This window comes from uncultured Propionibacterium sp. (assembly GCF_963539965.1).
Taxonomy (GTDB): domain Bacteria; phylum Actinomycetota; class Actinomycetes; order Propionibacteriales; family Propionibacteriaceae; genus Propionibacterium.
Genome location: NZ_CAUTOU010000005.1, coordinates 1 through 55,345, shown reverse-complemented (window position 1 = coordinate 55,345; position 55,345 = coordinate 1). Strand labels below are relative to the sequence as shown.

The window sequence follows — 55,345 nt, the reverse complement described above, 5'->3', positions numbered from 1 at the left end:
ACTTCCTGCCGAACTACAACGCCTCGCCGGTGCTCACCCGTGACGTCTACGACCAGAACGCCGCGGCCTACGACGAGCTGTTCGGCGCCGTCGCGCCCCTGCTCACCGACCAGGAGCTCATCGCCATGAACGCCCAGGTGGACGTCGAGGGCCGCGAGCCGGCCGACGTGGCCTACGAGTGGCTCGTGGGCAAGGGCCTCATCGTCGAGGAATGAGGCCGTGCGGCCCCTGGCACTCGGCTTGATCGAGTGCTAAAGCGGGTATAGCTTTGGTTCTGGCGCTCCCACCACGGGAGTGCCAGCCCAGGGGATGGCACCGCGACGACGTCCTACTGGTCAACAATGACAAGAACCCGCGCCGCATGGCGCTGACTAGTGAGAAAGGGGTTTGACGTGGCCACCACGATCAAGCCGCTCGAGGACCGCGTCCTCGTTCTGCCTCTGGAAGCCGAGACCACCACCGCCTCCGGCCTGGTGATCCCCGACACCGCCAAGGAGAAGCCGCAGGAGGGCCGGGTCATTGCGGCCGGCCCCGGTCGCGTCGACGACAAGGGCGCCCGCGTCCCCATGGACGTCTCCGAGGGCGACGTCGTCATCTTCAGCAAGTACGGCGGCACCGAGGTCAAGTACGACGGTGAGGACTACCTCCTGCTCAATGCCCGCGACATCCTCGCGGTCGTCGAGAAGTAAGGCGGCCGGCACTCATGGCTAAGCAGCTTCAGTTCGACGAGGAGGCCCGTCGCTCCCTCGAGCATGGCGTCGACGTCCTCGCCAACACCGTCAAGGTGACGCTCGGCCCCAAGGGCCGCTACGTCGTCCTCGACAAGTCGTGGGGCGTCCCGACGATCACCAACGACGGCGTGACCGTCGCGAAGGAGGTCGAGCTCGACGACCCGTACGAGAACCTCGGCGCCCAGCTCGCCAAGGAGGTCGCCACCAAGACCAACGACATCGCGGGCGACGGCACCACCACCGCCACCGTGCTGGCTCAGGCCCTGGTCCACGAGGGCCTGCGCGCAGTGGCCGCCGGTACGAACCCGGTCGGCCTCAAGCGCGGCATCGAGAAGGCCGTCGCGGCCGTCTCCGAGTCGTTGCACGGCGCCGCCCGCGAGGTCCAGACCACCGACGACATGGCCAATGTCGCCACCATCAGCTCCCGCGAGGAGGAGATCGGCAGGATCATCGCCGACGCCTTCGACAAGGTGGGCAAGGATGGGGTCATCACCGTCGAGGAGTCCCAGACCCTCGGCACCGAGCTCGAGTTCACCGAGGGCATGCAGTTCGACAAGGGCTACATCTCCCCGTACTTCGTCACCGACCAGGATCGTATGGAGGCCGTCCTCGACAATCCCTACATCCTCATCCACGACGGCAAGATCTCGTCGATGAACGATCTCCTGCCGCTGCTCGAGAAGGTCATCGCGGCCAAGGGCCAGCTGGTCATCATCGCCGAGGACGTCGACGGCGAGGCGCTGTCGACCCTCGTGGTGAACAAGATCCGCGGCACCTTCACCTCCGTGGCCGTCAAGGCCCCCGCCTTCGGCGACCGCCGCAAGGCGATCCTGGAGGACATCGCCATCCTCACCGGCGGTCAGGTCGTGTCCGAGACCGTCGGCCTCAAGCTGTCCGAGGTCGGCCTCGAGGTGCTCGGCCGCGCCCGCCGCGTGGTCGTCACCAAGGACAACACCACCGTCGTCGAGGGCGGCGGCGAGACCTCCGCCGTCGAGGGCCGCGTCAAGCAGTTGCACGCCGAGATCGAGCGCACCGACTCCGACTGGGACCGCGAGAAGCTCAATGAGCGGGTCGCGAAGCTGGCCGGCGGCGTCTGCGTCATCCAGGTCGGCGCCGCCACCGAGGTGGAGCTCAACGAGAAGAAGCACCGCATCGAGGATGCCGTGTCCGCCACGCGCGCCGCGATCGAGGAGGGCATCGTCGCCGGCGGCGGCGCCGCCCTCGTGCACGCCGCCTCGGCCATCGCCCAGCTGGACCTGACCGGCGACGAGAGGGTCGGCGCCCAGATCGTGCAGAAGGCCGCCGTCGAGCCGACTCGCTGGATCGCCGAGAACGGCGGCGAGCAGGGCTACGTCATCGTCTCGAAGGTGGCCGGCATGTCCACCAACGAGGGCTACAACGCCAAGACCGGCGAGTACGGCAACCTCATCGACCAGGGCGTCATCGACCCCGTCAAGGTCACCCGCTCGGCTCTGGCCAACGCCGCCTCCATCGCGGGTCTGCTGCTCACCACCGAGACCCTCGTGGTGAACAAGCCCGACGACGAGGACGACGACCAGTAAGTCGCACTCGGCAACGCTCCCGGCAGGGGCGGCCGGGCCCCGGGCCCGGCCGCCCCTGCCGGGCGTTCGGGAGCCATCGGCCGGCTGGCGGAGTGCCGGTGGGCCCCGGGCCCGGCCGGGGAAGTCCTGCAGGGGCCACTACACTGGTCCCACTGTCGAGAGAGGGCGTCATATGGCACTGGACCGGGGGAGCAGACTCGAGGCGGAGCGCGAGGCGGGTGAGATCGCGCCCATGGCGCTGACCTTCGACGACGTTCTCCTGATCCCGCGCGAGACCGATGTGATCCCCTCCGAGGTCGACACCAGTTCACGCGTCACCAAGCGCATCACCCTGAGGGTGCCGCTCATCTCCGCGGCCATGGACACCGTCACCGAGGCGGGCATGGCCATCGCGATGGCCCGCGAGGGCGGGCTTGGCATCATCCACCGCAATCTGTCCCTCGAGGACCAGGCCTCCATGGTCGACCGTGTGAAGCGCTCCGAGGCCGGCATGGTCATCGAGCCCATCACCATCGGCCCCGATGCGGCCCTCGCCGATGTCGACGGGCTGTGCGGCCAGTTCCACATCAGCGGCGTTCCGGTCGTCGACGACGACATGCTGCTGCTGGGCATCATCACCAACCGCGACATGCGCTTCGAGTCCGACTCCTCGCGTCCGGTGCGCGAGGTCATGACCCCGATGCCGCTCGTCACCGCCCCCGAGGGCATCGCCTCCGACGACGCCCTGGCCCTGCTGGCCAGGAACAAGATCGAGAAGCTGCCGCTCATCGACGATGCAGGCCGCCTCAAAGGCCTCATCACGCTCAAGGACTTCGTGAAGTCCGACCGCTTCCCGCTGGCCAGCAAGGACTCCCGGGGGCGCCTGCGCGTCGGCGCCTCGATCGGTTTCTTCGGCGACGCCTTCGAGCGCGCCATGGCCCTCATCGAGGAGGGGGTCGACGCCCTCGTCGTCGACACCGCCCACGGCCACTCCAGGGCCGAGATGGACATGATCGCCCGTCTCAAGTCGGACCCGGCTGCCCAGGACGTCGACGTCATCGGCGGCAATGTCGCCACCCACGAGGCCGCCAGGGCCCTGTGCGAGGCCGGTGCCGACGCCGTCAAGGTCGGTGTCGGCCCGGGCTCGATCTGCACCACCCGGGTGGTCGCGGGCGTCGGCGTCCCGCAGGTCACGGCGATCGCCGAGGCCGCCCGCGCCTGCCGCCCCTTCGGCGTCCCGGTCATCGGCGACGGCGGCCTGCAGTACTCCGGCGACGTCGCCAAGGCCCTCGTGGCCGGCGCCGACACGGTCATGCTCGGATCCCTGCTCGCCGGCTGCGACGAGAGCCCGGGGGAGCTCGTCTTCATCAACGGCAAGCAGTTCAAGGAGTACCGCGGCATGGGCTCCCTGGGCGCCATGGCCACTCGCGGCCGCAGGACGAGCCACTCCAGGGACCGCTACTTCCAGGCCGACGTCACGAGCAACGACAAGATCGTCCCCGAGGGCATCGAGGGCCAGGTGCCCTACCGCGGCCCCCTGGGGGCGGTCGTCTATCAGCTCGTCGGCGGTGTGCACCAGGCCATGTTCTACTCGGGCGCCCGCACGATCCGGCAGCTGCAGGAGCGGGGGCGCTTCGTGCGCATCACCTCGGCCGGCCTGCGCGAGAGCCATCCGCACGACATCCAGATGACCGTCGAGGCCCCGAACTACTCCTCGCACGAGTAGCGGATCCGGTACGGGCCCCACGGGAGGTCTCCCGTGGGGCCCGTGTCCGGGCTGGCCGCCCGGGGTCAGGTGGTGACGGTCTTCTTCTTGGCCGACTTGTTCCAGATGACCGCCAGGATGAGGAACCACACCGGTGTCAGGACCAGGGCGATGCGCGTCTGGCTGTCCATTCCCAGCACCGCGAGCATGGCGGCGAAGAACGCCAGCACGACCCACGGCATGTAGGGGGCCCCCGGCACCCTGAAGGGGGATTCCCTGTGGGGCTGCGGGAACTTCCTGCGGTACATGATGTAGGCCACCATGATGAGCGACCAGACGAACAGGACCAGGATCGACGACACCGACGAGATCAGCTGGAAGGCTCTCATCACCGTGCCGCCGAGCTTCAGCACCGGGAAGGCGATGAACACCAGCGCGCCGGACAGGATCAGCGCATTGGCCGGCACGTGCCGGCTCGACAGCTTCGCGAACCGCTGCGAGGCGTAGCCCGAGCCGGCCAGGCCGTACAGCATCCGGGAGGTCGAGAAGATCCCCGAGTTGGAACTCGACGAGGCCGAGGTCAGCACGACGAAGTTCATGACGCTGGCAGCGGCCACGAGCCCGGCGAGGTTGAACACGTTCACGAAGGGGCTCATCTCGGGGTTCACCCTGTCCCAGGGCGTCACCGACATGATGACCGTGAGCGCCAGGACGTAGAAGACGACGATCCGTACCGGGATGGCGTTGATCGCCTTGGGCAGGGTCGTGTGCGGATCGGCCGTCTCGGCGGCGGCCGTCCCGATCAGCTCGGTACCGATGAACGAGAAGATCGCGAGCTGGAAGGCCGCCAGGAAGCCCGTGATGCCGGTGGGGAAGACGCCCCCGTGGCTCCACAGGTAGGTGACCGAGGCGACCGTGCCGTCGGGCGAGGTGAACCTCGTCGCCACCATGTATGTCCCGACCAGGATCAGCGCGATGATCGCGATGATCTTGATGAGGGCGAACCAGAACTCGAGCTCGCCGAACAGCCTCACCGTCAGCAGGTTCGAGCCCAGCAGGGACACCAGCAGCACGGCTGTGCAGATCATCGAGACGTTCAGGTTCTGGATCCAGAAGTCGAAGTAGCCGACGATGGCGATCATCTCAGCCGCCGCGGTGACCACCCACAGGATCCAGTACGTCCAGCCCGCGAAGAAACCCGCCCAGGGCCCTATCATCTCCCGGGAGAAGTCCTGGAACGACTTGTACCGCAGGTCGTGCAGGAGCATTTCCCCCATGGCGCGCATCACGAAGAACAGCATCAGGCCGATGACGAGGTAGGCCAGCAGGAGAGCCGGTCCGGCGAGGCTGATGGCCTTGCCCGAGCCCATGAACAGACCAGTGCCGATGGCTCCGCCGATGGCGATGAGCTGGATGTGCCGATTGGACAGCTCCCGGTTCAGAGACTCGTCGCCCGATGCCGGGTCCGCGGGTGTTCTCGGGGGGTTGTCCTCTGACATGAGATCCTCCTGAAGCTCAGACCAGCACGGATTCCAGAGGCGTGGTCTCCATGCCGAGCGCCTCGCCAACGCCGGTGAAGACTAGCTTGCCGGCATGGGTGTTCAGCCCCAGGGCCAAGGCGTGATCATCCTTGACGGCCTGCTTCCAGCCCTTGTCGGCGAGCTGGATCGCGTACGGCAGAGTGGCATTGGCGAGCGCCCAGGTGGAGGTGTTGGGCACGGCGCCGGGCATGTTGGCGACGCAGTAGAACACCGAGTCGTGCACCTTGAAGGTGGGATCGGCGTGCGTGGTGGGATGGCTGTCCTCGAAGCAGCCGCCCTGGTCGATCGCGACGTCCACGAGCACCGAGCCGGGCTTCATCTCGGCGACCATCTCGTTGGTGACGAGCTTGGGGGTCTTCGCGCCGGGGATGAGAACCGTGCCGATGACCAGATCGGCGGCGAGCACCTGCTCGCGCACGGTCAGGGCGGTGCTGGCCAGCCCCTGGATGCGGTTGTCGAAGTCCCAGATGATCCTGTGCAGCTTGCGCAGGTCGACGTCCAGGATCGTCACGTCGGCGCCCATGCCGAGCGCGATCCGGGCCGCGTTCTGGCCGGCCGTGCCGGCGCCCAGGACGACGACCTTGGCCTTCTGCACGCCTCCGACGCAGCCGAACAGGACGCCCCGCCCGCCCGCGGCCTTCATCAGATGGGCCGCACCGACCTGCGGGGCCAGGCAACCCGCCACCTCGGACATCGGCGACAGCAGCGGCAGCGAGCGGTCCTCGCGCTGGACGGTCTCGTAGGCGATGGCGGTGGTGCCCGCGTTCAGCAGGGCCTCGGTCTGCGGGCGGTCGGCCGCCAGGTGCAGATAGGTGAACAGGAGCTGGTCCGATGTCAGGTACTGGTACTCGCGCTCGATCGGCTCCTTGACCTTGAGCACCATCTCGCCGGAGGACCAAGTGGCCTCGGCGCCATCGACGATCCTCGCGCCCTGGGCCGCGAACTCGTCATCCGTGAAGGACGATCCCAGTCCCGCGCCGGACTGGACGAACACCTCGTGGCCGCGGCGGGTCAGCTCGTGGACCCCGACGGGTGTGATGGCCACGCGGAACTCGTTGTTCTTCACCTCGGTGGGTACAGCAATGCGCATGGTTACTCCTCGTTGAGTGAGCGGAAACTTACTGTGTTCTCACAGTAGGACCACAACTGTTGCGTAGGAAGGTTCCTCAAAGCAAAAATTGTTGAGACATGTATCCACTGTGTGGACTCCCCAGGAGCCCGGGGGACGGCGGACCCGGGGCGCCGGAGGGCGGGTCGTCACCGTCCGATGGCCCGGTTCCTCCCGGTGCGTGCGAACCGGCTAGATTTGAACGGCGGACCACGATCGGAGGACCATGTACGACATCGGACGCAGCAAGCGCGCGCCGAAGGCTTTCTCGCTGGATGACGTGGCGATCGTGCCCTCCAGGCGCACGAGGGACCCCGAGCTGGTGGACCTGTCGTGGAAGATCGACGCCGTCGGGTTCGGCTTCCCACTCGTGGCCGGTCCCATGGACTCGGTGATGAGCCCCGCCACCGCCATCGCGTTCGGCAGGCTGGGCGGCCTCGGCGCGCTCAACCTCGAGGGCCTGTGGACCCGCTACGAGGATCCCGAGCCGCTCTTCGCCGAGCTGGCCGCCATGGACGACGACGTCGAGGCGACGCGTCGCATGCAGCAGATCTACTCCGAGCCGATCAAGACCGAGCTCATCGCGGCCCGTCTCGACGAGATCCGCGCAGCCGGTGTGCCGGTCGCCGGCTCCCTGTCGCCCCAGCGCGCCGCCGAGTTCTCCTCGGTCGTCGAGAGCGCCGGCGTTGACTTCTTCATCATCCGGGGCACGGCCGTCTCGGCCGAGCACGTCGGCGAGCGGGGCGAGCCCCTGAACCTCAAGAAGTTCATCTACAATCTCGACGTGCCCGTCATCGTCGGCGGCTGCGCCAGCTATCAGACGGCCCTGCACCTCATGCGCACCGGCGCTGCGGGCGTCCTCGTCGGTCTCGGCGGCGCCGCCACCAGCACGACGCGCCAGGTGCTCGGCATCGAGGTGCCGATGGCCTCGGCCATCGCCGACGTGGCCGAGGCCCGCCGCGACTACCTTGACGAGTCCGGCGGCCGCTATGTCCACATCATCGCCGACGGCGCCATGGGCACCTCCGGTCACATCGTCAAGGCCATCGCCTCCGGTGCCGACGCCGCCATGATCGGTGGTCCGCTGGCCCGCGCCGTCGAGGCCCCGGGCAGGGGCTGGCACTGGGGGGCCGAGGCCTGGCACGCCACACTGCCCCGCGGCAGGCGGGTCCGCTACGACTCGGTCGGCTCTCTGCAGGAGGTGCTCGTCGGTCCGAGCACCGTCACCGACGGCACGATGAACCTCGTCGGCGCCCTGCGGCGGGCCCTGGCCACCACCGGCTACCAGGACCTCAAGGAATTCCAGCGCGTCGACTTGGTGATCCGCTGAACCGCCGCGTGCGGGCGGGAAGGGCGTTCCGCCCACCGCTGCCCATCCCATGGGGACACTGCGGGCCGTCCTGGCCGCGCCGTTAGGCTCGTGCCATGAGCGATGAACGCGATCAGGCCCGGCTCGTCCCGCCCGAGCTCGCGCACCTGCGGGACTCAATCGACAACATCGATGCTGCCGTGATCCACATCATGGCCGAACGCTTCAAGATCACCCGGCGCGTCGGCGAGCTCAAGGCCGAGCTCGGGCTGCCCGCCTCCGACCCGGGGCGCGAACAGGTCCAGATCCTGCGCCTGCGCCGACTGGCCGCCGAATCGCACCTCGACCCGGAGTTCGCCGAGAAACTGCTGAACTTCATCGTCTCGGAGGTCGTACGGCACCACATCGAAATCGCCGACCGGGGCCGATGACACGGGGCCTCGGGGCGGGGAGCCGGCCCATCCGGGCGTCGGCCGTCGGCGGCCCGGGGCGGCTCCTGCCGCCGGCGGCTCACTCGTCCATGACGTCGGCGAACAGGGGCGTGGACAGATAGCGTTCGCCGAGGTCGCAGATGATCGCGACGATCGTGCGGCTCGTGAACTTCGGGCGCGCACCCACTCGGAGGGCGGCGGCGACCGAGGCGCCCGAGGACATGCCGCAGACGATGCCCTCCTCGGCGCCCAGGCGGCGCGCCATGTCGATGGCGCGCGGGGTGCTCACCGTCAGGACCTCGTCGACGACGCCGGGATCGTAGGTCGCCGGGATGAAGTTGGCGCCCAGCCCCTGGATGCCGTGGCCGCCGGCCTGGCCCTTGCTGAGCAGCGGCGACTCGTCGGGTTCGACCGCGAACACCTTGATGCCGGGATTCTGCTCCTTGAGGTATCTGCCGATGCCGCTGATCGTTCCGCCGGTGCCGACGCCGTCGACCACCGCATCGACCCCGCCCTCGGTGTCGGCCCAGATCTCGGGGCCGGTCGTGGCGTAGTGCCTGGCCGGGTTGGCCGGGTTCTCGAACTGGCGGGCCAGGACGCCGCCGCGCTCGGTGGCGATGCGCTCGGCCGCCGCGACGGCGCCCTTCATGCCCTCGGAAGCCGGTGTGAGGACGAGCTCGGCGCCGAAGGCGCGTAGCATGGCGCGGCGCTCGCGGCTCATCGATTCGGGCATCGCCAGGACGACGTGATAGCCGCGGGCCGCGCCGACCATGGCTAGGGCGATGCCGGTGTTGCCGCTGGTGCCCTCGACGATCGTGCCGCCGGGCCCCAGCTCGCCGCTGGCCTCGGCGGCCTCGACGATGGCCACGCCGATGCGGTCCTTCACCGAGCCGGCCGGGTTGTGGCACTCGAGTTTCGCCAGGACGGTCGCGCCGGTGTCATTGACCCGGCCCAGGCGCACGAGGGGCGTGCGGCCGACGAGCTGTGTCACGTCGTTGTAGATCATGGCCACACCCTAGTGCTGCTGCGCCTGCAGTGCCGACTGCCCGGGAGCCGCGTGCCACCGCCCGCCGGGCGTGTGCGTCTGCGGCGGGGCACTAGACTCCAGCCATGCCCACGAGCCATGACCTCGTGCTGGTCGTCGATTACGGTGCGCAGTACGCGCAGCTGATCGCCCGGCGCGTCCGCGAAGCACACGTCTACTCCGAGATCGTCCCGCACGCCACGCCGGTGGGCGAGATCCTCGCGAGGAGGCCCGCGGCCGTCATCCTGTCCGGCGGGCCTGCCTCGGTGCACGCCGCCGGCGCCCCAGCGGTGGATCCGGCGCTGTTCGGGGCGGGCGTCCCGGTTCTCGGCATCTGCTACGGCTTCCAGGCCATGGCCGACGCCATGGGCGGGCGGGTCGAGCGCACCGGCGAGGCCGAGTACGGCCGAACCGCCGTGAGCATCGAGCGACCCGGTTGTCTTCTGGAGGGCATGGCCCCGGACTCCTCGGTGTGGATGAGCCACGGCGACTCCGTGACCCGGGCCCCCGCCGGTTTCACCGAGCTGGCCCGCACCGGCGGTGCCCCTGTCGCGGCCATCGAGGATCTCAGCAGGAAGCTGGCCGGTGTGCAGTGGCACCCGGAGGTGCTGCACTCCCAGTTCGGCCAGCAGGTGCTCGAGCACTTCCTGTACGACATCGCCGGCTGCCGCCGCACCTGGGACAGCTCCTCGATCGTCGACGGCCAGGTCAGGGCGATCCGCGAGCAGGTCGGTGGCCGGCGTGTCCTGTGCGGCCTGTCCGGCGGCGTCGACTCGGCCGTCGCCGCGGCGCTCGTCCAGAGGGCCATCGGCGACCGGCTCACCTGCGTCTTCGTGGATCACGGCCTGCTGCGCAGGGGCGAGGCCGAACAGGTGCGCCAGGATTTCGTCGATGCCACCGGCGTCGACCTGGTCGTCATGGACGAGTCGCAGCGCTTCCTGACCGCCCTGGCCGGCATCACCGAGCCCGAGACCAAGCGCAAGATCATCGGTCGCGAGTTCATCCGCTCCTTCGAGACGGCGGCCCGCCGGATCGCCGGCGACAAGGGCGTCGATTTCCTGTGCCAGGGCACGCTGTACCCCGATGTCGTCGAGTCCGGCGGCGGCGACGGCGCCTCCAGCATCAAGAGCCACCACAATGTCGGCGGTCTGCCCGATGACCTGCAGTTCGAGCTCATCGAGCCGCTGCGCGCCTTGTTCAAGGACGAGGTGCGCGCCGTCGGCACCGAGCTGGGCCTGCCCGAGGCCATGGTCTGGCGCCAGCCCTTTCCCGGCCCCGGCCTGGGCATCCGCATCATCGGCGAGGTCACGCGCGAGCGCCTCGACCTGCTGCGCGAGGCCGATGCCATCGCCCGCGCCGAGTTGACCGCGGCCGGGCTGGACCGCGAGGTCTGGCAGATGCCGGTCGTACTGCTGGCCGATGTGCGCTCGGTGGGCGTGCAGGGCGACGGGCGCACCTACGGGCACCCGATCGTGCTGCGCCCGGTGAGCAGCGAGGACGCCATGACGGCCGACTGGTCGCGGCTGCCCTACGAGGTGATCGAGCGCATCAGCACCCGCATCACCAACGAGTGCCCGCAGGTCAACCGGATCGTGCTGGACTGCACCTCCAAGCCGCCGGGCACCATCGAGTGGGAATGACCGAAGGGCGATGATCCTGAACCGCCCGCAACCATTCACCGTGTCGCAGGACGACGCGCAAGGCGCGCAGCGTGCCGGGCCACTCGCAACTTTCGGGAATGGCGAACTGACGGAAATCCCGGAATCGACCCGGCTTCTGGGCCTTGTCCTGCCCTCCTGCCTGCGATTTTGATTCGGATCCATGCCGCTGCGACGGGTCGCAGGACACTTCCGCCCCGCCTGGGGACCGGACGCCGGACACAGCCGATGCGGCCATTCCCTGCTCCCCGTTCGCTTCGCCGGCCGCGACTGTCAGAAGAATGACGCCGGCGGCCCTCGATGTCCTGCCCGTGGCGCCGGCCCCCTCACCTGCCGCAACGCTTCGGAGAACGCGTCCTCATCGGGGGACACGCCACGAACTCGCCGGCGATGAGCCCCGGAGGACGGTCCCGCGAGCTCCGGCACCATGCACAGCCCGACGGCGAGCGGCACCGCGCCCCCGCCCGTCTGCAGCACCCGCTTCGCCTTCTCCTCGGTGAAGCCCGCCTCGGCCATCCTGCGTGCGAACGTCTCCACGAGGAACCGGTGGAGGGGGTGGTCCCCCTCTCGTCCGACAGGCAGTGCGCGCGAAGCTTGCCAGAGATGGCGGGGTTCTCCCACTCCGACAGGATCTTGTTGCTCGAGACGTGCCGGAAGGAGCGATCGAACAGCTGCTCGATCAGCTGCACCGGCTCGGCCGCCCAGCCCACCTCGTCAACCACCTGCTGGCGCACGCGGTCGTTCTCCTCGATGCAGACCTCTGGGAATACCTCGTCCTTGGAGGGGTAGTGGTTGTAGAAGCTGCCCGCGCCATGTGCGCCTCCCCGGCCATCTCGGCGACGCTCGCAGCCTTGTAGCCCCTCTCGGAGAACACGCGACGGGCAGCCTCCTTCGGGGTGCACTTCTTGTCCTGCATGCTTCCCCCGATCTGGAATGAATGAATTATATAATACATTCATTCACATGATAGTCGCAATGCCGTGCGGTGTCAGGCAAACGATTTGTACCGGGTCGCAAGTCGAATGCGTTGCCGCTCCTGGCCCCCTCCGGCGGAAGCCGGACGGTGCCATCATGAGCAGCTGAAGTCTCGTCATCGCGCGGGTCCGTCATGAGACACCGCAGGAAGCGCCCGAAGCGTGAGGGTGCGCGGTTCATGAGGGCAGGGGGACGCTTTCAGAACGCTGCTTCTTCGCACTGAAAGCTTTTCCGCCCCTCGCCATGTCCTGTGGTGCCCTTGCCGGCACCCCTGAAGACGGTGAGGACGGTGTTCCCCGGCACCCGTTCGGCGAGCGACGGTCCATGAACATGCCGAGGAGCCTGCCCTCGAGGCATCGGAGGGGAAGCGTTTCATCCTCCTTACCGGAGGGCCTGCGCACCGTGCCCTTCGCCCTCCCCGGCATCGGGGAGGGCGAAGACCTCGTGCGGGGCCGCCACTGCGGCCGGCCGGGAACCCATGCTTCACGGATGCTTCATGGATGCATGGGACCTGCCCCGGGATCGTCGTGCACGGTGCCCGATCATCCCGGCGGCAGGCCCTCCCCGTACTCCGGCACCCCGGCAGAGAGCGGTCACCGGCTCAATCCGAACCAGGGATCATGGACGACCCCGGCCCCAGCAGTCGAAAGGACTCTCGGGATTCCGAGGTTCGCTGAAATCATGTCCATGATTCCAGGAATTGGGATTCGGTGATTCAGTACTGTTCGCCCTGCCTTCCGAGAATCAATGACCTGTAATATCTCCGAAAATCCTCATCTCCCATGGTCTGACGTTTCGCATAAATTTCCTTAGCCCTTTTGCCCGTCACATAGCACATGCGGTCGTCGTCCGGGTCGTTGACGGCATCCCAAATGTCCTGTGCCGCCTCCTGTGCGGTTTCCATCTGCGTATGATCGCCGCCGGGCATCAGGAATTCAACCTGCCTGCCAATGATTTCCTCGTATTCTTCCGGCGTAGCTCCGCCGCCATCCATTTTGAAGCCTGTCTGCACTACGCCGGGGACTATCGTCTTTACCCGGATATGATATGGCGCGAGCTCGAAATACAACATCTCGCACATGCCTGTCACGGCCCATTTATCCGCCGCGTACACTCCATCCATGACGAGTCCCATCTCACCTGCAAGAGATGTTGTGGTCAGAATGAGTCCGCCTTTCTTTCTCTTGAAGAAGGGGATGAACTGTTGCGTCACGCGGATCATGCCGAGGACGTTCGTATCGATGGAGCGCTTCATGGCGTTCTCCGTCATGTCCTCGAATTTCGCCTTCATTCCATATCCAGCATTATTGAAAAGGACGTCCACGTCATATTTGCCCAGTATGCTCTGTGATGCCGATTTCACCTGCTCGACATTTGTAATGTCCAGAGGATAGAGATGGACGTTGTCGTAGGCGAGCAGTTCCGTCTCCTTTTCCGGCGACCGCATCGTGGCAACAACGGTCCAACCCTTTTTCGCGAAGAACTTCGCCGTTGCCTTCCCCATTCCTGATGACGATCCTGTTATGACGATCGTGCTCATTGGTGCACCTCCGAGAATTTCCGTCTGCATCCTGGGTTCAGTGTATCAGGAGAAGTGAAAATTTCTTGAACTGACGATAGCTTTCAGAGCACAACACCATCCTGTATTCATTGAAATTCTACGTGGACTTGTGCCGACTTCTTGCTCTCGGCCGTGACGGGTGTTCGCCGTCCCCGAGGGTTGCTCGGGACGACCTGCCCCATGTTGCTCTGGTCAGGTGCTCCTCTTGGTGTCGTCATGGTTTTGAACAGGCCTCCTGCTCTCCGACGAATACGCGCAGGCCGGGCGGGTTCCACGGCCGGCTACTGATCGATTCGGAGATCCCGCGGGAGAAGACGGAACGGATGGAGTGCGTGATCCTTGCCGCCCTGGAGATGTCCGTCAAGGTCTTCTCGCCACCGGCCGCGCCGTCTCCGGGTTCTGCTTTCGCTTCGCAGGCCTCTGCCGGGTCTTCTCCAGCGGAGAGACGGCTCACTCGTATCCACCGGCGAGGGAGCACCGCATGGAGATGATTGCGGCGGCGGACCGGGTCATGCGGATGGAACCCCGGGCGGCAGCGCCGGCGGACGCGCACTTCACGAAAGTGTGCGTCCGCCGGCACGTTGAAACCACACGGGGTCCGTAACCGCGCTATTCCCCGGGGCGTGCGAGGCACAGGACGACGGCTCCTTGCGACGGAACCGGGCGTGCGAACACGTCGGCCTCTCAGCACGGCGAACGGGTCCTGGCCGTCGGCGACATCATCCTCTCAGCACGGCGGACGGGGGCTGCCCCTTTCCGGGGCGGGCCTCTTCCTCGACCTGGACCTGCCGACCGCTGTGTTACTTCGAGCGCATGCCCGAGTGCTGCTCGACGGTGGCTCCGGCCAGCGGCTTTTCGCCGGGCCGGGCGAGCGGCCCTACGAGCTCGTGCGGCTGGTAGGGCTCCTCCAGGAGGGCCACCTCATCGGCGGTGAGTTCCACGGCGAGGGCGCGCACCGCGTCATCGACGCGGCCCGGTCCGGAGCAGCCGACGATGGGGGCGGCGACGCCGCTGGCCCAGTGCCAGGCCAGCGCAACATCGGCCATCGGCACCCCGCGCCGCCCGGCGAGTTCGGCGACCCGCTCAACGATGGGCATGTCGGTCTCGCGAGCGCGGTCATACTTGCTCCGCATCGTGGCGTCGGTGGTGGCCCGGACGCTGGCCGAGTCCCAGGTGGGGCGCGTGAGATGGCCCGACGCGAGCGGGCTGTAGGGCGTGAGCGACATGCCGTACCGGCGGCACACCGGGATCATCTCCCGCTCGTCCTCGCGGTAGAGCAGGTTGTAGTGGTTCTGCATGCTCGCGAACCTGGTCCAGCCGTTCTCGTCGGCGACCACCTGCATGTCGTGCAGCTGGTAGGCGTACATGGCGCTCGCCCCCAGCGCCCGGACCCGCCCAGAGCGCACCAGGGCGTCGAGGGCCTCCATGGTCTCCTCGACCGGCGTGTCGTAGTCGAAGCGGTGGATGATGTACAGGTCCAGGTAATCGGTGCCCAGGCGTTCGAGCGTCCCGGTGATTTCGCGTTCGATGGCCGCCCGCGACAGATGCCCCTCGTTGAAGTAGACCTTGCTGGCCAGCACGACGTCCTCGCGCCGCACGCCCAGGTTCTTGAGGGAGGCGCCGATGAACTCCTCGCTCGTGCCATGGGCGTAGACGTTCGCGGTGTCGAAGAAGTTCACCCCCAGCTCGAGCGCCCGGGCGATCACCGCCTGGGTCGCGGGCTGGTCGATGACCCACTGGTGGAGGTCCGGGAAGACCCTTCCGAAGCTCATGCCCCCGATGCACAGCCTGGGGATCGTGATATCTGTGGGGCCGAGTTGCGTGTACTCCATTTCTCCTCCTCGAGTCGCTGTCTCCATTGTCCCACTGCTGTGGCCGGTCGGGCCCGGGTTCCATGCTCTCTGCGATGGCGGGGCGCCCATGAACGGACGCTCATGAACGCAGGAGAATTCGCCTCGGGCCTGGCCCGAGGCGACGCCTCGATGCCGCTGCTCTGCTGAATGGGCCCGCGCCGCGGCCCGCTCAGGACGCGTCGGCCTCGCGGAGAACGGTCCCGCAGCAGTCGTAGAGAACAGGGGAGCCGGAACGCCGTTCGCCTTTCCCGTGGTCGTGCAGGGTCCTGCAGACGAACAGCAGATCATCCGTGTTGCTGTGCATGGTCATGGTCCTCCTCGTCAGCGCATTCCCCGCGAACATCCTTCTCATGAGCGGGGCGGACACCGCGGTCGGCAGTTCGTACGGCAGGGGCGCCGTCCCTGTAGTTCTTCGGGACGGCGCCCCTGATCGGCGCGCGTCCGCCTTCTCCGACGACGAGTACAACCGCGGGCGCTGCGGATGAGCGCCCGCGGTCGTCTGATCAAGCAGAACGGCGCGTGGGTCGCACCGGTTGCGCGGTGGCGATGGGCGGCCTCGAGGGCTAGCTGCTGGGACGCGCACCGCGGTCATGGGCGCGGGTCCGGCTCAGACCTGCTGGGAGTAGTCGTTGACCGCGGTCGCGAAGGCCGGCGGCTCGTCGGGGACCGAGTAGTAGGCGTGCTGAGGGAGCGCGTTGATGCGGGCCATCTCGTCGTCGGTGAGCTCGAAGTCGAAGATGTCGATGTTGTCGGCCATGTGCTGGGGGTCCAGCGTCTTCGGGAAGGTGACGTTGCCCTCCTGCAGGTGCCAGCGCAGGATCACCTGGGCGTTCGTCTTGCCGTACCTGGCGGCGAGCTCGTCGAAGACGGGCTCGGCCAGAAGCGCCTTGTCGCCGTGGCCCAAGGGGAACCAGGCCTCGAAGACGATGCCGTGCCCGGCCAGCCGGGACTTCAGCTCGTGCTGGTTCCAGTACGGGTGGGCCTCGACCTGCAGCACCGCCGGGACGATCTCGGCGACATCGAGTATCTGCTGCACCTTGGCCGCGGAGAAGTTCGACAGGCCGATCGAGCGGACCTTGCCGGCTCGGACGGCCTCCTCCATGGCCCTCCAACCGGCCACGTACTCGCCGTAGGGCTGGTGGAAGAGCAGCAGGTCGAGGTAGTCCATGCCGAGGCGTTCGAGCGTGGCGTCGATGTCCCTGCCGCACTGCTCGTAGGGATAGCTCTGCGGGAAGAGCTTGGAGGTGACGAACAGGCCCTCGCGCCCGGTCCCGGACGCCCTCACGGCCTGGCCGACGGCGACCTCATTGAAATAGGCATTGGCGGTGTCGATGTGGGTGTACCCGGCGGCGAGAGCCTGCGGCAGGTGCTCGATGACCTCGGCGGAGGTCATCTGGAAGACGCCGTAGCCGAGCGCCGGGATCTCGAGGCCGTTGTTCATCGCGAAGTTCTGCATCAGCTTCTCCTGTCTGGCCGTTCCTTCTCAATCGTCAGTCTTCACCGTGTTCCCGGTCTTGTGAAATGCTTTCCGCGTGTCTCTTCATGCACTGAGCGCATAAGGAACGGGGGCGGACCGTGGAGCTTGAGCAATTGCGGCAGCTCGAGGCGATCGCCCGCGAGGGCACCGTGAGCGCGGCGGCCGGGGCCGTCCACATCTCGCAGCCCGCGCTGAGCAGATCGATCGCCCGCCTCGAATCCGAACTCGGCCAGTCGCTGTTCGACAGGATCGGACGTCGTCTCGAGCTGAACGAGGCGGGCAGGGTGGCCCTCGAGTACGCCCGGCAGATCCTGCGGGACGAGCGCCTCATGCGCGACGCCCTCGACGACGTGGCCCGCCGCACCAAGGCGCTGCGCGTCGGCACCGTCGCCCCGGCGCCGCTGTGGCGTCTGACCGCCCTCATGGTCGAGCGCTTCCCGCAGATGGTGCTCACCTCCAGGTTGATCGCCGAGGACGAGGTCGAGTCTGGCATCCTCGACGGCGCGCTCGACCTGGGCATCGCGCTGCGCCCGCATGCGCCGCCCGGGGTGCGCTCGTGCCGGCTCATGACCGAGAACCTGTCGGTCTCCCTGCCCGCCGGGCACAGGCTCGCCGGTCGCGAGAGCGTCGGTGCCGCCGACCTGAACGGCGAGAGCTTTCTGCTGCTCGGCGCCATCGGCTTCTGGCGCGAGGCCTGCGACCGCGCGTTCCCGCGCTCGGAGTTCATCGTCCAGGAGGACCGGGGCGTCTTCGAGCAGCTGGCACGAACCACGGCCATGGCCTATTTCGTCACCGACGCCCCGTCGCTGTCGGTGTCGCGGCCGGGGCGTGTCGTGGTGCCGATCCGCGACGCGATGGCGCATGCCACGTACTACCTGCTCGATCGTCTCGGGAGCCGCCAGGAGGCGGCCGACGTGTTCGACTGGGTCCGCCGCCGATAAGGCGCCGAGACGACCACCCGGGCACGTTCCGCGGACACGACGGCCCCCAGGGCGGCCGGGTGCGGTCGTCGCGGCTCATCCGCAGGAATTCGCCGGCTGGGATCCCGCCGGTTCCGAGCCGAATCCTTCCGCGCGCCCGCTCCGGTGGGGATACTGGATCCGGTCGCGGAATCGCCCGGGGCGCAGGCGGCGAGGAGGATACAGCGATGCGATGTCTCATGGCTTACGAGTCGCCGCTCGGGGCGATGACGCTCGCGGCGCAGACCGGCCCCGGTCTGCCCGAGGGCGGAGCGCTCATCGGCGCATGGTTCGACGGGCAGAAGCACGACCGCGCGGGGCTGGAGCCGGGCGGCGCCGACATCTCCGTCGCCGAACCGGGCGGCGGGCAGGGGCCCGCCGTCCTCGTCGACACCCGCACCTGGCTGGACCGGTACTTCGCCGGCGGGGATCCGGGATCCCCGCCGGCGCTCGCCCCTCGGGGCACGGGCTTCCAGCAGCTGGTGTGGGCGCAGCTGCGCGCCATTCCGCGCGGGAGCACCCGCACCTACGGGCAGATCGCCGACGCCGTGGCCGCGCGGGCCGGCCACCGGTGCTCGGCCCGCGCCGTCGGAGGGGCCGTCGGGCGCAACCCGGTCAGCGTCGTCGTTCCCTGCCACCGCGTCATCGGGGCGGACGGCAGCCTCACGGGCTACGCGGGCGGGACCGGCCGCAAGACGTGGCTCCTGGGCATCGAAGGCGTCCGTCTGGCCGGTCCCGGTGTCCGGCAGGAGGGCATCCCTGGGTTGTGAGACTCGGAGCGGCGATGGCCGCCCGGGGCGAGCGGGGCTGCCTCAGCGAAGGGCCACCCCCGCCTCCGGGTGCCCTCGGCGGTACCGAGTCCGGGGCCCGTCCTGCCCCGGCGGGCGGCAGAGCCCGTACCTGGGACCGAGCCGGGCGATGAGCACGGCCACGAGCCCGGCGGAGACGGTCTCGGCGACGATGATCGCGAACCAGATGCCGGTCGGTCCCATCAGGACCGGCAGCAGGAGGACCGCGCCGACCTCCAGGCCGAGCGTGCGCACCGCCGCCAGGGCGGCCGAGACGAGGCCGTTGCCGAGGGCGGTGAACAGCGATGAGCCGTACATGCCCACGCCCATCGCCAGGAACGAGACCGAGAAGATGCGGAACGCCGACTCGGTCAGCGTCATGAGGTCAGGATCATAGCTCGCGAAGACCCACGCCAGCGGGTAGGCCAGCGCCTGCGAGGCGAGGAGCATCATCGCCCCGCCGGCGCCCATGACGGCCAGTCCCCGGTGCATGAGGCTGCGCTTCTCCGGAGCATTGCCGGCGCCGTGCTGGAAGCTCATCAGCGGGGCGGAGCCCATGCAGAAGCCCTCGAAGATCGCGGTGAAGATCATGCTGACGTACATGATCGTCCCATAGGCGGCCACGCCGTCCTGCCCGATGAGCTTCAGCAGCTGCAGGTTGTAGACGATGCTCACCACCGAGACCGCGATCGAGGTCATCATCTCGGACGAGCCGTTCACACAGGCGCGGCCGAGCGCTGACAGATCGGTCAAGGGATGCCCGAGCCTCAGGAAGCTGGGGTTCCGGCGGGCGAAGTACACGAGTGGCGTGAGGCCCCCGACGAACTCGGAGGCGACGGTCGCCAGGGCCGCACCGACCACGCCCCAGCCGAGCCCGCCCACGAGCAGGAAGTCGAGGAGGATGTTCGACAGCCCGGCCCCGATCGTCACGTACAGGCCGAGCCTGGGCCTGCCGGCGGTCGAGGCGAAGGCCTGGAAGGCGTACTGCAGCATGAACATGGGCAGCGAGGCCATGCTGATGCGCCCGTAGAGCACGCACAGCTCCAGCAGCTCGCCGGAGGCCCCCAGCATCTGGGCGACGGGGCGCATGAGGACGGCGCCGATGACGGCGAGGACCGTGCCGGCGGCCAGCGTGACGTAGACGATCGCGGAGAAATAGCGGTTGGCCAGCTCGTGGTCGCCCTCCCCCCGGGTGCTCGAGATCAGGGCGCTGCCGCCGGAGCCCATCATGAAGCCCAGCGTGCCCAGGATCAGGACGAACGGCATGATGAGGGTGACCGCTGCGAAGGCCGTCTTGCCGGCGTAGTTCGAGACGAAGAGCCCGTCCACGACGCCGTAGATCGACGTGAAGACCATCATCACGATCGAGGGCAGCGTGTAGCCCAGCAGGTCGCGGACGCTCAGATGCCGTGCCATGTCCATGGTCAGGCCCTCCTGATCGCGCCGGGTCCGCTCGACGGGCAGTTCGCGCACCCGGGCGACGCGGCGGTGAACGCGGTGCGCCCGGTCTTCTCGTCGATGGCCCTCTGCGCGCCCATCAGGTCTGCTGCCATCAACATCTCCTCTGGTGCCTCCCGGTGGTCCGATTCCGGACACGAACGATGTGTGGAAGCATACGTGCGAGCGGCGGTGCACGAACCGGTCGCGGGTACCGGGCGCAGCTCAGAACACCAGCTGGACGAGCAGCATGTAGCAGATGGTCCCGCCGGCGATCGACAGCAGCATCCGGCGGCGCCATCCGTGCAGGGCCGCCGTGACGGCGATGCCGATGAGTTCGGGGACGCCGTGCGGGGCGGACGACCACTGGGTGCCGCGCAGGCTGTAGACGACGAGCAGCGCGAAGATCGCCGCCGGGAGGGCCTTGCCGAGGTAGGCGATGAAGGCCGGTGTCCGCTTGGTGCCGCGGAAGACGAGGAACGGCAGGAAGCGCGTGGCCATTGTTCCCAGGACGCACAGGCCGATGGTGATGATCTGCTGCGTGAGCGTCATGACAGGCCCACCGCCGGCTCGAGCGGCTTGCGCAGCGCGGTGAGTGCCGCGACCGTGATGGCCAGCGCCGGGAGCATGAAGCCGTCCGCGCCGAAGACCGCCAGGCAGACCACCGCGGCGAGTGCGCCGATCAGCGCCGTCCAATGGTGCTCCTCCTGGTCCCACTGATTCAGGAAGATCACCACGAACAGGGCCGTCATCACGAACGACAGGCCCTCGGTGCCGATGGAGACGAGTGAGCCGAACAGGCCGCCCAGCATCGAGCCGGACACCCAGTAGAAGTGATCGAGCGCCGTCACGAAGAACATGAACCAGCGCCGGTCCGCACCCTCGGGCGGTTCGGTGGTGCAGAGGATCGAGAAGGTCTCGTCGCACATGCCGAAGATCAGATACGGTTTGGCCCACCCCGTGCCCCTGAAGCGATCGAGCATCGAGATGCCGTAGAACAGATGCCGCGCCTGCACCGCGAGGGACACGACCAGCGCCGTCAGCGGAGCGAACGGCGACAGCAGCATGCCGACGGCGACGAATTCCAGTGAGCCGCCGAAGATCAGCAGGGCCATGACCGTCGGATAGACGAAGCTGAAGCCCGCCGCGTTCATGTAGACGCCGTAGGTGAGCCCGAGGAACCAGAAGCCGGCGAAGATGGGCAGCGTGTAGGGGAAAGCGGCCCTGAGGGCCTTCGCCGGCTTGTTGATCTGCGTGCCCATGCCTCTTCTGCTCCGCGTGCGGCCCGTCGCACGACGCACCGGTTGCGATGCTATCGGACGGGAAAAGCAGGCACCGGAGGATGCGGGCCGGGGCCTCGGGCCCAGGAACGGCTCGACTCCCTGCGGCCTCCGGTCCCGGCGCGCCCCTCGTGGTGCCTGACGGAACCGGGATCAGGGCAGACCAAGCCCGGTCAACCATTCGACGACCGCTTCGACGGGGCCCGCCCGGGCGGCGTCGGACTGGATGGGCAGGCCCGGGAGGACCGTCGCGCCGGGCGTCCACTCGGCGATCGTGGCGTAGGTGCCGGCGTCGGCGCCTCCCATGTGGGTGTTGAACGGGGCGATCGTCCGGTCCGAGAGCTCGTACTCCTCGAGGAAGCTGAACACCGGCATCGGCAGGGTGGAGTCCCATAGCGGATAGCCCAGGAAGACCGGGTCGTGGTCGGCCACGGCGATGGTGCGGGCGAGCTCGGGCCGCACCTGCCGGGCGTGTTCGTTCTTCACCTCGGACAGCAGACTCTCGTAGTGGCGGGGGTCGTCATCGTAGGGGACGGCCGGCCTGATCTCGGCCAGCTCGGCCCCGGCCCGGGCGGCGACGGTCTGCGCCGCCCTCCTGGTGCTGCCGTAGACCGAGAAGTAGACGACCAGTCCCCTGCCCATGCCTGCCCTCCGTACGATGCAATCCGTGCCGACAGTCTGCTTCCTCCATCGGCGGACGGCAAGGGCCCCTTGAGGAGATGGTGGGTTCTCGCGGGGCCCTTGCCGGTACGCGGGCGGTTCAGCCCAGTTGGGTACTGAAGACGGGGAAGAAGCTGTGCTCCCCGTAGCTCTCGAGGGGCTTGACGGCCCTGAGCCTTGCCATGTCGTCCTCGCTGATCGTGAAGTCGAGCGCGGCGTTCTGCTCCATGTGAGAGCGGTTGGCAGTCTTGGGCAGGGCCACCAGACCGAGCTGCAGGATGTAGCGGATGCACAGCTGCGGCACCGAGACCCCGTACGCGGCAGCGACGGCGAGAACCTCGTCGTCGTTCAGAATCGCGCCGTGCGCCACGGGGGAGTAGGCCTCGACCGCGACGTCGTTGCCCGTGCAGAAGTCGATGAGCTCGAACGGGGTGTTGCCCACATGGGCGAGCACCTGGTTGACGGCGGGCCTGACGCGGCCGTTGTCGATGATGTTCTTCAGGTCGTCGACCAGGAAGTTGCTCACGCCGATCGAGCGCGCCTTGCCGGCCGCCCGGGCGTCCTCCATGGCCCGCCACACCTCGAGGTTCTCCGCGTAGTAGTGGTTGTCGTCCGCGCGGAACTCCGCCCACGGCTGCGGACTGTGGATGATGAGCAGGTCGACGCGGTCCAGGCCCAGCCTGGCCAGCGACTCGTCGATCGAGGCCGCGGCCGAGTCGTAGGACTTGTTCTCGGCCGCGACCTTCGTGGTGACGAACAGCTCCTCGCGGGGGACGCCGCACCGGCGGATGCCGGCACCGACACCGGCCTCGTTGCCGTAGGCCTGAGCCGTGTCGACGTGACGGTACCCGACGGACACCGCGTCCTCGACCGCTTGGGCGGCGTCGGCGTCGTCGATGAGCCAGGTGCCCAGGCCGAGTGCCGGGATCGACGTGCCGTCGTCGAGGTCGATCTTCTCGTTGTAGGTCATGTTCTCCGTCCTGTCTCGTTCGGGTTCGTGGTGCGCGCCGGCGCCGTCACTCGGCGTAGACCTCCTTGGCCATGCGGAACGCGGCCCAGGCCTTGGGCCAGCCGGCGTAGAAGGCCGCGTGGGTGAGGATCTCGGCCATCTCCTCGGCGCTCACGCCGTGCCTCTTGGCGTTGCCGATGTGGAACTGCAGCGAGCTGTCGAGGATGCCTCCGGCCATGAGCGCGGTCACCGTCACGATGCTGCGGTCACGGGCCGAGAGCCTGTCCTCGCGCGACCAGACCTGTCCGAAGAGCACGTCGTCGTTGAGCTCGGCGAACTTCGGGGCGAAGTCGCCCAGCTGGTCGCGTCCCGCCGTCACCTTGTCTGCCATGTCTGCCTCCTGATACGGATGAATTCGATTGGGCGCGGGTTCATGCGAGCGCGTCGTACTCCTCGTCGGTGACCGGTTCGAGCCACTCGTTGGCGAGGTCCTCGCCGGGGACCATGACGGCGATGTGGGTGAACCAGGAGTCGGGGGCGGCGCCGTGCCAGTGCTTCACGTTGGCGGGCACGTTGATGACGTCGCCGGGATGCAGCTCGATGGGCTCGGAGCCCCATTCCTGATAGTAGCCGCGGCCGGCGGTGGCGAGCAGGATCTGGCCGCCGTCCTTGCTGGCGCGGTGGACGTGCCAGTTGTTGCGGCAGCCGGGTTCGAAGGTCACATTCGAGATGTGCACCTGCTCGGTCGATATCGGGGCCAGATAACTCCTACCGATGAAGTACTGCGCGTAGGCGGTGTTCTCCTCGCCGAGGGGAAACGCGCCGGTGTCGATCTGGTCGGCCATGATGCCTGCCTTTCTGTTGCTGGGATGGCGGGCGCACGTCCCGGCCCGCCCCGGGATCCTCTGGCGCGCTCAGTCGTCGATGCGTTCGAAGCGGACGGTGGTGTCACCGGTGCGCTCGAACAGTTCGGCGCCACGGTCGATGCGCCCGATCTGCTGGCGGGCGAAGCGCTCGCCGTTCTGCCGGTACAGGATCACCAGTGAGCCGGCGGGCGGCCAGTAGACGATGTCGCCGACCCGGTAGCCGTCGTGGCGCAGATCCTCTACGGGCAGCGCGTTCGTGCCGTAGCGGTGGCACATCTCGCGCCCGTACAGGTCGAGCATCGGCACGTCCATGGGCATGCGGTTCAGGAGCTCGCGCGCCGTGATGTTGTCATCGAACTCGGCCCCGAGATGCTCGTCGCCGACGCTGATGCGCACCACCGCCATGCCCGCCTCCCGATGATCTCTGACCGGGATCAATTGTCAGACGGATGAGGTGATATGTCCAATGCCTATGTTTTAGATTTTTCATGCCCTGAATGCATGGCATGGAGCAGGTTCAGGAAGGCCGAGGCCGCGGAGTTGCCCGGGGGAGCTTTTTTGCAGGCCAGGACGGAACTCATGGTCAGCGCGGGTTCCAGCGGTCGGAAGGCGAAGCGCCGAGGGTCCAGGTGGGTCACTGCGCCTTCGATCGTCAGGGCCGAGGCGGTGCCCGATTCGACGAGCATGAGCGCCGTGGTCAGCAGGTTGAAGGTGCAGACGATGTCGAGGCGCTCCATCGGCATGCCCAGCCAGCCGGTGATCTCGGCGATCAGCTCGGGGCGGCCGGTGCTCACCAGGGGGGTGCCTGGCAGATCGTCCGGCCCGACCGAGCGCTTGCGCGCCAGCTCGCTGCCGCTGCGCACCAGCAGGCCCCAGCGCTCCTTCCCGCCGAGCCGGGCGTACGCGTAGCGCGAGACGTCGACCGGCTCCATCATGATCGCGAAGTCGAGCAGGCCGGCGTCCAGGCGCTCCTTCACGTACTCGGCGCTGTTCGTGTAGAGCTCGAATCCGACGCCCGGGTGCAGGCGGCGGAACTCGTCCATCGCCGCGGGCAGGATCCGCGTGGACGACAGCCCGCCGCTGCCGATCGAGATGGTGCCGACGAACCCTCCGTCGTCGCGGAACTCGCCCTCGACCTTGTCGGCCAGGGCGAGCAGCTCCTCGGCCCGCCGTGCCAGCCGCAGCCCCGCATCGGTGAGTTCCAGTCGCCGCCCGCGCGCGAACAGGCTCGTGCCCAGCTCCCTCTCGAGACCGGCGATCTGGCGGCTCAGCGTGGGCTGGGTCAGGTGCAGTGCCTCGGCGGCTCGCGACATGTTCTCCTCGCGGACGATCGCCAGGTAGTAGCGCAGCACCCGTAGTTCCATACCCCCAACCTACTGACCTGCTGGCGGCGCGTGTCCTCGGAGCAGCATGCCGTCCGCCTGCGCGTACGCCCTCGGGCGGGAGGGGGCGGCCGGTCCGGCACTGCCCCGGCGTCCCGCCCGGCCGCGCTGCGAGGCAGAGGGGCGGTGCGCGGTCAGCCGCGCGCGTGCAGCACGATCGGCAACGACTCCCAGCCGCCCATCGGGGACTTCGCCCGGGACCCCCGGTCGGTCCCGGCCCCGATGCGGAAGCGGGACAGCAGGGCGCGGGCGAGCACACGCAGCTCCAGAGTGGCCAGCGGCCGGCCTGGGCAGGCGTGCGGGCCCGCGCCGTAGACCAGGTTCTTGCCGGCGTTGCCCGCCGGGTCGTAGCGATCGGGGTCGCCGAAGACGACCGGGTCGCGGTTGGCCTCGGCCCAGTTGATGACCACCTGCGTGCCGGCCGGTGCATCCCGGCCCGCGACATGGACGTCCTTCGTAGTGACGCGGCGATTCGAGGTGAACGGGTCGTCGATCCGCAGCACCTCGTCGATGGCCGCGTCCAGCTGCGCGTCATCGAGCCCGTCCCATTCGTCCTGCATGGCCGGGCGGACGACCAGCCAGTGCGCGACGACTCCGACGCACAGGGCCAGTGAGCCGAGATCCCCGCCGGTCCAGTTGCGCAGAATCGACACGAGCACCGGATCGGGCAGCGTCTGGCCGTCCTCGCCGCGGATGTGCACGAGTTCCCAGGTCAGGTCGTGCACGGCGTCCGGCTCGCGCCGGGCCTCGACGATCGAGACGATGATGCGGTCGAACCACTCGGCCACCTCGCGCGTGCGCGCCGGTTCGCCCGAGCGCGTCGCCTCGTGATTGGCGGCCATCCACTCGATGAGCTCGTCCTCGAGGTCGGGCGACCAGCCCAGCCAGGCCGACTGGCCGCGGACCGCGTAGCGCGAGCCCAGGTCGTCGACGGCGTCCAGCTCGGTGCCATCGGTGATGGGGCCGAGCAGACCGGCGGCGACCTCCTCCAGGAGCGGCTGCAATCTCGTCATCCGCTCGGGGGAGAGGAACGGCGCCAGGAGCCTGCGCATCGCCGCGTGCTCGGCGCCGTCCATGCCGTTGGGCACCTGCAGGAAGCGCGAGACGCGGCTGGAATAGGTGACCGGGTCGCGGGCCACAGCGACCGCCTCGGCGTGAGTGCTGATCACAGGGCGCTCGGTCTTCTGATCGGCCATGGTGCTCCTCCTGGTGCGGCTCCGGTCGGGGCCGCTCACGGGTTCCCCTCCTCTGAGGCTAGCGGAGGAATTCCGTGGTCCTCGGCAGGAGCGCGCCTGCGCCGAGGACCGGCCGGAGCCGTGCCCACGGCGTCAGTGGCGGTTGCTGTGCAGGCCCATCGCCGTGCCGACGGCCACCATGACCGCGCCCGTGCCCATGGCCAGCGTCGAGCTCTCGGCGCTGATCAACGGGATGCTCCCGGCCGAACCGTCCTCCTCCGCGGGGCTGTCCGGCGCGCCGGGCGTCGGAGCGGAGGCGTTGGGGGAGATCGGGGGCGTCGGGGAGGGCGACGGCGTGCCCGTGCCGTCGACGGTGTTCGAGAACAGCACGCCGTCCGAGTCGGTGACGATCATCGCCACCGGCCTCGAGCCCGACTCGTCGGCGATCACGCGCACCTGCACCCGCTCGGTGTGCGTGTCGTAGATGATCCCGTCCTTGGCGGGTGCCCCGTCCCCGGTCTTCCCGGCGTCGGCCGGGACCTCCTCGGTGATCGTGTACTCGGCGGCCGTGCCGATGCCGCTGCGGGCGGCCGGCGGGTCGAAGGCGAACGAGCCGTCGGCGAGGTTCGTCGTCGTGGCGATCGGGCTGCCGGAGGCTTCGGTCATCTCGAAGGCGAACTGACCGGCCCGCAGCTCGCCGCCCTGGAGCGTCGTCGTACCGGTGATGGAGGGACTGCCGTGCGTACCGGCCACGGTGACCTCGGTGGTCACGGCGGCCTCGTAGCCGTCCGGGCCGTAGTAGGCCTGCGGCGCGTAGTAGTAGGTGACCCGGTAGACGCCCGGTGTTCCGGTGTCGACGTTGGAGACGACCCGCACGTCGGGACCGCCGGGATCGACGTCCGCGCCGGTGTGGTCGTGGATCCAGTTCAGGTTGTCGGCGGGCGACCACGCGGCGCCGAGGGGGATCGTGCTGCTGACGGCGCTGATCACCTGGCGGAGCCGGACCGGGGCGCCGTTGAGGGCGCCGCTGCTGGTCGCGCCGGCGGAGTAGAGGGCATCACCGGAGTAGAGGTACGAACCGGCCAGGCCGTCGCTCGTGCCCTCGGCCGCATCGACCTGCCAGCCCGTGTCCCGGACGGCCGATTTCACGCGGGCCAGGTCGAGCGAGACGGTGCCGCCCGTGAAGAGGCTGTCCCCGGGGCCGGCCGTGTGCGAATCGGTGGTGCCGTCCAGGGCGATGTTCGAGACCGTCAGATCGCTGGCCGCCATCGTCGGCATGACCGACTGGATGCTCTGGGGCGCGTTGGAGGAGGCACGGTACTGAGCCGTGCTGGCGAATGGGCTCGCGCCGTCCTCGGCATCGGTCACGCGGCGGGCGAAGCGGATGCGCGTGGCGGCACCGGCGCTGGCGGGGGAGCGGATGGACTCGTCGATGCCGACCCAGGCGGCGCCGTTCAGGTCGAGCTCGGACTCGTTGGCGAGCACCAGGGGAATGGTCAGCCTGAACTTCTCGCCGGGGCCGAGGGAGCCGGTGAGCCGGAGCGTCTGGAGGGCCGACCAGTCGTTCGCGGCGGACCACTCGGCGTAGGGGCTGTACGCGTCGGTGGTCGAGCCGTAGGCGACCTCGACACCGGCGGCGCCGGGGCTCGGGCTCAGGCCGTTCTCGTCGGTTCGGACCCGCGAGGCGTCGACGCGCAGCTGCGGCGCGCCGGCCCCGGCGGGGCTGTAGGAGGAGGGCAGGGCCACGACCTCGTCGAGGTCGATCGCCGATGCGGAGGCGTTCGACAACTCGATCACGGCGTTGAGGTCGGAGTAGCCGTCGATGTCGATGATCGACAGGGCCTGCGGCGAGCCGGCGGCCGTGGAGTGGTTGGACTCCTCGAGGGCGCCGGCCCCGTTGGTCGCGGTGAAGTACGTGCTGTGTGACAGGCCGTTGTCGAGGAGGGCGTCCGTGGTGGTCGGGCCGGTGTAGACAGCGCCGGGCGAACTGGCCGCGGCGACGGGGGCGCCGAGACCCAGCAGGCAGAAGAGCATCATGACGATGACTGCGCCGATGCGCACGGCCCCCGAACGGTTGACCGTTGCGGGCTGGCGACCAGTCGAGTTCATAGAATCCGCCAATCGGTGCTCAAGAACGGGGTGCGCACAGAACTTTATCAGCAACCCTGAGGATCATTAAGGGTGTTCACGGCATCGGACGGACGGTCCCGGCGACGGGACGGAGCGGTGCGTCAGGGTCTTCCCCCCGCCGGGCCCGGAGCACCGGCCGGCCTCGTCCCGGCGCGGAAGCCGCAGGCGGGCCCGGGACGACGAGCCGGGTGGGGCGGCGAGTGCACGCCGCCCCACCCGGCTCCGATGCGCGTCCGGTCGTGACTGCTCAGATCGTGAAGAGCGTGCTCTCGATGTAGTCGCGGGCCTTGACGGCGTACTCGTGCGGGTTGGCGATGGCCGGATCCTGCTCGGCCTCGACGAGGATCCACTGGTCGTAACCGTGGTCGACGAGCAGCCGGTAGGGCTCGGTGAAGTCGATGCAGCCGTCGCCGGGCACGGTGAACATGCCCGACAGGAAGGAGTCGAGGAAGGAGCGTTCGGCGGCGCGGGACTCCTCCATCCTCTCCAGGCGGACGTCCTTGAAGTGGACGTGCCTGACGCGGTCGATGGTGGGCTCCAGCAGACCCATGACGGTGCCCGCCCCGACGAGGGCGTGACCGGTGTCGAACAGGAGGGAGACCCTGGCCGGGTCGGTCATCTCCATGAGCCGGATGGTCTCCTGCGTGGTCTGGATGACCGTGCCGAGGTGGTGGTGGTAGACGAGCTCGAGACCATGGGCGTGGGCGATGTCTCCCAGGCGGTTCAACCCTTCGGCCAGCACGGGCCACTGCTCCTCGGCGAGGACCGGCTTGTTGGTGAAGATGCACACGTCGCGCACGCCCTGGACCGAGCCGGTCTGCTCCGAGACGACGATGCGGGTGGCGTCCAGGTGCTCCAGGTACCGGCAGTTCTCCTCGAAGGCCTTCGCAACGGTCTCGACGCCGTCGCGGAGGACGAAGGAGGAGAACCACTGGGCGACGATCCGGATGCCGCGCGCGTCGATGCGTTCCCCGACCTCTTCCTCCGCGGGGAAGAAGCCGGCGCACTCGGTGCCGGCGTAGCCGACATCGGCCAGGTCGAGCAGCATGTCGTCGAGAGTGTTGAAGGCGCCGACCTCGGGGATGTCGTCGTTGCGCCAGGCGATGGGGTGCATGCCCCAGCTGATGCCGTGCGGGTCCTTGATCGCGGTACTGGGGTCGAGTCGGAAGGCCATGATGTGTCCTCGTCTTTCGTTGGTGCTCTCGTCGGTGGTCGGAGGGGCGCCGCGGCCGTCAGGAGTAGCGCTCCTCCATGTCGTGCTCGATCTGCTCCAGCGAGCGACCGGAGGTCTCGGGCATGATGCGGAACAGGACGACGGCGACGACGAGGTTGAGCACTCCGTAGATCGTGTAGGTCAGACCGCCGCCCAGGCCCTCCATCATGGAGGGGAAGGTCCACGTGATGATGGCATTGGCGATCCACATGCAGAAGACGGCCGTGCCGTTCATGACGCCGCGGACGTTGGCGGGGAAGATCTCGCCCATCATCGTCCACACGACGGTGCCGTTGGAGGACTGGACGATGAGCATGAACACGGCCATGAGGCCGAGGACGAGGAAGGCGGCCCAGGCCGGCGGGGCGGTGCCGTCCGCCATGTGCGGGGCGATCGCGAGCTGGAAGGTCGCGGCTATGCCGAGCAGGGCGACGCCCACACCGGTGACGTCGGCGATGAGGATCTGACGATGGCGGAACCTGCCGATGAGCCAGATGCCGATCGCGGACCCGATGACGCTCATCACGCCATTGGCGACCTGGGCGGTGATCGAGGCCGAGGTCGACATGCCCGCGTACTCCAGGACCTTGGGCGCGTAGTACATGATCGTGTTGACGCCGGTCGTCTGGTTGATGATCGCCAGGAAGACGCCGACGAGCAGGAGCCTGCGCAGCCACGGAGTGCTCCAGACGTAGCCGAGGCCGCGCTTGCGCGCCTCCTCCTCGAGCTCGTGCTGGCGGGCCTGCGCCATCTCCATGAGCTCGTCCGCGAGCGGGCCGTCGCGGTGCGGGTCGCGTACGCGCTTGAGGGCGCCGATGGCCTCGTGGAGGCGCTCCTTGGCGACGTACCAGCGGGAGGACTCCGGCATGAGCCGGATGCCGATCCACAGGGCGACGGCCGGGATCGAGCACAGGACGAGCATGTAGCGCCAGGTCTCGCCGTTGCCCCCGGAGATGACGAGCTGGTCGAGGAAGGCGTGGTACTGCTCGGGGCCCATCGTGCCGCCCTGGGAGGACTGGAGCGCCTGGAGCGTGTCGTAGACGTACTCACCAGGGGCCAGGGTGCCCGAGGGGTCGGAGGCGATGGTGATGTGCGGGCCGCCCTGGATGCTGCTGATGATGGCGTTCATCGCGAAGGCGAGCAGCTGGCCGGTGACGATCATGAGCTGGTCGATGGCGACGATCGAGCCGCGGATGCGCTTGGGCGCGGTCTCGGCCAGGTAGACCGGCACGGTGGCGCTGGCGCCGCCCACGGCGAAACCGAGGACGACGCGGAAGGGGTACATGACCCAGATGCTCGGCGAGGCGGCGGTGCCGATGGCGCCGATGAAGAAGATCGCGGCGAGCACGAGGATGTTGTGGCGGCGCCCGTAGCGGTCGGACAGGCGCCCGCCGAGGAGGGCGCCGAGAGCCGCGCCGAGCAGGAGGGTCCCGCCGACCCAGCCCTCCTCGGCGGCTGTCAGGTGGAGCCCGCCGGCGGCGTGGGGCATGTACATGTAGGGCAGGGCGCCGGAGATGACGCCGGTGTCGTAGCCGAAGAGCAGAGAGCCGAGGGTGGCCACGCCCGCGATGGCGAGGATGCCGCGGTGCTTGCCGGAGGCGGGCGTGGCCTCGACGGCCGCGCCCATCCGTTCCGCGGTGATCCCCCTGAGGGGGATCTGCTGAGCGTCGGTGCTCATGGTGTTCTCCTTGGGCCGTGATCTCATGGGGAGACGGGTCGGGAATCGAAGGTGGTCGTGCCCTCGACGCGGGCGACGTCGTGCCAGGCGCCGTCAGCGGCGGAGGCGACGATGGCCTCGTCGACCTCGGCCGCGCACCAGGCGTCGGCGGCGGAGGGGGCCACCTGTTCGCCGGTGAGGACGGAGCGCAGGAACTGGGCGGCCTCGATGGACTTCATGTCGTCGAAGCCCATCGAGGTGCCGATGGCCGGCTGGTACCGGCTCCAGTCGCCCCAGGCCGGGTTCGCCATGGCGCGGGTGTAGCCGTGGATCGGGCCGCCGTCGATCGTGGCGCACACCTCGAGCTCGTTGAGGCGCTCGAAGTTCCAGCGGGCCGATCCCCCGGTGCCGTAGACCTCGACGACGTACTCGGCGCGCGGGCCCACGCTCACGCGCGACGACTCCATCGTGCCGAGGACGCCGTTCTCGAAGCGGACGAGCATGCCGACGTAGTCCTCGTTCTCGACGGGGCCGACCTCGTCGCCGATCTCGAAGCCGGAGTGTCCGATGCCCATCTTCGTGGGGACCGGACGTTCGGTGATGAAGGTGCCGGTGATCGCGGTGACCGAGGCGATGCGCCCGACGATGTACTGGGCGAGATCGGCGCCGTGGCTCATGAGGTCGGGGACGACGCCGGCACCGGCCTTCTCCCGGGAGGCGCGCCAGGTGAGCGGCCCGGCGGGGGAGGAGTTGTAGTCGGCGATGAACCACACGCGCACATTGGTGATGCGCCCGAGCCCGCCGGTGCGGGCGAGTTCGCGCAGGTACTCGATGGCGGGGACGTGCCGGTAGTTGAACCCGACGGCGGTGACGAGGCCCGCCCCGGCGGCGGCGCGGGCGATGACCCTGGACTGCTCGGCGGATGTGCCCATCGGCTTCTCGATCCAGAACGGTTTGCCGGCCTCGATGGCGGCCAGCGCGATCTCCTCGTGGAGGAAGTTCGGGGAGCAGATGGAGACGACGTCCACGCCGGGGTCGGCGAGGAGCTCGTGGTAGTCGGCGCAGGCGTGCTCGAAGCCGAGGTCCTCGACGGCGGCCCGCCGGGCCACGGCGAGCGGATCCGCGGCGGCCACGAGGCGCGCCTCGGCGCCCAGCTCGGGGAAGCGCTCCGGGACGGAGCGATAGCTGCGGGCGTGGAGCCGCCCCATCCACCCCAGGGAGACGACGCCGACCCCGATCCGTTTCCTGATTCTCATTGAGAACATCCCCTTCCCGGTCACCGGTGGCCGGTGGAACATTGATGCTAACGCGCGTCATCATTGACGTGACAAATAGAGTAGCAACAGCTTCCGCCCGGTGCAAGACGTCGACTCGGTCCATGCTTCGCCTCGTCGGGCCCGGCCCGGTGGTTCAGGCGGCCGGCGGGTGCCGCAGGCTCGAGGCGCGCACGACGAGTGCGGCGGGCACCGTCACGCGCGCCGCCGGGGCGCCGGCAGGGGCGAGCACCGCGGCGACGGCGGCCTCGGCCAGTCGGTCCGGGGACTGGTCCACGCTCGTGAGGCAGACCTCTCGGCGCGCAGCCAGCGAGGAGTTGTCGTAGGAGACCACTGCGACATCTGCGCCGGGTTCGAGGCGGGCGGTCAGCACCGCGGCGACCAGGTCGATGCCGAGCACGTCATTGTAGGCGACGGCGCCCAGCGGCTCCGCGCAGCCCGCGCGTACGGCGGTCAGGGCCGGGCCCGCGCCGTCATCGCAGACGATGTCGGCGAAGTCGAGGCCTGCGGCGGCCGCGGCCTCGCGGCAGGCCTCGAGGCGTTCGGCGAGCAGTGACTCGTGCCGATCGCGCGAGGGCGAGAAGAAGACCACGCGCCGCAGGCCCTGGCCCGCGAGGTGGGCGGCGATCTGGGCGGCGGCCCCGGCCTCGTCGAGGCGGACCGTCGGGATTGTCGGCTCGTCGAGAGCGCGGTTCAGTACGCAGAGGGGGACCTGCCCGGCCAGGGCCAGCAGCTCGGGCGGGCCCATCGAGGTGCCGGGCAGGATGAGCCCGGCCGGGCGCATCGACAGGACGTCGTCCACCGTCGTCTGCTCGAGCCGCTCCTCCAGATCGGAGACGAAGACGACCAGTACGTACCCCGCGGCGCCGGCGTGGTGGCGCAGGCGCCGCACGATGCGGTCGAAGAACGGGTTGTCGAGGTAGGGGAGGATGACGGCCAGGCGCCGGGAGCGGCGGGCGGCCAGTTCGGCCGCGGCGGCGTTGGTGCGGTAGTCGAGCCTGCGGGCGGCCTCGAGGATGCGCTGACGGGTCTCGTCGCTCATGCGGCCCTCCCCCTTGAGGGCGAGCGAGACGAGGCCCCGCGAGACCCCTGCGCTGTCCGCGACGTCCTGCTGCGTGGCGTGCCCGGTGCGGGGCGGTTCGTGCCGGTCGGGCATGTGCGGTTCCTTGGCCTGCGGGTCGGATCGTCCTCGTCCGCATTCTGCCAGTCCTTCGGCCCGGGCCCGCGCGCGACCCGGCGGGCGTCGGGGTCTTCGGTCGTGTTCGATGACGGAGGGCCATCGCGTGCGCGTCTTCGGCGCTGCGGTGGTTCGGCGATCCGGTTCACCGCTCCTTCACCTCGTTCGTCCCCCGTGGTCCCCCTCATCCTGCTTGCTCGTCCCGCGGGGCTCAGGCCTCGGCCAGGGCGTTGATGCCGTGATGGATGCCGGTGATGATGCTGGCGGTGAGGACGAGGGTGCCGGTGAGCGTCATGGCGGGCAGGGCGGCGACCAGGCCGACGAGGATGAGCAGGATGCTGGCGGTGGCGAGGGCGCCGGTGGTCATGAGGAGGACGATCCCTGTGGGGATGTTGGCGGACTCGTGGTGGATGGCGGCGGCCCTGGTGGCGTTGATGTCGATGGCGGTCATGCCTGGTTCTCCTTGCGGGTCGGTGCATGCCGCGGCTGCCCGTCGTGGCATGCACGGCGGTGTGCCTGGTGCCGGGCCGGTGGCTCCGGCCGGCGGCGGTGCCCACCATAGGGAGCACCAAATGCCAGGACAAATAATTCGACCGGTTCACTGCAACGTCTGTTGCACAGCTCCAGTGCCGCACCGCTCCGGCGCCCCCGGGGACGTCGGGCGAGTGCGCCGGCCCGCCGGTGATCGGTCGGGCCATGCGGGCCAGCCCGGACTCGAGGGCGTCCAGGTCGGAGTCCCGCGCGCTCCAGCTCGTGCACAGGCGGATGCAGTGGCGCTCCGCGCCGATGCGCTGGTACAGCCTCCCGGCCGGGAGCGCTTCGAACCGCACGCCGAGCGGCCGGCCCTTGGCGAACCTGGCCCCGTTCTGCTTCATCCGGTTGCGGAGGCCGAGGCGCAGGCCCGGGCCGACGAGTACGGCGGTCTCCCCGAGCATCGTTCCGCACTTGGTGCCGCCGATCGTGCGGGCGTCGGTCGGGGCGGCCAGGTCAGCCATCGTCACGTCGTTGCCTGGCGGACCGAGATCATGGGCCGGGCGGGCCCCGTCGACGAACAGGTGCATGCCGTGATCGTGGGCGGTTCGCGCGATCGCGGCCGGCTCTTCCCCCGAGTGGAGCGTGCCGAGCCCGGTGGGCTGGGGGAAGGCCGTCCCCGGCCGGGTGATGCGCCCGGCCACGGTGCTCCGCCCGAAGCCCAGGGCGGCTCGTTCGACCCGGGCCACTCGGCCTGCCGTCGAGACCCGGCACGGTCTCGACCTTGTGGCCGGTGTGTTCGACGGTTCCCGCCTCGTGCTGGGCGATGTGTCCTGAATCGGTGCTCAGCACGCTCTGCCAGGGGCGCAGCGCCGCGGCGATGACCGTGCGGTTCACCTGCGTGCCGCCCACCGGGAAACGGACGTCCGCTGGTCCGTGCGCCGGCCGCCCTGGCCTGCTTCCGCTTCCGGAAGAGGGAGAGGACGCTCGTCTCGGTGACCCTCAAACCCCTGTTCGGGGACAGGACGAACGGCGTGGCGGGGAGTGTCGTCGACGCGATCACGATCTTCGCGACGGTCGTCGGGACGGGCCTCGGCATGGGGGCGGTGCAGATCAACGGTCTTCAGCTGCATCTGGTTCGCGACGTTCGGAACCCTCTCCACCGGGGCGCAGATCGGCGGGGCCGACCTGGCCTCCCCGCCGACCGGGAGCGTGCTGTTCGGCACGCTCGCCCAGTCCCCCTCTCGGTCCTCTCCGTGGTGCTCATCATCTCCTCCTTCGTGACCTCGGCCGACTCGGCGACGTTCGTCCTCGGTACGATCTCCGAGGGCGGGGACCTGGACCCGCACAGGAGGACGAAGGTGATCTGGGGCTGCTGTCGGTCCTCGGCGCCGTCCTGCTGATGGTCGGCGGCTGGGATCGTGGGGATCGTGATGACGAGCGGTCGTGAGCAACGGGCGACCCGGGCCCTAGAGCACCGGACGGCAGACGCGGTACGCCGTACCGTCCTCGTCGCGGGCCGTCATCACCCGGATGTCCATGTCGTAGGCGGCGCGCAGGTTCCCGGCGGTGAGCACCTGCTCGCTCGGCCCGCAGGCCAGGAAGCGACCGTTCTTCATGAGCGCCGTCGTCGAGTCGATGAGGAGGGCCTGGTCGGGGGCGTGGGTGATCATGACGACGGCCTTGTCCTGCTCTGCGGCAAGGCGGTGCGCGGTGCGCAGCACGGTCGCCGCATTGCGGTAGTCCAGATGGCTCGTCGGCTCATCCATCATGACCAGCGGTGCCTGCTGAGCCAGTGAACGGGCGATGAGCACCATCTGGCGCTCGCCGCCGGACAGCTCCGTGTAAGTCCCCCGCTCCAGGTGCGGGATGCCGGCATCGGCCAGCGCCTGCCGGCATATCTCGCGGTCCGTCCTCGTCGGCGCGCCGAGCGCACGCAGATGGGGAGCGCGTCCCATGAGGACGACGTCCATGACGCTGAAGGGGAAGGGCGCGTGGTGCTCCTGGAAGACCATGGCGACCCGTCGGGAGATCTCCAGGGGCGACAACCGGGAGACCTCGTCCCCACTCAGCTCGACGCTTCCGGCCGAGTGCCTGACCTGCCCGAGCAGGACGCGCATGAGCGTCGATTTGCCGCAGCCGTTCGCGCCCAGGATGAGCAGGACCTGGCCCGAATCCACCCGGAGGCTGACGTCGCGCAGCACCGGTACGCCCGGTGCGTACGAGAAGGCGAGGTGCTCGGCGCGCAGGACCGGGGCCGTCACTGGGCCCACTCCTGGCGGGTGCGGCGCAGCAGGAGGGCGAAGAATGGGGCGCCGATGAATGCGGTGGGGATCGACAGCGGGAGCGCCGCGGCCGCCGCGGTGCGCGTCAGGTTGTCGATGAGCAGCAGGAAGGCCCCGCCCAGCACCGCCGCGGTCGGTAGCAGCCTGCGATGGTCCGGCCCGACGAGCATGCGCGCCATGTGCGGCATGACAAGGCCGATCCAGCCGATCGCACCGCACTGGGAGACGGCGGTGGCCGTCATCGCCGTGGCGCACAGCACGGCGATCGTCTTGAGGCGGGCGGTGTCCACCCCCAGCGAACGGGCCTCCTCGTCGCCCATCGTGAGCAGGTTGAGACGCCAGCTGAACACCCACAGGACCGCGCCGCCGAGGAGGATGATCGGTGCGGCGAAGGCCAGATTCGCCCAGCGCATCCCGGCCAGCGAGCCCATCAGCCAGAAGGTGATGGCCGGCAGCTCATCCTGCGGGTCGGCGAGGTACTTCATCACCGAGACGCCCGCGTTGAAGACGGACGAGACGACGACGCCCGCCAGGATGAGCATGACATTGGGGACCGTCCCGCGCACCCGGGCCAGCAGATAGGCCGTGCCGACACCGGCCGCGCCGCAGCAGAAGGCCAGCACCTGGACCGCGGGGGAGTAGGGATCTGCGAGTACGATCCCGACCGCCGCGCCGAACGAGGCGGCCGCCGTCACGCCCAGGATGTCGGGCGAGACCAGCGGGTTGCGGAAGACGCCCTGGTAAGTGGCCCCCGAGCACGACAGCGCCGAGCCGACCAGCACCGCCATGAGGATCCGTGGCCAGCGGATGTCCCAGACGACCTGCTCCTCGAGTGGGTCCCAGGTCCGCACGACCGGCGCCACTCTGGCGGCCATGATCCGCAGCGCGTCGCCCGGGGCGACCTGGAAGCGGCCGATGAAGAACGACAGCACGATCGAGGCCGTGAGCACGCCCAGGCAGATCCCCAGGACCGCGCCGAACGGCAGGCGGTTCCGGTGCCGTTCGCCCGAGGACCCCGCCCGCCCGGCCGGAGCGCCCGGCAGGGCGGCGTCAGCGCGTGAAGACATCGGCGACGGTCTGCCCGTCCGAGAGCTTGAACAGGTACGCCAGATCCTGATCGCTCACCTCGAAGCCGAAGTACGAGCCGTAGAAGTCCTTCGTGGCCTGGGCCAGATCGACGTCCTCGAACAGCTCGGGATGGATCGCCTTGGCGAAGAACTGCATCGCGAGGTACTCCTCGGGGCCGTTGTAGGCCCAGGCCATGGCGCCATTGGGCACGACATAGATCCTGTTCCCCTGCACGGCCCGCAACGAGGCGTAGGTGGAATCGCCGCGCAGGTCGTCGGCCATGGCCTGCGAGTCGACGATGAGGATCTGCGGATTCCAGGCGATGAGCTGCTCGGGATCGATCTTCGTCTGGCCGCTCGGGCCGGCGCTCTCACCGCTCGCATCGGCGGCAGCGTTCACGCCGCCGGCCAGGGTGATGAGTTCCTGGCCGATGGCCGAACCGTTGTTGACCTCCAGCGAGCCGCTCGTCTCGGAGACCTGCACGACGGTGGGCCGCTGGTCGTCGGCCAGGCCGGAGGCCCTCTCCTGGATCGAGGAGCGGATCGCGTCGAATTCGTCGGCGTAGTTCCCCGCCCTGGTGGCCTGCTCGCCGCCGATCACCTCACCCAGATAGGCCTGGTTGTCGCGCACCAGGTCGAGATGGTCGTAACCCGAATCCTTGCTGCCGGCCCGCGAGGACACCGCTGCGATGCCGAGGTCCTGCAGCTGGGCCAGTGTGTCCGTCCCGTAACGGGAGGCGTAGATCACCAGGTCGGGCTTCTGGTCGATGAGCTCCTCCATGTTCGTCTGGTTGGAGCTGAAGACCACCGGCAGATCGGCCAGCTGCGGGTACTTCTCCTTGATCCACTCGTTCTTCCCGTAGTTCTCCTCCAGCGCGACGAGCTTGTCGGCCCCGCCCAGCAGCAGCACGGATGTCGTGTACGCCGGAGCCGTGGTGGCGATGCGCGTCGACTCCGTCTTGACGGTGACGTCGCCGATCTCGTCGTGGACGACGCGGGTGCTCGCAGCGGTGCTGGCGGAGGCCGGGACCGTCGTGCCCCCGCCGCTGCAACCGGTCAGCGCCAGGCTGGCGGCCAGCAGGCCCGTCGCGGCCAGCCTGCCTGCACGCCCGATCGAGTGCGTGGATGTCGTCATTGCAGATCCAATCATGTAAAAACGACGCGGATCCACCATCAGGTCCGCATATCGGAAGAACATATCCACATGGCATCCGCATATGCAATTTAAATGACCGGATTCATGGTCGTCTTCCGGTCCCCGCCCCATCCACCGCCGGTTCCTCCGCCGGGCCCCGTCAACCGGGTCGAGGGCGCTCCTCGCAACGGCTTCCGGCCGCGCCGATGCCATCGTGCCCCCGCTGCGCGCCAGGCGGCGGTTGCCGGCTCGGCGCCACCCCGGCCTCCGGCTACGTCAACGACGCGGGGGCTCCGGTCGACGGCGGCTGCACCGCGGTCTGATCATCCTGATCGAACATCGCCGGGCGGCCGCGGCTACAATTCCTCGCACTCGCTGCGGAGGATCGCCCGAGCGCACCGAACCAGTGCCTGCGGAGTCGTCCCCGCAGGTGGGAAGGAAGCCGTATGAAGTTCTTCATCGACACCGCGGACCTCGGCGAGATCAGCGAGGCCGCCAGCTGGGGCTGCCTGGCCGGCGTCACCACGAATCCGAGCCTGTACGCCAGAACGGGGGGCGGCCTGGCTGACTTCGAGGACCACATGGTCAAGATCGCCACGGTCTGCGAGGGCCTGCCGGTATCGGCCGAGTCCACCGCCATGACCACGCAGGAGATGATCGCCGACGGCAGGCGCCTGGCCGCCCTAGCCCCGAACGTCGTCGTCAAGCTGCCGATCGGCAGCCAGTCGCTGGCCGCGACCCATGCACTGGCGGCCGAGGGCGTCAAGGTCAACATGACGCTCATCTTCAGCGCTCCGCAGGCACTGCTCGCCGCCCGCGCCGGAGCCCGCTTCGTCAGCCCCTTCATCGGCCGCATCGACGACATCGGCTACGACGGCATCGCCGGCCTCGAGGACATCGTCCGCGCGGTCCACAACTACGACTACGGCCACGAGGTCGAGATCATCGCCGCCTCGATCCGCAGCCCCCACCACGTCACGCAGGCCGCCCTCATGGGGGCCGACATCGCCACCGTGCCGTTCGGCGCGCTGAAGAACTGCCTCAGTCACCCGCTCACCGAGCAGGGGCTGGCCAGGTTCGAGGCCGACTGGGCGGAAGTCAAGAATGCCTGATGACGGACGCGCCGTGAGCCGGGAGCAGGCGATGAGCGAGCTCGAGAAGCTCGATGCCGGTTTGGACTACCATTTTCTGGACACCGGTGTGGCCGCTCGCAAGGAGAACGCGCTGCGCCTGTGCCAGGAGCTGGAGCAGGTGGACGTCTCGGACTTCGAGGCCCAGGAGGCTGTCGCCAAGCGCCTGCTCGGCTCCACCGGCGAGCACGTCTACCTGCAACCGGGATTCCGCTGCGACAACGGCAAGAACATCCACGTCGGCGAGGCCTTCCTCACGAATTACAATGTGACGATCCTCGACATCATGCCGGTGCGCATCGGCGACCACTGCATGATCGGCCCCGGTACGACGATCTCCACGGTGGGCCACCCGCTGTCCCCCGCCGGCCGCCGCGCCAAGCTGGCCAGGGGCGAGCCTGTCATCATCGGCGATGACGTCTGGGTGGGCGCCAACGCGGCTGTAATGCCGGGCGTCGTGATCGGTTCCAATGTGGTCGTCGCTGCGGGGGCCGTCGTCACCAGGGACGTGCCCGACAACGTCATCGTGGCCGGGGTGCCGGCCCGTGTCGTCCGGGAGATCGACGACGACGTCGACCGCGGCTCCGGCTGATCGTCACGGGCCGTCGCCCGGCCGTTCGTGGACCCGCCGCAGCAGGGCCTCGAGCTCTGGGCGGGTCATGCCGAACAGGTCGGCCACCAGCTGGTCGCAACGGTCGCGGAGCCCGCCGACGGCCGCCATGAGAGCGGTGCCGGTCCGGCGTGATCGGGACGAGCCCGAGCGGCATGCCCACCCGCGCCTCCGAGCCTCGTGACGGGCTGCCTTGCCCGGCGCGCGGCGCGGTGGCACGCTGACGGCAGGAGGTTTGCCGTGAACGAGCTCGCTCCGGCCGGCGGGGTCGGCCCCGGGCCGACCATCCCCCAATACCGCGACGTCGGCTTCGACCGTCCGGCGGCCCGCTCGCCGTTGCCCTGCCAAGGCATCGCAGACATCCGCGTCGAGGCTCTCGTCGACGGCATCCTCGACGGCGCGGAGCCGGTCAGGTGAGTGGGGCCGGAGAGCGCGTACGGGAGCTCCGCTTCGAACGCGACGGCCTGCGCATCTACGGCGAGCTGCACCAGCCCGCCGCCGGCGGTCCGTTCCCGGTGGTCATCATCAGCCACGACTTCGGCGCCACTGGCATGCGCTACCGGCATTGTGCGCGCTTCCTCGCCGGCAGGGGGGTGGCCTGCTATCTGTACGACTTCTGCGGCGGGAGCCGCCACAGCCGCAGCGACGGCGATCTGCACGACCAGTCGGTGCTCACCCAGACGGCCGATCTCGAGGCGGTGCTCGCGGGGATCCGCACCCAGCCGGCCCTCGACCCGGACGAGCTCTTCCTCGTCGGCGCCAGCCAGGGCGGGTACGTCTCGGGCATCGTCGCGGCCCGGCATCCGCGTTCGGTGCGCGGGCTGGTCATGCTCTACCCGGCCCTGGTCATCCCCGACGACGCCCACGGACGGTACGCGAGCCCGGACGAGGTGCCCGACGAGCCCGAGCTGTTCGGCGTGCCGGTCGGGCGGCGCTACTACGTGGACGCCTGGGGCCTCGACCCCGCCAGGGACCTGGCCGGATACGACGGCGAGGTACTCATCATCCACGGGGACCAGGACGAGGTCGTCCCGATCGCCTACTCCGAACGCGCCGTCGGCTACTACTCGAGGGCCCGCCTGACGAGGGTCCCCGGCGCGGGTCACGGCTTCCACCGCGAGGCGCTCAGGGCGGCCGAGCGGGCCATCCACGATCAGATCGTCAGGACGCTGGGACGCGTCCCCGGCTGACCGCCCGGTACCCGTGGTACGCCGGAGGGGGGCGCACCCGACCGGGTGCGCCCCCCTTCTTCCGGTCTTCCGGCCGGGATCAGCCGACGGCGGCGCGCCCCGCCGGTGCCGACGGGCGCCTGATCGGGGCCGGGGCCGCGCGGATCGTGAGCCCGCTGCCCGGAAAAACGAGTCGAGACGATCGCCGTGCAGTGCGGGAACAGCGGGCGCCCGAGACCGGACAGCGCGACGGTCCGTGTCGGGCCCATGGTGAACGCGGTGCCCGCGATGACCGGCGCGTAGAAGCGCGTGATCCGCCGGGCGGCGTCCTCGCCGAGCGTCGTCAGGGCGGGACCGGAGCACGCGATGACGGCCGGGGATCGGGCCGGCGCGCTCACCCGATGGCGGTGTGCAGACGCACCTGGCGCAGCGTCGCCGTGCCGTCCTCGGTGCCGATCTCGCGGTGCGCCCCGTCGGGCGCCCAGCCGCAGCCGGACAGGAAGGCGCGCAGCCCGTCGGCGGTGGTGGGCACCCACCAGGTGGCGCGCTCGAAACCGTCGGCGGCCATCGTGCCGACGACGGCGTTGAGCAACCGCGAGCCGTGGCCACGCCCGGTGCGCCCGATGACGAACTCGCCGACGATCGCGTCCGTGCGGGCTGCATCGGGGTCCTCGCTCGGGCCGATGGCGGCGAAACCGGTCACCGTCCGGCGGTCCCCGGCCGTCGCGACGAGCACTCGGCAGGCCGCCAGCGGGGGTGCGGCGATCGCGGTCAGCCAGCTGGTGGCCGCCGTTGCCAGGTCCGGAAGTTGAGCGCCCAGGCCGGCCCGCGCCCAGGCCCCCGCCTGAAGCTCGGCGATCCGCTCCGCCTCGTCCGCCATGGCCAGGCGCACGAAACCCGGTTCGGGCGCGCTGCGCTGGTACTCGCTCACGCACCAAAGCCTACGGCCCCGGCACCGGCGGCGCGGCGCGTCGGGTCCGGGCCGCTAGGCTTGTGCCCCGTGGCACACGATGGTTTGAAGACCCCTCCCCGACTGAGGCCCAATACCCTGCGCGTCATCCCGCTCGGGGGCCTCGGCGACGTGGGGCGCAACATGACCTGCTTCGAGCTCGACGGGAGGATCCTCATCATCGACTGCGGCGTGCTCTTCCCGGAGGAGAGCCAGCCCGGGGTCGACCTGATCCTGCCGGGGCTGGACTACCTGGCCGATCGCCTCGACGACGTGGTGGGCCTGGTGCTCACCCACGGCCATGAGGACCACATCGGCGGCGTGCCCTATCTGCTGCGCCAGCGCCGGGACATCCCCGTCTACGGCAGCCGCCTGACCCTGGCCCTCGTCGAGGCCAAGCTGCGCGAGCACCGCCTGCGCGAGTGCGTGCTGCGCACCGTCACGGAGGGCGAGAAGATCGAGCTCGGCGAGTTCGCCATGGAGTTCTTCGCCGTCACCCACTCGATCCCCGACGCCCTGGCCGTGGTCATCCGCACGCCCGCCGGCTCGGTCCTGCACACCGGCGACTTCAAGATGGACCAGTTGCCGCTGGACGGGCGCATCACCGATCTGCGCGGCTTCGCCCGCGCCGGCGAGGAGGGCATCGACCTGCTCCTGGCCGACTCGACGAACGCCGAGGTCAGGGGCTTCACCCCGCTCGAGCGCGACATCCTGCCGAACCTTGAGCGCGTCTTCGCGGAGGCCCGGCGCAAGCTCGTCGTGGCCTGCTTCGCCTCGCACGTCCACCGCGTCCAGGAGGTGCTCGACCTGGCTGCCAGGCACGGCCGCAAGGTCTGCTACATCGGCCGCTCCATGGTGCGCAACATGTCCGTGGCCCGCGACCTGGGCTATCTGCACGTGCCCGGCGACATCCTCATCGAGCCGTCCCAGCTCGCCGACCACCCCGACGACCGGGTCGTGGTGATCTGCACCGGCTCCCAGGGCGAACCGCTGGCCGCCCTGAGCCGCATCGCCAACCGCGACCATCCGGTCATCGGCATCGGCCCCGGGGACACGGTCCTGTTCGCCAGCTCGCTCATCCCGGGCAACGAGAACTCCGTCTACCGCGTCGTCAATGGCCTGACCCGCCTGGGCGCCAGGGTCGTCCACCGCGGCAACGCCTTCGTGCACGTCTCGGGCCACTCGGCCTCCGGCGAGCTGCTTTACCTGTACAACATCGTCAAACCCGGCAACGCGATGCCGGTGCACGGCGAGGAGCGCCATCTGGTCGCCAACGCCGAACTGGCCATCGCCACCGGCGTACCGCGCGATCGGGCCATCGTCGCCCGCGACGGCGATGTCGTCGACCTGCGCGACGGCGCCGCCGGGCTGGTCGGCCGCGTCGACGCCTCGTACATCTTCGTGGACGGCTCGACCGTCGGCGACGTCTCGGAGTCGAGCCTGACGGACCGGCGCATCCTCGGGGAGGAGGGCTTCATCTCGATCGTCGCCGCCGTCGACCTGCGCGAGGGCGAGGTCATCGCCGGGCCCGATGTCTCGGCCCGCGGCTTCCTCGAGGACCCGACGATCTTCGACGACGTCACGAAGAAGATCTCGCAGGCGCTGGCCGGGGCGCTCGACGAGGGCGTGGACGACGAGCACCGCCTCCAGCAGGTGGTCCGCCGCACGGTCGGCCAGTGGGTGTCGAGCACCTATCGGCGCCGCCCGATGATCGTCCCCGTCGTCATCGCGGTCTGAGGCGCGAGGCGCGCCGGTCGGGGATTTGGGGTCGGCGGGCCGGCCGGGATACGCTTTCCAGGTTGCGCCCTGCCGGGCGCTGTTCACTGCTGTCCAAGAAGAGGTCAAGGAGTCGCCATGGCTGCCGTGTGCGAGATCTGCGGCAAGGGTCCCGGCTTCGGGCACAACGTGCCGTGGTCGAAGAAGAAGACGAACCGCCGCTGGAATCCGAACATCCAGCGCGTCCACGCCGTCGTCGACGGCACGCCGAAGCGCATGAACGTCTGCGTTTCCTGCCTGAAGGCCGGCAAGGTCACCCGCTGAGCCGAGCAGGGCCCGTCCACCTGTGTTCGGTGCGCGGATTTCCCGCGCCCGGGGCCGTCCCCGGTCCTAGAGTGGCATGGTCCGCAGAAGGAGGGGCCACATGCCAGCCGAACCCGGTCCGCGACCCGTCGACGCGCCCTCGGAGGCGCTCAGCACCGCTCCCACCGCGGCGGTGGCGAATGAGACGATCACCACCCAGCTCGCCCACCGCACGATCCGCAGATTCTCCGGCGAGCCGCTCGGGGCGGATCTCGTCGAGACCTTGGTCGACGTCGCGCGTCATGCCGCCACGTCGAACTTCCAGCAGCAGTCGACGATCATCCACGTCGTCGCCCCGCGGCTGCGGGCTGAGATGTTCGCCTCGTGCGGTTACCCCGATCCGGAGCGGATCCATGGCGAACTGTTCGTCTTCGTCGTCGATCTGCACCGCAACGCCGTGATCCGCGCCAGGGCCGGCGCGGACCCCGAACCCCTGGAGCGCGTCAGTCTCTTCCTGCAGGGCTGCGAGGACGTCCTCATCGGGGCGCAGAACATGGTGGTGGCCGCCGAGTCGCTGGGGCTCGGCACCCGCTATCTCGGCGCGTTGCTCGGTGACCCGCGCCGCGTCATCAGGGCCCTCGGACTGCCCAGCCGTACCTTCCCCCTGGTGGGCCTGCTCGTCGGCCACCCGGCCGAGCGCCCGCAGTTCAAACCGCGCATGCCACGGGCCCTGAGTTTCGGCACCGACGCCTATCCGGCCGTCGAGGGGCGCCTCGGCGAACTGGCCGAGTTCGACGAGACGGTGCAGGAGTACTACGACCTTCGCGACACGAACCGCCGCGTCGACTCGTTCAGCGACCAGATCGCGACCGTCCTCGGCAAGGGGCCGTGGGCCACCTCGCCCCTGCTCGAGATCCTCCACGAGCAGGGGCTCGCCCTGCACTGAGACACGCCGCAGCCGGCGGGCCCTCCCGCCGGGAATCGTCGGTGGGCCCCACTAGGCTCGGTGCGTGGCTGGAAGAACGAGATCACCGGGACGCGCCCCCCTCACCGGACGGGTCGCGAGCCCGTTCCGCACGCAGGCGTACCGGCGTCTGTCCGAACCGCTGGCGGGGATGCTCGGCCCGAAGACCGCCAGGGCCTTCGGCGCCGTCGGCGTGCACACACTCGACGATCTCATGCACTACACGCCGCGCCACTACCTCCACGGCACCCAGCGCAGCGATCTGCGGGCGCTCCTGCCGGGGGAGCGAGCCGCCGTTCTGGCCGAGGTGGCCTCCACCAGCTCCCAGCCGGTCAAGGGCGATCCCCGCCGCTGGCGCCTCGAGGCGGGGCTCACCGACGGGCACGGCCGGCTCAAGCTCATCTTCTTCGGCAAGAAGCATCTCGTCGAGTACTGGCGCCGTCAGCTCTCGATGGGCTCCAGGGGCATCTTCGTCGGCAAGATCGGCGAATTCCGCGGCGAGCTCCAGATGAACCACCCGGATTTCGTCATGCTCGACGACGACGGGCGCATCGTCGGCGCCGCCGACGAGAAGAAGGCGCAGATGGCCCAGGTCGTCAGCCGCGGCGAGGTCATCGGCATCTATCCGGCGCGCGCCGCCCTGCCGACCTGGCAGATCGCCGAGTGCGTCGCCATGGGGCTCGACGCCCTCGCCGGCATCGACGACCCCCTGCCCGAGCAGATCCGCTCCGGCGAGGAGCTGCCCGGGCTGCTCGAGGCTTTCACGATGGTCCACCAGCCCCGCGACGGGCAGGACGTCGCCTCCGGCATGCGCCGCCTCAAGTTCGACGAGGCCCTCGGCCTGCAGCTCACCATGGCCTACCGTCGCCGCGAGGCCGCCTCGCAGGCCGCGGCCGCCATTGCGGTGCGCCCCGATGGCCTGCTGGCGGCCTTCGACGCCCGCCTGTCCTTCCGGCTCACCGGCGGCCAGCAGGAGGTCAGCGCTGAGATCCTGGCCGACATGGCCTCCGAGCGGCCCATGCAGCGCCTGCTGCAGGGCGAGGTCGGCTCGGGCAAGACGATCGTCGCCCTGCGCGCGATGCTCGCTGTGGTCGACTCCGGCCGTCAGGCCGTCATGCTGGCGCCCACCGAGGTGCTCGCCGCCCAGCACGCCGCCACCATTCGTTCACTCATGGGGGAGCTGGCCGCCGGTGGCACTCTCGGGGCCCCCGAGCATTCCACCGGCGTCGAGCTGCTCACCGGTTCGATGCCTCCCGCCCGCCGCAGGGCGGTCCTCGACGAGATCGCCTCGGGCCGGGCCGGTGTCGTCATCGGCACCCACGCCCTGCTGGGCGAGGGCATCCGCTTCGCCGGGCTGGGCCTCGTCGTCATCGACGAACAGCACCGCTTCGGCGTCGAGCAGCGGGCCAGGCTCACCGCGGGCGGGCGGCTGCGCCCGCACGAGCTCGTGCTGACGGCGACGCCCATCCCGCGCTCGGTCGCCATGACGGTGTTCGGCGACCTCGCGGTCTCCACGCTGCGGGCCCTGCCCGACGGTCGCGCCGATGTGCAGACCACGGCGGTCCTCACCGCCGAGCACCCGAGCTGGATGGTCCGCGTCTGGGCCCGCCTGCGCGAGGAGGTCCGGGCGGGACGACAGGGCTTCGTCGTCTGCCCGCGCATCGGCGGTTCCGATGAGGGCCCCCGCCCCGGCGGTACCGGGGGCGATTCGGAGACCGCCGGGGCCGAGGAGACGTACGCCGGGCTCGCCGCGGGCGAGCTGGCCGGCCTGCGTCTGGGTCTTCTCCACGGGCGCCAGGGCGCCGAGACCAAGTCCGCCACGATGGCGGCCTTCACCCGCGGCGAACTCGACGTGCTCGTGTCCACAACCATCATCGAGGTGGGGCTCGACGTGCCCAATGCCAGCACCATGGTCGTCCTCGACGCCGATCGCCTCGGCGTCAGCCAGCTGCACCAGCTGCGCGGCCGCATCGGCCGCGGCGCCTTCCCCGGCGTCTGCCTGCTCGTCAGCGCCGTCGACCCGCGTACGCCAGCGGCCCAGCGCCTGCGCGACGTGGCCTCCACCCGCGACGGCTTCGCCCTGGCGGAACTCGACCTGGCCCAGCGCCGCGAGGGCGATGTGCTCGGCGCCGAGCAGTCCGGCGGGCGCAGCTCCCTGCGCCTGCTGCGCGTGCTCGACGACGCCGACGTCATCGTGCGGGCCCGCACCGTCGCCGACGCGCTCGCCCGGGTGCCGGCCGGGGAACTGCCCGACGGCCCGGCCGACATGATCCGCCGGGGCCGGCTGCTCAGCGCCGACGAGTGGCTCGAACGCGACTGATCCGGCCCCGTGCACCGGCCCGGCTCCGCGATGCGGGCCGTCCCGCCGGTCCAGGAGTGGGTCGGCGAGACCGCACCGGCGGGCGTCCCGTACCCTGCCCGTGCCTCAGGCCCGAGGCTCGGGGCCGAAGGCGAAGCGACGGGCGGTGATCTGCGAGGGGACCACGCGTACCCAGTTCTTCTTCACGGTGGGCACCCAGGTGCGCAGCGGGGCCTTCGCCACGCGAGCCAGCTCGTCGGCGTCCTCGACCAGCGTGGCGGTGCCGCGCACCAGCACGCTCCAGCCGCCCTCGTCGGCCCAGGAGTCGGCCTCGAAGGCGACGCGAGAGTTGAGAGCGAGCGTCTCGAGCTTGCTCCCGGAGGCGCTGCGGAAGACGATGCTCTCGCCGTCGAGGCAGAAGTTCACCGGGTAGATCTCGGGCGAATCGCCGGAGGTCACCGCGATGCGTCCCACGTCGACGCTGGCGAGGTAGCCCCAGGCGCTCCCCTCGGGGATCTCGGAAACAGGATTCGTAGTGTCAACCATGGGCCCATCTAACCCCAGAAACGTCCAGCGGCGCTTCGGGGAACCAGTCCGCGAATGACCGATCGCTAACCTTGAGCTGTGGGCAGAATCATTGCGGGCAGCGCACGCGGCGCCAGGCTGGCGGCCCTCGGCGGGGGACTGACACGCCCCACCGCCGACAGGGTCCGGGAGGCCCTGTTCAGCGCGCTGGCCGCCTGGAACGGGAGCGCCGACGAGCCCGTCGAGGCCCAGTGCGGGGGCCTCGCCGTGCTCGACGTCTTCGCCGGCTCCGGCGCCATGGGCCTGGAGGCCGCGAGCAGGGGAGCGGGCCCCGTCCATCTGGTGGAGCGCGACCGCAGGGCCGCCGGTGTCATCCGCCGCAACATCTCCTCGACCGGTCTGCACGCCCGGCTGCACGTGCGCGACGCCGCGGCCTTCCTCGCCGGCCCGGCGCCGGTCACCTTCGACGTCATCGTCGCCGATCCGCCCTACGCCCTGCCCAACGACGAGCTGACGGGGCTGCTCCAGGCGGCCGCCGACGGCGGTTTCCTGGCCGGCGACGGCATGCTCGTCGTCGAGCGCTCCGGACGCGACCCCGAACCGGCATGGCCGGACGGATTCGAGCTGAGCGACCGGCGGGGCTACGGTGAGACGGCCCTGTACTTCTGCCGGCCCGTGAGAAGGTGAGCCCGATGTCCGAACCGGTGCGCGCCGTCGTCCCCGGATCCTTCGATCCGATCACCCGAGGCCACCTCGACATCATCGCGCGCGCCCGCGGCGTCTTCAGCCAGGTGGTGGTGGCCGTGGGCCGCAACACCACCAAGAACTACCTGTTCGACCCGGACGAGCGTCTGGCCCTCGTGCGCGCCGCCGTCGCGGACATGCCCGGCGTGGACGTCGAACCCATCGACGCCCTGCTCGTCGACTTCTGCCGCGACCGCGGCGTCTCCGTCGTCGTCAAGGGCGTGCGCTTCGGCTCCGACTTCGACTACGAGCTGCAGATGAGCCAGCTCAACCGCATGCTCTCGGGCATCGAGACCGTGCTCCTGCCGGCCGGTCACGAGTACGGCACCATCTCCAGCTCGATGCTGCGCGAGGTGGCCGCCAACCACGGGGACATCAGCCCCTTCGTGCCACCCACCGTCTACGCGGCCGTCAGGAGGAAGATCGGTTACTGATGGCCGCCCCGCAGCGCGGCCGGGCGGATCGCTTCGGCGAGAACCCCTTCCCGGGATCCTGCCCGGCAAGGCGGTCCGGACCGGCCCGGACCGGTTGGCCCGGGGCCATAGGCTGGCGGGGTGAGTACCCATCTGGACGCCCGTGACCCACTCGTCATCGACACGCACGAGCTGGCGCGCCAGGCCGGTGCGCTGAAGGAGCTCCACGACGTCGTCGAGGCTCCCGCGGACCTGGGCATCGAGGTCATCGGCGTGCCCGAGGGCGCCCCGATGCGGCTCGATCTGAACCTCGAGTCCGTCGTCGAGGGCGTACTGGTCGTCGGCACCGTGCAGGCGCCGCTGGCCGGGGAGTGCTCCCGTTGCCTGGAGCCCGTCACCGACGAAGGCGTCTACCAGATCACCGAGCTCTACAACTACCCCGGCCGCGAGGCCGCCGACGACGAGTTCTTCCTCGAGGACGATCTGCTCGACCTCGAGCCCGCCGTCCGCGCGGCCGTCGTCCTGGAGCTCCCGTTCAGCCCGCTGTGCCGTCCCGACTGCAAGGGCCTGTGCCCCAGGTGCGGCGCCAATCTGAACGAGAACCCCGGGCACGCGCACGAGGACGACATCGACCCGCGGTGGAGCGGGCTCGCCGGATTCGGCGGCGACGGCGGGGATTAGACGCTGGCCGCGTCACGGGGTATATTGGCACGTCGCGTGCCTGTGCCGGGCGTGTCCAAGTGACCATGATCGAGGAGAACTAACGTGGCTGTCCCGAAGCGGAAGATGTCCCGCAGCAATACGCGGTCGCGCCGCTCGCAGTGGAAGGCTGCGCCGGTGACACTGGTGACCTGCCCGAATCCCGCGTGCCGTGCCCAGCACCTGCCCCACACCGCGTGCCCGAGGTGCCACCAGTACGGGACCGGTGGGAACGCCCGGACGGTGGTGGGAAGCCTGAACACCCGTGAGTTCGAGTGAGTCCCCGAATCCATTCATCGCGTTGATCAAGGAGCTCGGCATCCAGTTGGACGCCGAGCTCCTTGAGCTTGCGCTGACGCACCGCTCCTACGCGTACGAGAACGGGCAGATCCCCCACAACGAGCGGTTGGAGTTCCTGGGCGACTCCGTGCTCGGCATCAACGTCACCGATTACTTGTACCGGGCGTTCCCCGACTTCCCCGAGGGTCGTCTGGCCAAGGTCCGTGCCTCCGTGGTGAGTGCGGTGAGCCTCGGCGAGGTGGCGCGCGCCCTGGCCATAGGCCGGTTGATCAAACTCGGCCACGGCGAACTGACGACCGGCGGGCGCGACAAGACCAGCATCCTGGCCGATACGACCGAGGCGCTCATCGGCGCCATATATCTCACCGAACCGGCGGGCGCGGCCCTGTTCGTGCACCACATCTTCGACCCGCTGGTCGACCGGGCCGTACGGACCGGCGCCGGACTCGACTGGAAGACCTCCCTGCAGGAGATGTGCGCCTGGTTGGGCGCCGAGCCCCCCGAGTACGAGATCGAGGAGTTCGGTCCCGATCACGACAAGCACTTCGTCGCCACCGCCGTGGCGGCCGGCCGCCGGTTCAACGCCGGCAAGGGCCACAACAAGAAGCAGGCCGAGCAGCGCGCCGCCGAGTACGCCTTCAAGGCGCTCAAGCGCGATTGCGATCGCCGACGGGCCGGGGCCGACCAGGACTGATGCCCGAGCTACCCGAGGTGGAGATCGTCCGGGCGGGCCTCGAGCCCTTCCTGACCGGCCGCCGCGTCACCCGCGTCGACGTCCTCGACGAGCGCGCGGTGCGCCGCCACGAGGGTGGTGCCGCCGACTTCGCGCAGCGCCTGACCGGCCTCGAGCTGACCCGTCCCGCCCGCCGCGGCAAGTACCTGTGGTTCCCCACCAGCGGGGGCGACGCCATCCTGGCCCACCTCGGCATGAGCGGGCAGTTCCGCATCGACGCGCCCGGCGACCCGTTGGCGCGCAACACCCGCATCCTGCTCGACCTGGACGACGGGTCCCAGGTGCGGTTCATCGATCAGCGCCTCTTCGGAGGGCTCTCGTTCAGCCCGGGCGGTGCACGGCTGCCGGCCGAGATCGCCCATATCGCGCTCGACCCCTTCGACGAGCGCTTCGACGTGCCCGGTGTCGCCCGGGCCATGCAGTCCAAGCGCTCCACCGTGAAACGCGTCCTCCTCGACCAGAGGGTCGTCTCCGGCATCGGCAACATCTACGCGGACGAGTCCCTGTGGCGCGCCCGCTGCCACTGCGGCACTCCGACGCAGCTGCTCAGCACCCGCCGGGCCCGCGCGGTGCTGCGCGCCGCCCGGCGGGTGATGGCCGAGGCCCTGGCCGTCGGCGGCACGAGCTTCGACCAGCTGTACGTCCACGTCAACGGCAGCAGCGGCTACTTCGATCGTGAGCTGGCAGCCTACGGCCGGGCCGGGAAGCCCTGCCCGCGGTGCGGCACGCCGATCGTCCGCGAGGCCTTCATGAATCGTTCGAGTTATCGCTGCCCCCGTTGCCAGCGCCTCCCCAAGAGCCCCGCGTCCGGGGTCGGGGGAGCGTCCGCGGCCGCAGGCGGGGCAACGGGGGAGTAGGTTGATCAACCATGAGCGAGCAGACCAGGGGCGGCCGGTGGGGCCGGCTGCTGAGCCAGTTCGTCCGTTTCGTCGTCGTCGGCGGCTCGGGCGTGGTCGTCAACATGGCCGTCGCCGTCGTCATGAACAAACTGCACGACGGCTCGGCCAATGCCACCCAGATCCTGTTCCCGATTCCCGGCACGGACTTCAACTTCCGCTTCAGCTCACTGGTGTGGGTCGTGTCCTTCCTCGTCGCGAACACCTACAACTACCAGCTCAACCGCAGTTGGACCTTCCGCGGCACCCAGCGCGGCTGGTGGAGGGGCTTCTGGCAGTTCCTGGCGATCGGCGCCATCGCCGCCCTCATCGGCATGGTCCTCAAGGCCCTGATGCTGAGTCCCGGCAATGCCATCACCCTGCACGGCGACTGGTTCGACGCCTGGGCCTGGCGCCACGGCGGCAGCATCCCCGCCCAGCTCGAGGATGCCTGCCATTCGCCCGAGTACGTCGCGCACGCACTGTCGATCCTGGTCACCATGCCGATCAACTTCATCGTCAACAAGCTGTGGACCTTCCGCGGCAGGAAGCCGGACGAGGCGGGCGCCGTCGACCCGCTGAGCCGGGACGAGGTCCAGCGGGAGCGCGTGTGAGCGCGGCCGCCGGCGCGGTGGGCGAGGAGAGCGTGGCGGCATGTACCTGAAGTCGCTCACGCTGAAGGGCTTCAAGTCCTTCGCCTCGGCCACCACCCTCGCCTTCGAACCGGGCATTACGGCCATCGTCGGGCCCAACGGCTCGGGCAAGTCCAATATCGTCGACTCCCTGGCGTGGGTCATGGGCGAGCAGGGCGCCAAGCACCTGCGCGGCGGCAAGATGGACGACGTGATCTTCGCCGGCACCGCCGGCCGCGCCCCGCTCGGCCGCGCCGAGGTCACGCTGACGATCGACAACACCGATGGCGTGCTGCCCATCGATTACACGGAGGTGACGATCTCGCGCACCCTGTTCCGCGCCGGCGGTTCGGAGTACGCGATCAACGGCCAGACGGCCCGCCTGCTCGACGTGCAGGAACTGCTGTCCGATACCGGCATGGGCCGCGAGATGCACGTCATCGTCGGCCAGGGCCAGCTCGACCAGATCCTGCAGGCCACCCCCGAGATGCGCCGCGGGTTCATCGAAGAGGCGGCCGGCGTCCTCAAGCATCGCCGCCGCAGGGAGAAGGCGGTTCGCAAGCTCGACTCCACCGCGGCCAACCTCGACCGTCTGAACGATCTGATCTCCGAGATCCGCCGCCAGCTCAAGCCGCTCGGCCGCCAGGCCGCCGTGGCCCGCAAGGCGGCCGTCGTCCAGGCCGAGCTGCGCGACGCCAGGGCCCGTCTCATGGCGGACGACCTGACCGCCGCCACGCTGGCCCTCGAGTCCGAGATGGCCTCGGCCGCCGCCCGCGAGGAGCAGAAGGCGCGCGCCCAGGAGCGCCTGGACGCCGCACGCCGCGTCCGGGCCCGGGCCGAGGCCGGGGCGGCGGCCGCCCAACCGGCGCTGACGAGGGCCCAGGAGCTGTGGTACGCCGCCTCGACGCTGCGCGAGCGCGTCTCCACCGTGATCTCGGTCAGCGCCGAACGCATGCGCCACCGGACCGATGGCCGGCCCGGCCCGAGCGGCCGCGATCCCGACGAGCTCGAGATCGAGGCCGCGCAGGTCCGCGAGCAGGAGGCCGGGCTGCGCACCGAGATCGAGGCCGCGCAGGCCAGACTCGACGAGACCGGCGCGCAACGCGAGCGCCTCGAGAACGAGCACGCCGCGGCCGAGAGGAAGTACGCGGCCGGGCTGCGCGCCATCGCGGACCGCCGCGAGGGGCTGGCGCGGCTGGGCGGCCGGGTCGGCTCGCTGCGCTCCCGCCTTGAGGCGGGTGGCGAGGAGACCGATCGGCTGACCGCCCGCCGTGACGAGGCGCTCGAGCGCGTCGCCGCGGCGGACCGCCAGTACGTGGCCCTGGAGGCCCGGATCACCGGTCTGGGGCGGGGCGAGTCCGATCTGGACGCCGCCTACGAAGAGGCGAGCGGCGGGGTCGAGGCCGCCCGCGCGCAGGTCGGGCGCTGCGAGGCCGAGCAGGTCAGGATCGACCAGCGGACCGCCGCACTGAGCGCCCGCATCGACGCCCTCGAACTGGGGCTCGAGCGCAAGGACGGCGCCGCCGCGCTCGCCGGCCGCGACGGGCTGGATGTCCTCGGCCCCCTGGCCGAGCTGGTCGCCGTCGAACCCGGTTGGGAGGCCGCCCTGGCCGCCGCTCTGGGCCCCGCCGCCGAGTCGCTGGCCGTCGCCGGCGTGGCCGCCGCCCAGCAGGCCCTGGCCCTGCTGGACGCGGAGGATCTCGGCGCCGCGTCGCTGCTGGTCGCCGGGGCCCCCGGCACCGGGCCGGATCGACCCGCCCCCGGCGGGGGAGCGCGCTACCTCGACGAGCTCATCACCGCCGAGCCCCCGGTGAAGGCCTCCCTGCGCCGGCTGCTGGCCGATGTCGTGGCCGTCGAGGATCTCGCCGCGGCTCGGGCCGTCATCCAGGACCAGCCCCGGCTGCAGGCCGTCACCCGTTCGGGCGAGCGGCTGAGCAGCTGGTTCGCCTCCGGCGGCTCCGGCTCGGGCAAGAGCCTCATCGAGTTGCAGGCGGCCGTCACCGCGGCCCGCGCCGAACTCGAGGACGCCCGTCACGAGGCCGAACGGGTTCGTTTCGCCGCCTCGCGCGCCGACGAGGCGCTGGCCCGGGCCGAGCGGGACGCCGACGAGAAGCTCGCCCGGCTCAACGAGTCCGACGCGTCCATGTCGGCCCTCGCCGAGCAGATCTCCCAGGCCGGCCAGGACGCCCGGAGCGCCCGCGCCGAGGCGGAGCGGCTGGCCGCCACGATCGAGCGGACGGCCGCCGGCCGCGAGGCCGCGCAGCGGGAGCTGGCGGTCCTCGAGGAGCGCCTGGCCCGCGCCACCGACGAGGCCGACCTGACCGAACCCGATCCGGCCGGGCGCGACGAACTGGCCATCGCGGCCCGGCTGGCCCGTCAGGACGAGACGGATGCCCGCCTGGCGCTGCGCACCGCTCAGGAACGCGCCCGCTCCCTGGCCGGGCGGGCCGACTCCCTGGCCCGCG

At 69.8% G+C, this 55,345-nt stretch carries 59 protein-coding genes (1 of these 59 cut by a window edge); 28 read left to right on the top strand and 31 right to left on the bottom strand.

All coding sequences use genetic code 11. The features are described 5' to 3' along the window. The 4 genes from R2N01_RS02540 to guaB form a co-directional block, all read left to right on the top strand. Positions 1-215, top strand: the final stretch of a protein-coding gene (locus R2N01_RS02540) for a glycine betaine ABC transporter substrate-binding protein (RefSeq protein WP_316668134.1). 778 nt of this gene lie to the left of the window's left edge; 215 of the gene's 993 nt are visible here — the last part of the coding sequence; its start codon lies off the left edge, out of view; its stop codon occupies positions 213-215. Between the two features lie 177 nt (positions 216-392). Continuing rightward, positions 393-689 carry a co-chaperone GroES gene (gene groES / locus R2N01_RS02535; protein WP_316668133.1) on the top strand — a complete coding sequence of 99 codons (297 nt, stop codon included), beginning with the start codon at positions 393-395 and terminating at the stop codon, positions 687-689. Positions 690-703: 14 nt separating this feature from the next. Beyond that, the gene (gene groL / locus R2N01_RS02530; RefSeq protein ID WP_316668132.1) at positions 704-2,293 is read left to right on the top strand and encodes a chaperonin GroEL; all 1,590 of its coding nucleotides are present in this window, start codon (positions 704-706) and stop codon (positions 2,291-2,293) included. 172 nt (positions 2,294-2,465) lie between these two features. Then, entirely contained in the window at positions 2,466-3,998 is a 1,533-nt protein-coding gene (gene guaB / locus R2N01_RS02525) for an IMP dehydrogenase (RefSeq protein WP_316668131.1), read from the top strand. A gap of 65 nt (positions 3,999-4,063) precedes the next feature. Here guaB and R2N01_RS02520 read toward each other — a convergent pair whose 3' ends face one another. Together R2N01_RS02520 and ald are read right to left on the bottom strand one after the other, a co-directional pair. Continuing rightward, entirely contained in the window at positions 4,064-5,476 is a 1,413-nt protein-coding gene (locus tag R2N01_RS02520) for an amino acid permease (protein WP_316668129.1), read from the bottom strand. 16 nt (positions 5,477-5,492) lie between these two features. Continuing rightward, positions 5,493-6,608 (bottom strand): alanine dehydrogenase, encoded by a 1,116-nt coding sequence (gene ald / locus R2N01_RS02515; RefSeq protein WP_316668127.1) that lies wholly within the window; start codon positions 6,606-6,608, stop codon positions 5,493-5,495. A 244-nt stretch (positions 6,609-6,852) separates the two neighbouring features. Between ald and R2N01_RS02510 the strand changes: the two genes are divergently transcribed. Further along, positions 6,853-7,956, top strand: a complete 1,104-nt coding sequence (locus R2N01_RS02510; RefSeq protein ID WP_316668125.1) for a GuaB3 family IMP dehydrogenase-related protein — start codon at positions 6,853-6,855, stop codon at positions 7,954-7,956. Positions 7,957-8,051: 95 nt separating this feature from the next. After that, positions 8,052-8,366: a chorismate mutase gene (locus tag R2N01_RS02505; protein ID WP_316668123.1), complete on the top strand. Its 315-nt coding sequence runs from the start codon at positions 8,052-8,054 to the stop codon at positions 8,364-8,366. Positions 8,367-8,445: 79 nt separating this feature from the next. Here R2N01_RS02505 and cysK read toward each other — a convergent pair whose 3' ends face one another. Continuing rightward, entirely contained in the window at positions 8,446-9,378 is a 933-nt protein-coding gene (gene cysK / locus R2N01_RS02500; protein WP_316668120.1) for a cysteine synthase A, read from the bottom strand. A gap of 98 nt (positions 9,379-9,476) precedes the next feature. On the opposite strand from cysK, the gene guaA reads away from it, so the two are divergent. Continuing rightward, the gene (gene guaA / locus R2N01_RS02495) at positions 9,477-11,030 is read left to right on the top strand and encodes a glutamine-hydrolyzing GMP synthase (RefSeq protein WP_316668118.1); all 1,554 of its coding nucleotides are present in this window, start codon (positions 9,477-9,479) and stop codon (positions 11,028-11,030) included. A gap of 10 nt (positions 11,031-11,040) precedes the next feature. After that, positions 11,041-11,202, top strand: a complete 162-nt coding sequence (locus tag R2N01_RS02490) for a hypothetical protein (protein WP_316668117.1) — start codon at positions 11,041-11,043, stop codon at positions 11,200-11,202. A 525-nt stretch (positions 11,203-11,727) separates the two neighbouring features. Here R2N01_RS02490 and R2N01_RS11385 read toward each other — a convergent pair. The 4 genes from R2N01_RS11385 to R2N01_RS02475 form a co-directional block, all read right to left on the bottom strand. Next, complete coding sequence (locus R2N01_RS11385) at positions 11,728-11,964, bottom strand: TetR family transcriptional regulator (protein WP_399553221.1); 237 nt, start codon at positions 11,962-11,964, stop codon at positions 11,728-11,730. 774 nt (positions 11,965-12,738) lie between these two features. Next, positions 12,739-13,563 (bottom strand): SDR family NAD(P)-dependent oxidoreductase, encoded by an 825-nt coding sequence (locus R2N01_RS02485; RefSeq protein WP_316668116.1) that lies wholly within the window; start codon positions 13,561-13,563, stop codon positions 12,739-12,741. A gap of 821 nt (positions 13,564-14,384) precedes the next feature. Further along, positions 14,385-15,416: an aldo/keto reductase gene (locus tag R2N01_RS02480; protein WP_316668114.1), complete on the bottom strand. Its 1,032-nt coding sequence runs from the start codon at positions 15,414-15,416 to the stop codon at positions 14,385-14,387. Between the two features lie 190 nt (positions 15,417-15,606). After that, a complete protein-coding gene (locus R2N01_RS02475; protein WP_316668112.1) occupies positions 15,607-15,747 on the bottom strand; it encodes a hypothetical protein in 141 nt (46 codons plus the stop codon). Positions 15,748-15,787: 40 nt separating this feature from the next. Between R2N01_RS02475 and R2N01_RS02470 the strand changes: the two genes are divergently transcribed. Then, a complete protein-coding gene (locus R2N01_RS02470; RefSeq protein WP_316668110.1) occupies positions 15,788-15,922 on the top strand; it encodes a hypothetical protein in 135 nt (44 codons plus the stop codon). Between the two features lie 122 nt (positions 15,923-16,044). Here R2N01_RS02470 and R2N01_RS02465 read toward each other — a convergent pair whose 3' ends face one another. Continuing rightward, positions 16,045-16,893, bottom strand: a complete 849-nt coding sequence (locus tag R2N01_RS02465; RefSeq protein ID WP_316668108.1) for an aldo/keto reductase — start codon at positions 16,891-16,893, stop codon at positions 16,045-16,047. A 119-nt stretch (positions 16,894-17,012) separates the two neighbouring features. Between R2N01_RS02465 and R2N01_RS02460 the strand changes: the two genes are divergently transcribed. Both R2N01_RS02460 and R2N01_RS02455 read left to right on the top strand, forming a co-directional pair. Continuing rightward, positions 17,013-17,855 carry a LysR family transcriptional regulator gene (locus R2N01_RS02460; protein ID WP_316668106.1) on the top strand — a complete coding sequence of 281 codons (843 nt, stop codon included), beginning with the start codon at positions 17,013-17,015 and terminating at the stop codon, positions 17,853-17,855. A gap of 218 nt (positions 17,856-18,073) precedes the next feature. Further along, a complete protein-coding gene (locus R2N01_RS02455) occupies positions 18,074-18,643 on the top strand; it encodes a methylated-DNA--[protein]-cysteine S-methyltransferase (RefSeq protein WP_316668104.1) in 570 nt (189 codons plus the stop codon). Positions 18,644-18,685: 42 nt separating this feature from the next. Here R2N01_RS02455 and R2N01_RS02450 read toward each other — a convergent pair whose 3' ends face one another. From R2N01_RS02450 to R2N01_RS02370, 17 genes are all read right to left on the bottom strand, one after another. After that, positions 18,686-20,083 carry an MATE family efflux transporter gene (locus R2N01_RS02450; RefSeq protein ID WP_316668102.1) on the bottom strand — a complete coding sequence of 466 codons (1,398 nt, stop codon included), beginning with the start codon at positions 20,081-20,083 and terminating at the stop codon, positions 18,686-18,688. Positions 20,084-20,085: 2 nt separating this feature from the next. Then, complete coding sequence (locus R2N01_RS02445; protein WP_316668100.1) at positions 20,086-20,214, bottom strand: hypothetical protein; 129 nt, start codon at positions 20,212-20,214, stop codon at positions 20,086-20,088. 109 nt (positions 20,215-20,323) lie between these two features. Beyond that, the gene (locus R2N01_RS02440; protein WP_316668097.1) at positions 20,324-20,650 is read right to left on the bottom strand and encodes a branched-chain amino acid transporter permease; all 327 of its coding nucleotides are present in this window, start codon (positions 20,648-20,650) and stop codon (positions 20,324-20,326) included. Beyond that, a complete protein-coding gene (locus R2N01_RS02435; protein WP_316668094.1) occupies positions 20,647-21,360 on the bottom strand; it encodes an AzlC family ABC transporter permease in 714 nt (237 codons plus the stop codon). The genes R2N01_RS02440 and R2N01_RS02435 overlap by 4 nt, the downstream gene beginning before the upstream one ends. A gap of 171 nt (positions 21,361-21,531) precedes the next feature. Next, positions 21,532-22,020: a flavodoxin gene (locus tag R2N01_RS02430; protein WP_316668092.1), complete on the bottom strand. Its 489-nt coding sequence runs from the start codon at positions 22,018-22,020 to the stop codon at positions 21,532-21,534. Between the two features lie 118 nt (positions 22,021-22,138). Beyond that, the gene (locus R2N01_RS02425) at positions 22,139-23,008 is read right to left on the bottom strand and encodes an aldo/keto reductase (RefSeq protein ID WP_316668090.1); all 870 of its coding nucleotides are present in this window, start codon (positions 23,006-23,008) and stop codon (positions 22,139-22,141) included. A gap of 46 nt (positions 23,009-23,054) precedes the next feature. Further along, positions 23,055-23,378 (bottom strand): carboxymuconolactone decarboxylase family protein, encoded by a 324-nt coding sequence (locus tag R2N01_RS02420; RefSeq protein WP_316668088.1) that lies wholly within the window; start codon positions 23,376-23,378, stop codon positions 23,055-23,057. A gap of 40 nt (positions 23,379-23,418) precedes the next feature. Then, on the bottom strand, positions 23,419-23,832 hold the full coding sequence (locus R2N01_RS02415; protein ID WP_316668086.1) for a cupin domain-containing protein: 414 nt from the start codon (positions 23,830-23,832) through the stop codon (positions 23,419-23,421). Positions 23,833-23,901: 69 nt separating this feature from the next. Then, entirely contained in the window at positions 23,902-24,258 is a 357-nt protein-coding gene (locus R2N01_RS02410) for a cyclophilin-like fold protein (protein WP_316668085.1), read from the bottom strand. Positions 24,259-24,323: 65 nt separating this feature from the next. Beyond that, on the bottom strand, positions 24,324-25,217 hold the full coding sequence (locus tag R2N01_RS02405) for a LysR family transcriptional regulator (RefSeq protein ID WP_316668084.1): 894 nt from the start codon (positions 25,215-25,217) through the stop codon (positions 24,324-24,326). Between the two features lie 152 nt (positions 25,218-25,369). Next, complete coding sequence (locus R2N01_RS02400) at positions 25,370-26,431, bottom strand: cytochrome P450 (RefSeq protein ID WP_316668083.1); 1,062 nt, start codon at positions 26,429-26,431, stop codon at positions 25,370-25,372. A 132-nt stretch (positions 26,432-26,563) separates the two neighbouring features. After that, positions 26,564-28,519, bottom strand: a complete 1,956-nt coding sequence (locus R2N01_RS02395; RefSeq protein ID WP_316668081.1) for a bacterial Ig-like domain-containing protein — start codon at positions 28,517-28,519, stop codon at positions 26,564-26,566. A 268-nt stretch (positions 28,520-28,787) separates the two neighbouring features. Further along, entirely contained in the window at positions 28,788-29,714 is a 927-nt protein-coding gene (gene iolE / locus R2N01_RS02390; RefSeq protein ID WP_316668080.1) for a myo-inosose-2 dehydratase, read from the bottom strand. Between the two features lie 58 nt (positions 29,715-29,772). Continuing rightward, a complete protein-coding gene (locus tag R2N01_RS02385) occupies positions 29,773-31,380 on the bottom strand; it encodes an MFS transporter (RefSeq protein ID WP_316668151.1) in 1,608 nt (535 codons plus the stop codon). Between the two features lie 74 nt (positions 31,381-31,454). Beyond that, positions 31,455-32,675, bottom strand: a complete 1,221-nt coding sequence (locus tag R2N01_RS02380) for a Gfo/Idh/MocA family protein (protein WP_399553218.1) — start codon at positions 32,673-32,675, stop codon at positions 31,455-31,457. 145 nt (positions 32,676-32,820) lie between these two features. Continuing rightward, entirely contained in the window at positions 32,821-33,840 is a 1,020-nt protein-coding gene (locus tag R2N01_RS02375) for a LacI family DNA-binding transcriptional regulator (RefSeq protein WP_316668076.1), read from the bottom strand. 232 nt (positions 33,841-34,072) lie between these two features. Further along, positions 34,073-34,312 carry a hypothetical protein gene (locus R2N01_RS02370; protein ID WP_316668074.1) on the bottom strand — a complete coding sequence of 80 codons (240 nt, stop codon included), beginning with the start codon at positions 34,310-34,312 and terminating at the stop codon, positions 34,073-34,075. A 949-nt stretch (positions 34,313-35,261) separates the two neighbouring features. Between R2N01_RS02370 and R2N01_RS02365 the strand changes: the two genes are divergently transcribed. Then, complete coding sequence (locus R2N01_RS02365; protein ID WP_316668150.1) at positions 35,262-35,735, top strand: BCCT family transporter; 474 nt, start codon at positions 35,262-35,264, stop codon at positions 35,733-35,735. Between the two features lie 66 nt (positions 35,736-35,801). Here the strand turns inward: R2N01_RS02365 and R2N01_RS02360 are convergent, their stop codons facing one another. Genes R2N01_RS02360 through R2N01_RS02350 form a run of 3 tightly spaced genes read right to left on the bottom strand, consistent with a single transcriptional unit; the run spans position 35,802 to position 38,819 of the window. After that, the gene (locus R2N01_RS02360; protein ID WP_316668073.1) at positions 35,802-36,596 is read right to left on the bottom strand and encodes an ABC transporter ATP-binding protein; all 795 of its coding nucleotides are present in this window, start codon (positions 36,594-36,596) and stop codon (positions 35,802-35,804) included. Further along, the gene (locus R2N01_RS02355; RefSeq protein ID WP_316668072.1) at positions 36,593-37,684 is read right to left on the bottom strand and encodes an iron ABC transporter permease; all 1,092 of its coding nucleotides are present in this window, start codon (positions 37,682-37,684) and stop codon (positions 36,593-36,595) included. The genes R2N01_RS02360 and R2N01_RS02355 overlap by 4 nt, the downstream gene beginning before the upstream one ends. Next, a complete protein-coding gene (locus R2N01_RS02350) occupies positions 37,668-38,819 on the bottom strand; it encodes an ABC transporter substrate-binding protein (protein WP_316668070.1) in 1,152 nt (383 codons plus the stop codon). Before R2N01_RS02350 ends, R2N01_RS02355 begins: the two co-directional genes overlap by 17 nt. Before the next feature lie 446 nt (positions 38,820-39,265). Here R2N01_RS02350 and R2N01_RS02345 point away from each other — a divergent pair, with 446 nt between their 5' ends. Continuing rightward, positions 39,266-39,931 (top strand): transaldolase family protein, encoded by a 666-nt coding sequence (locus R2N01_RS02345; protein WP_316668068.1) that lies wholly within the window; start codon positions 39,266-39,268, stop codon positions 39,929-39,931. Then, on the top strand, positions 39,924-40,541 hold the full coding sequence (locus tag R2N01_RS02340; protein WP_316668066.1) for a sugar O-acetyltransferase: 618 nt from the start codon (positions 39,924-39,926) through the stop codon (positions 40,539-40,541). Before R2N01_RS02345 ends, R2N01_RS02340 begins: the two co-directional genes overlap by 8 nt. Positions 40,542-40,544: 3 nt before the next feature. Here R2N01_RS02340 and R2N01_RS02335 read toward each other — a convergent pair whose 3' ends face one another. Beyond that, on the bottom strand, positions 40,545-40,670 hold the full coding sequence (locus R2N01_RS02335; protein WP_316668064.1) for a hypothetical protein: 126 nt from the start codon (positions 40,668-40,670) through the stop codon (positions 40,545-40,547). Positions 40,671-40,799: 129 nt separating this feature from the next. On the opposite strand from R2N01_RS02335, the gene R2N01_RS02330 reads away from it, so the two are divergent. Further along, on the top strand, positions 40,800-40,976 hold the full coding sequence (locus tag R2N01_RS02330) for a hypothetical protein (RefSeq protein WP_316668062.1): 177 nt from the start codon (positions 40,800-40,802) through the stop codon (positions 40,974-40,976). Next, the gene (locus tag R2N01_RS02325) at positions 40,973-41,749 is read left to right on the top strand and encodes an alpha/beta fold hydrolase (RefSeq protein ID WP_316668060.1); all 777 of its coding nucleotides are present in this window, start codon (positions 40,973-40,975) and stop codon (positions 41,747-41,749) included. The genes R2N01_RS02330 and R2N01_RS02325 overlap by 4 nt, the downstream gene beginning before the upstream one ends. Before the next feature lie 373 nt (positions 41,750-42,122). Here R2N01_RS02325 and R2N01_RS02320 read toward each other — a convergent pair whose 3' ends face one another. Further along, positions 42,123-42,659, bottom strand: a complete 537-nt coding sequence (locus R2N01_RS02320; protein ID WP_316668058.1) for a GNAT family N-acetyltransferase — start codon at positions 42,657-42,659, stop codon at positions 42,123-42,125. A gap of 69 nt (positions 42,660-42,728) precedes the next feature. Here R2N01_RS02320 and R2N01_RS02315 point away from each other — a divergent pair, with 69 nt between their 5' ends. The 4 genes from R2N01_RS02315 to R2N01_RS02300 all read left to right on the top strand — a co-directional run bounded on the left by R2N01_RS02315 (position 42,729) and on the right by R2N01_RS02300 (position 47,980). Continuing rightward, positions 42,729-44,414 carry a ribonuclease J gene (locus tag R2N01_RS02315; RefSeq protein WP_316668056.1) on the top strand — a complete coding sequence of 562 codons (1,686 nt, stop codon included), beginning with the start codon at positions 42,729-42,731 and terminating at the stop codon, positions 44,412-44,414. Between the two features lie 117 nt (positions 44,415-44,531). Then, on the top strand, positions 44,532-44,717 hold the full coding sequence (rpmB, locus tag R2N01_RS02310) for a 50S ribosomal protein L28 (protein WP_316668054.1): 186 nt from the start codon (positions 44,532-44,534) through the stop codon (positions 44,715-44,717). Between the two features lie 100 nt (positions 44,718-44,817). Continuing rightward, complete coding sequence (locus R2N01_RS02305) at positions 44,818-45,642, top strand: nitroreductase family protein (RefSeq protein ID WP_316668052.1); 825 nt, start codon at positions 44,818-44,820, stop codon at positions 45,640-45,642. 169 nt (positions 45,643-45,811) lie between these two features. Further along, positions 45,812-47,980 carry an ATP-dependent DNA helicase RecG gene (locus tag R2N01_RS02300; RefSeq protein ID WP_399553220.1) on the top strand — a complete coding sequence of 723 codons (2,169 nt, stop codon included), beginning with the start codon at positions 45,812-45,814 and terminating at the stop codon, positions 47,978-47,980. Positions 47,981-48,085: 105 nt separating this feature from the next. Here R2N01_RS02300 and R2N01_RS02295 read toward each other — a convergent pair whose 3' ends face one another. Further along, positions 48,086-48,505: a pyridoxamine 5'-phosphate oxidase family protein gene (locus R2N01_RS02295; RefSeq protein WP_316668049.1), complete on the bottom strand. Its 420-nt coding sequence runs from the start codon at positions 48,503-48,505 to the stop codon at positions 48,086-48,088. A 78-nt stretch (positions 48,506-48,583) separates the two neighbouring features. On the opposite strand from R2N01_RS02295, the gene rsmD reads away from it, so the two are divergent. From rsmD to R2N01_RS02255, 8 genes are all read left to right on the top strand, one after another. Then, positions 48,584-49,171, top strand: a complete 588-nt coding sequence (gene rsmD, locus R2N01_RS02290; protein ID WP_316668047.1) for a 16S rRNA (guanine(966)-N(2))-methyltransferase RsmD — start codon at positions 48,584-48,586, stop codon at positions 49,169-49,171. 17 nt (positions 49,172-49,188) lie between these two features. After that, positions 49,189-49,662: a pantetheine-phosphate adenylyltransferase gene (gene coaD / locus R2N01_RS02285; RefSeq protein ID WP_316668148.1), complete on the top strand. Its 474-nt coding sequence runs from the start codon at positions 49,189-49,191 to the stop codon at positions 49,660-49,662. 120 nt (positions 49,663-49,782) lie between these two features. Further along, positions 49,783-50,322, top strand: coding sequence for a YceD family protein (locus R2N01_RS02280; RefSeq protein ID WP_316668045.1), 540 nt, complete (start codon positions 49,783-49,785; stop codon positions 50,320-50,322). A gap of 84 nt (positions 50,323-50,406) precedes the next feature. Further along, a complete protein-coding gene (gene rpmF, locus R2N01_RS02275; protein WP_316668043.1) occupies positions 50,407-50,619 on the top strand; it encodes a 50S ribosomal protein L32 in 213 nt (70 codons plus the stop codon). After that, positions 50,606-51,334: a ribonuclease III gene (gene rnc / locus R2N01_RS02270; RefSeq protein WP_316668040.1), complete on the top strand. Its 729-nt coding sequence runs from the start codon at positions 50,606-50,608 to the stop codon at positions 51,332-51,334. Before rpmF ends, rnc begins: the two co-directional genes overlap by 14 nt. Further along, positions 51,334-52,230, top strand: a complete 897-nt coding sequence (gene mutM / locus R2N01_RS02265; RefSeq protein ID WP_316668038.1) for a bifunctional DNA-formamidopyrimidine glycosylase/DNA-(apurinic or apyrimidinic site) lyase — start codon at positions 51,334-51,336, stop codon at positions 52,228-52,230. Before rnc ends, mutM begins: the two co-directional genes overlap by 1 nt. An 11-nt stretch (positions 52,231-52,241) precedes the next feature. Next, the gene (locus tag R2N01_RS02260; protein ID WP_316668036.1) at positions 52,242-52,862 is read left to right on the top strand and encodes a GtrA family protein; all 621 of its coding nucleotides are present in this window, start codon (positions 52,242-52,244) and stop codon (positions 52,860-52,862) included. A 40-nt stretch (positions 52,863-52,902) separates the two neighbouring features. Beyond that, a partial coding sequence (locus R2N01_RS02255) for an AAA family ATPase (protein WP_316668034.1) occupies positions 52,903-55,345 on the top strand: 2,443 nt, incomplete at its 3' end.

Coding starts and splice junctions, on each gene's coding strand:
- groL (WP_316668132.1), top strand. CDS start 704: ATGGCTAAGCAGCTTCAGTTCGACGAGGAGGCCCGTCGCTCCCTCGAG.
- guaB (WP_316668131.1), top strand. CDS start 2,466: ATGGCACTGGACCGGGGGAGCAGACTCGAGGCGGAGCGCGAGGCGGGT.
- R2N01_RS02520 (WP_316668129.1), bottom strand. CDS start 5,476: ATGTCAGAGGACAACCCCCCGAGAACACCCGCGGACCCGGCATCGGGC.
- ald (WP_316668127.1), bottom strand. CDS start 6,608: ATGCGCATTGCTGTACCCACCGAGGTGAAGAACAACGAGTTCCGCGTG.
- R2N01_RS02510 (WP_316668125.1), top strand. CDS start 6,853: ATGTACGACATCGGACGCAGCAAGCGCGCGCCGAAGGCTTTCTCGCTG.
- R2N01_RS02505 (WP_316668123.1), top strand. CDS start 8,052: ATGAGCGATGAACGCGATCAGGCCCGGCTCGTCCCGCCCGAGCTCGCG.
- guaA (WP_316668118.1), top strand. CDS start 9,477: ATGCCCACGAGCCATGACCTCGTGCTGGTCGTCGATTACGGTGCGCAG.
- R2N01_RS02490 (WP_316668117.1), top strand. CDS start 11,041: ATGATCCTGAACCGCCCGCAACCATTCACCGTGTCGCAGGACGACGCG.
- R2N01_RS11385 (WP_399553221.1), bottom strand. CDS start 11,964: ATGCAGGACAAGAAGTGCACCCCGAAGGAGGCTGCCCGTCGCGTGTTC.
- R2N01_RS02485 (WP_316668116.1), bottom strand. CDS start 13,563: ATGAGCACGATCGTCATAACAGGATCGTCATCAGGAATGGGGAAGGCA.
- R2N01_RS02480 (WP_316668114.1), bottom strand. CDS start 15,416: ATGGAGTACACGCAACTCGGCCCCACAGATATCACGATCCCCAGGCTG.
- R2N01_RS02475 (WP_316668112.1), bottom strand. CDS start 15,747: ATGACCATGCACAGCAACACGGATGATCTGCTGTTCGTCTGCAGGACC.
- R2N01_RS02470 (WP_316668110.1), top strand. CDS start 15,788: ATGAGCGGGGCGGACACCGCGGTCGGCAGTTCGTACGGCAGGGGCGCC.
- R2N01_RS02465 (WP_316668108.1), bottom strand. CDS start 16,893: ATGCAGAACTTCGCGATGAACAACGGCCTCGAGATCCCGGCGCTCGGC.
- R2N01_RS02455 (WP_316668104.1), top strand. CDS start 18,074: ATGGCTTACGAGTCGCCGCTCGGGGCGATGACGCTCGCGGCGCAGACC.
- R2N01_RS02450 (WP_316668102.1), bottom strand. CDS start 20,083: ATGGACATGGCACGGCATCTGAGCGTCCGCGACCTGCTGGGCTACACG.
- R2N01_RS02445 (WP_316668100.1), bottom strand. CDS start 20,214: ATGGCAGCAGACCTGATGGGCGCGCAGAGGGCCATCGACGAGAAGACC.
- R2N01_RS02440 (WP_316668097.1), bottom strand. CDS start 20,650: ATGACGCTCACGCAGCAGATCATCACCATCGGCCTGTGCGTCCTGGGA.
- R2N01_RS02435 (WP_316668094.1), bottom strand. CDS start 21,360: ATGGGCACGCAGATCAACAAGCCGGCGAAGGCCCTCAGGGCCGCTTTC.
- R2N01_RS02430 (WP_316668092.1), bottom strand. CDS start 22,020: ATGGGCAGGGGACTGGTCGTCTACTTCTCGGTCTACGGCAGCACCAGG.
- R2N01_RS02425 (WP_316668090.1), bottom strand. CDS start 23,008: ATGACCTACAACGAGAAGATCGACCTCGACGACGGCACGTCGATCCCG.
- R2N01_RS02420 (WP_316668088.1), bottom strand. CDS start 23,378: ATGGCAGACAAGGTGACGGCGGGACGCGACCAGCTGGGCGACTTCGCC.
- R2N01_RS02415 (WP_316668086.1), bottom strand. CDS start 23,832: ATGGCCGACCAGATCGACACCGGCGCGTTTCCCCTCGGCGAGGAGAAC.
- R2N01_RS02410 (WP_316668085.1), bottom strand. CDS start 24,258: ATGGCGGTGGTGCGCATCAGCGTCGGCGACGAGCATCTCGGGGCCGAG.
- R2N01_RS02405 (WP_316668084.1), bottom strand. CDS start 25,217: ATGGAACTACGGGTGCTGCGCTACTACCTGGCGATCGTCCGCGAGGAG.
- R2N01_RS02400 (WP_316668083.1), bottom strand. CDS start 26,431: ATGGCCGATCAGAAGACCGAGCGCCCTGTGATCAGCACTCACGCCGAG.
- R2N01_RS02395 (WP_316668081.1), bottom strand. CDS start 28,519: ATGAACTCGACTGGTCGCCAGCCCGCAACGGTCAACCGTTCGGGGGCC.
- iolE (WP_316668080.1), bottom strand. CDS start 29,714: ATGGCCTTCCGACTCGACCCCAGTACCGCGATCAAGGACCCGCACGGC.
- R2N01_RS02385 (WP_316668151.1), bottom strand. CDS start 31,380: ATGGGCGCGGCCGTCGAGGCCACGCCCGCCTCCGGCAAGCACCGCGGC.
- R2N01_RS02380 (WP_399553218.1), bottom strand. CDS start 32,675: ATGTTCTCAATGAGAATCAGGAAACGGATCGGGGTCGGCGTCGTCTCC.
- R2N01_RS02375 (WP_316668076.1), bottom strand. CDS start 33,840: ATGCCCGACCGGCACGAACCGCCCCGCACCGGGCACGCCACGCAGCAG.
- R2N01_RS02370 (WP_316668074.1), bottom strand. CDS start 34,312: ATGACCGCCATCGACATCAACGCCACCAGGGCCGCCGCCATCCACCAC.
- R2N01_RS02355 (WP_316668072.1), bottom strand. CDS start 37,684: ATGTCTTCACGCGCTGACGCCGCCCTGCCGGGCGCTCCGGCCGGGCGG.
- R2N01_RS02350 (WP_316668070.1), bottom strand. CDS start 38,819: ATGACGACATCCACGCACTCGATCGGGCGTGCAGGCAGGCTGGCCGCG.
- R2N01_RS02345 (WP_316668068.1), top strand. CDS start 39,266: ATGAAGTTCTTCATCGACACCGCGGACCTCGGCGAGATCAGCGAGGCC.
- R2N01_RS02340 (WP_316668066.1), top strand. CDS start 39,924: ATGCCTGATGACGGACGCGCCGTGAGCCGGGAGCAGGCGATGAGCGAG.
- R2N01_RS02335 (WP_316668064.1), bottom strand. CDS start 40,670: ATGGCGGCCGTCGGCGGGCTCCGCGACCGTTGCGACCAGCTGGTGGCC.
- rpmB (WP_316668054.1), top strand. CDS start 44,532: ATGGCTGCCGTGTGCGAGATCTGCGGCAAGGGTCCCGGCTTCGGGCAC.
- R2N01_RS02305 (WP_316668052.1), top strand. CDS start 44,818: ATGCCAGCCGAACCCGGTCCGCGACCCGTCGACGCGCCCTCGGAGGCG.
- R2N01_RS02300 (WP_399553220.1), top strand. CDS start 45,812: ATGCTCGGCCCGAAGACCGCCAGGGCCTTCGGCGCCGTCGGCGTGCAC.
- R2N01_RS02295 (WP_316668049.1), bottom strand. CDS start 48,505: ATGGTTGACACTACGAATCCTGTTTCCGAGATCCCCGAGGGGAGCGCC.
- mutM (WP_316668038.1), top strand. CDS start 51,334: ATGCCCGAGCTACCCGAGGTGGAGATCGTCCGGGCGGGCCTCGAGCCC.
- R2N01_RS02260 (WP_316668036.1), top strand. CDS start 52,242: ATGAGCGAGCAGACCAGGGGCGGCCGGTGGGGCCGGCTGCTGAGCCAG.